41 protein-coding genes, 11 pseudogenes and 1 riboswitch (1 of these 53 running past the window's edge) are annotated in these 56,734 nt (G+C 67.8%); of the genes and pseudogenes, 18 read left to right on the top strand and 34 right to left on the bottom strand.

The genetic code is table 11. The features are described from left to right. The 6 genes from ACHMW8_RS19885 to ACHMW8_RS19860 all read left to right on the top strand — a co-directional run. On the top strand, window positions 1–679 hold the 3' portion of the coding sequence (locus tag ACHMW8_RS19885; RefSeq protein ID WP_395443508.1) for an HlyD family efflux transporter periplasmic adaptor subunit. The gene continues 470 nt to the left of window position 1, outside the view; 679 of the gene's 1,149 nt are visible here — the last part of the coding sequence; its start codon lies off the left edge, out of view; the stop codon is at window positions 677–679. Window positions 680–719: 40 nt separating this feature from the next. Beyond that, window positions 720–1,553: a DHA2 family efflux MFS transporter permease subunit gene (locus ACHMW8_RS19880; protein ID WP_395443507.1), complete on the top strand. Its 834-nt coding sequence runs from the start codon at window positions 720–722 to the stop codon at window positions 1,551–1,553. After that, window positions 1,529–2,236: an MFS transporter gene (locus tag ACHMW8_RS19875; protein ID WP_395443506.1), complete on the top strand. Its 708-nt coding sequence runs from the start codon at window positions 1,529–1,531 to the stop codon at window positions 2,234–2,236. Before ACHMW8_RS19880 ends, ACHMW8_RS19875 begins: the two co-directional genes overlap by 25 nt. Before the next feature lie 322 nt (window positions 2,237–2,558). Next, on the top strand, window positions 2,559–2,951 hold the full coding sequence (locus ACHMW8_RS19870) for a hypothetical protein (protein WP_125158419.1): 393 nt from the start codon (window positions 2,559–2,561) through the stop codon (window positions 2,949–2,951). Window positions 2,952–3,061: 110 nt separating this feature from the next. Continuing rightward, entirely contained in the window at window positions 3,062–5,245 is a 2,184-nt protein-coding gene (locus tag ACHMW8_RS19865; RefSeq protein WP_395443505.1) for a TonB-dependent receptor, read from the top strand. Between the two features lie 4 nt (window positions 5,246–5,249). Continuing rightward, window positions 5,250–6,203 (top strand): alpha/beta hydrolase, encoded by a 954-nt coding sequence (locus ACHMW8_RS19860; protein ID WP_395446014.1) that lies wholly within the window; start codon window positions 5,250–5,252, stop codon window positions 6,201–6,203. Between the two features lie 22 nt (window positions 6,204–6,225). Here ACHMW8_RS19860 and ACHMW8_RS19855 read toward each other — a convergent pair whose 3' ends face one another. The 4 genes from ACHMW8_RS19855 to ACHMW8_RS19840 all read right to left on the bottom strand — a co-directional run bounded on the left by ACHMW8_RS19855 (window position 6,226) and on the right by ACHMW8_RS19840 (window position 12,156). Further along, the gene (locus ACHMW8_RS19855; RefSeq protein WP_395443504.1) at window positions 6,226–7,341 is read right to left on the bottom strand and encodes a pectinesterase family protein; all 1,116 of its coding nucleotides are present in this window, start codon (window positions 7,339–7,341) and stop codon (window positions 6,226–6,228) included. 138 nt (window positions 7,342–7,479) lie between these two features. Then, a complete protein-coding gene (locus ACHMW8_RS19850; protein ID WP_395443503.1) occupies window positions 7,480–10,545 on the bottom strand; it encodes a TonB-dependent receptor in 3,066 nt (1,021 codons plus the stop codon). Window positions 10,546–10,655: 110 nt separating this feature from the next. Further along, window positions 10,656–11,600 (bottom strand): FecR family protein, encoded by a 945-nt coding sequence (locus ACHMW8_RS19845; protein ID WP_125158424.1) that lies wholly within the window; start codon window positions 11,598–11,600, stop codon window positions 10,656–10,658. Next, window positions 11,575–12,156 carry an RNA polymerase sigma factor gene (locus ACHMW8_RS19840; protein ID WP_125158425.1) on the bottom strand — a complete coding sequence of 194 codons (582 nt, stop codon included), beginning with the start codon at window positions 12,154–12,156 and terminating at the stop codon, window positions 11,575–11,577. The genes ACHMW8_RS19845 and ACHMW8_RS19840 overlap by 26 nt, the downstream gene beginning before the upstream one ends. A 252-nt stretch (window positions 12,157–12,408) precedes the next feature. Between ACHMW8_RS19840 and ACHMW8_RS19835 the strand changes: the two genes are divergently transcribed. Both ACHMW8_RS19835 and ACHMW8_RS19830 read left to right on the top strand, forming a co-directional pair. Continuing rightward, a complete protein-coding gene (locus ACHMW8_RS19835; RefSeq protein ID WP_395443502.1) occupies window positions 12,409–13,467 on the top strand; it encodes an alginate lyase family protein in 1,059 nt (352 codons plus the stop codon). Window positions 13,468–13,514: 47 nt separating this feature from the next. Beyond that, window positions 13,515–14,105: a DUF2939 domain-containing protein gene (locus ACHMW8_RS19830; protein WP_395443501.1), complete on the top strand. Its 591-nt coding sequence runs from the start codon at window positions 13,515–13,517 to the stop codon at window positions 14,103–14,105. Here the strand turns inward: ACHMW8_RS19830 and ACHMW8_RS19825 are convergent. The 10 genes and pseudogenes from ACHMW8_RS19825 to ACHMW8_RS19780 all read right to left on the bottom strand — a co-directional run bounded on the left by ACHMW8_RS19825 (window position 14,102) and on the right by ACHMW8_RS19780 (window position 24,306). Beyond that, entirely contained in the window at window positions 14,102–14,581 is a 480-nt protein-coding gene (locus ACHMW8_RS19825) for a tyrosine phosphatase family protein (protein WP_395443500.1), read from the bottom strand. The two genes, ACHMW8_RS19830 and ACHMW8_RS19825, sit on opposite strands and share 4 nt — an antisense overlap. Beyond that, entirely contained in the window at window positions 14,578–15,333 is a 756-nt protein-coding gene (cobS, locus tag ACHMW8_RS19820; protein ID WP_395443499.1) for an adenosylcobinamide-GDP ribazoletransferase, read from the bottom strand. The genes ACHMW8_RS19825 and cobS overlap by 4 nt, the downstream gene beginning before the upstream one ends. A gap of 2 nt (window positions 15,334–15,335) precedes the next feature. After that, window positions 15,336–16,361 carry a nicotinate-nucleotide--dimethylbenzimidazole phosphoribosyltransferase gene (cobT, locus tag ACHMW8_RS19815; RefSeq protein ID WP_395443498.1) on the bottom strand — a complete coding sequence of 342 codons (1,026 nt, stop codon included), beginning with the start codon at window positions 16,359–16,361 and terminating at the stop codon, window positions 15,336–15,338. Then, a pseudogene (locus tag ACHMW8_RS19810) lies at window positions 16,361–17,820 on the bottom strand (cobyric acid synthase). The gene cobT and the pseudogene ACHMW8_RS19810 overlap by 1 nt, the downstream one beginning before the upstream one ends. Then, window positions 17,808–18,764 carry an adenosylcobinamide-phosphate synthase CbiB gene (gene cbiB, locus ACHMW8_RS19805; RefSeq protein WP_395443497.1) on the bottom strand — a complete coding sequence of 319 codons (957 nt, stop codon included), beginning with the start codon at window positions 18,762–18,764 and terminating at the stop codon, window positions 17,808–17,810. The pseudogene ACHMW8_RS19810 and the gene cbiB overlap by 13 nt, the downstream one beginning before the upstream one ends. Beyond that, window positions 18,754–19,524 carry an ABC transporter ATP-binding protein gene (locus ACHMW8_RS19800; protein WP_395443496.1) on the bottom strand — a complete coding sequence of 257 codons (771 nt, stop codon included), beginning with the start codon at window positions 19,522–19,524 and terminating at the stop codon, window positions 18,754–18,756. Before ACHMW8_RS19800 ends, cbiB begins: the two co-directional genes overlap by 11 nt. Then, complete coding sequence (locus tag ACHMW8_RS19795) at window positions 19,521–20,507, bottom strand: FecCD family ABC transporter permease (protein WP_395443495.1); 987 nt, start codon at window positions 20,505–20,507, stop codon at window positions 19,521–19,523. Before ACHMW8_RS19795 ends, ACHMW8_RS19800 begins: the two co-directional genes overlap by 4 nt. Window positions 20,508–20,562: 55 nt before the next feature. Continuing rightward, window positions 20,563–21,321, bottom strand: coding sequence for an ABC transporter substrate-binding protein (locus ACHMW8_RS19790; protein WP_395443494.1), 759 nt, complete (start codon window positions 21,319–21,321; stop codon window positions 20,563–20,565). Between the two features lie 14 nt (window positions 21,322–21,335). Further along, window positions 21,336–22,349 carry a threonine-phosphate decarboxylase gene (locus ACHMW8_RS19785; protein ID WP_395443493.1) on the bottom strand — a complete coding sequence of 338 codons (1,014 nt, stop codon included), beginning with the start codon at window positions 22,347–22,349 and terminating at the stop codon, window positions 21,336–21,338. 4 nt (window positions 22,350–22,353) lie between these two features. Then, entirely contained in the window at window positions 22,354–24,306 is a 1,953-nt protein-coding gene (locus ACHMW8_RS19780) for a TonB-dependent receptor plug domain-containing protein (protein WP_395443492.1), read from the bottom strand. 147 nt (window positions 24,307–24,453) lie between these two features. After that, a riboswitch (cobalamin riboswitch) is annotated at window positions 24,454–24,645 on the bottom strand. Between the two features lie 36 nt (window positions 24,646–24,681). Here ACHMW8_RS19780 and cobU point away from each other — a divergent pair. The 4 genes and pseudogenes from cobU (at window position 24,682) to mazG (ending at window position 28,223) form a co-directional block, all read left to right on the top strand. After that, window positions 24,682–25,199 (top strand): annotated as a pseudogene (gene cobU / locus ACHMW8_RS19775) (bifunctional adenosylcobinamide kinase/adenosylcobinamide-phosphate guanylyltransferase). Between the two features lie 36 nt (window positions 25,200–25,235). Then, window positions 25,236–26,231: pseudogene (locus tag ACHMW8_RS19770) on the top strand (MFS transporter); the annotation flags it as partial. Between the two features lie 67 nt (window positions 26,232–26,298). Further along, window positions 26,299–27,417, top strand: coding sequence for an MFS transporter (locus ACHMW8_RS19765; protein ID WP_395443491.1), 1,119 nt, complete (start codon window positions 26,299–26,301; stop codon window positions 27,415–27,417). Beyond that, window positions 27,374–28,223 (top strand): annotated as a pseudogene (gene mazG / locus ACHMW8_RS19760) (nucleoside triphosphate pyrophosphohydrolase). Before ACHMW8_RS19765 ends, mazG begins: the two are co-directional and overlap by 44 nt. 9 nt (window positions 28,224–28,232) lie before the next feature. Here the strand turns inward: mazG and hflX are convergent. From hflX to dusB, 8 genes and pseudogenes are all read right to left on the bottom strand, one after another. Continuing rightward, the gene (hflX, locus tag ACHMW8_RS19755; RefSeq protein WP_125158439.1) at window positions 28,233–29,570 is read right to left on the bottom strand and encodes a GTPase HflX; all 1,338 of its coding nucleotides are present in this window, start codon (window positions 29,568–29,570) and stop codon (window positions 28,233–28,235) included. Window positions 29,571–29,582: 12 nt separating this feature from the next. Beyond that, on the bottom strand, window positions 29,583–29,831 hold the full coding sequence (gene hfq, locus ACHMW8_RS19750; protein ID WP_013079113.1) for an RNA chaperone Hfq: 249 nt from the start codon (window positions 29,829–29,831) through the stop codon (window positions 29,583–29,585). Window positions 29,832–29,987: 156 nt separating this feature from the next. After that, window positions 29,988–30,851, bottom strand: coding sequence for a D-amino-acid transaminase (locus tag ACHMW8_RS19745; protein ID WP_395443490.1), 864 nt, complete (start codon window positions 30,849–30,851; stop codon window positions 29,988–29,990). Next, entirely contained in the window at window positions 30,852–32,240 is a 1,389-nt protein-coding gene (ntrX, locus tag ACHMW8_RS19740; RefSeq protein ID WP_125158441.1) for a nitrogen assimilation response regulator NtrX, read from the bottom strand. It lies immediately after the preceding gene. Beyond that, the gene (locus ACHMW8_RS19735; protein ID WP_395443489.1) at window positions 32,237–34,495 is read right to left on the bottom strand and encodes an ATP-binding protein; all 2,259 of its coding nucleotides are present in this window, start codon (window positions 34,493–34,495) and stop codon (window positions 32,237–32,239) included. The genes ntrX and ACHMW8_RS19735 overlap by 4 nt, the downstream gene beginning before the upstream one ends. A gap of 64 nt (window positions 34,496–34,559) precedes the next feature. Then, window positions 34,560–35,983, bottom strand: a pseudogene (locus ACHMW8_RS19730) (sigma 54-interacting transcriptional regulator). Between the two features lie 2 nt (window positions 35,984–35,985). Beyond that, a complete protein-coding gene (locus tag ACHMW8_RS19725) occupies window positions 35,986–37,116 on the bottom strand; it encodes a nitrogen regulation protein NR(II) (RefSeq protein WP_125158444.1) in 1,131 nt (376 codons plus the stop codon). Beyond that, a complete protein-coding gene (gene dusB / locus ACHMW8_RS19720) occupies window positions 37,113–38,120 on the bottom strand; it encodes a tRNA dihydrouridine synthase DusB (protein WP_395443488.1) in 1,008 nt (335 codons plus the stop codon). The genes ACHMW8_RS19725 and dusB overlap by 4 nt, the downstream gene beginning before the upstream one ends. 98 nt (window positions 38,121–38,218) lie before the next feature. Here dusB and ACHMW8_RS19715 point away from each other — a divergent pair. The 3 genes and pseudogenes from ACHMW8_RS19715 (at window position 38,219) to ACHMW8_RS19705 (ending at window position 41,013) form a co-directional block, all read left to right on the top strand. Beyond that, window positions 38,219–39,368, top strand: a pseudogene (locus tag ACHMW8_RS19715) (bifunctional 2-C-methyl-D-erythritol 4-phosphate cytidylyltransferase/2-C-methyl-D-erythritol 2,4-cyclodiphosphate synthase). 37 nt (window positions 39,369–39,405) lie between these two features. After that, window positions 39,406–39,897 (top strand): CinA family protein, encoded by a 492-nt coding sequence (locus ACHMW8_RS19710; RefSeq protein ID WP_125158447.1) that lies wholly within the window; start codon window positions 39,406–39,408, stop codon window positions 39,895–39,897. Further along, complete coding sequence (locus ACHMW8_RS19705; RefSeq protein WP_395443487.1) at window positions 39,898–41,013, top strand: FUSC family protein; 1,116 nt, start codon at window positions 39,898–39,900, stop codon at window positions 41,011–41,013. Between the two features lie 11 nt (window positions 41,014–41,024). On the opposite strand, the gene ACHMW8_RS19700 is transcribed toward ACHMW8_RS19705, so the two are convergent. Next, the gene (locus ACHMW8_RS19700) at window positions 41,025–41,477 is read right to left on the bottom strand and encodes a type II toxin-antitoxin system RatA family toxin (protein ID WP_395443486.1); all 453 of its coding nucleotides are present in this window, start codon (window positions 41,475–41,477) and stop codon (window positions 41,025–41,027) included. Window positions 41,478–41,483: 6 nt separating this feature from the next. Continuing rightward, window positions 41,484–42,462: pseudogene (gene lipA, locus ACHMW8_RS19695) on the bottom strand (lipoyl synthase). 82 nt (window positions 42,463–42,544) lie between these two features. Here lipA and ACHMW8_RS19690 point away from each other — a divergent pair. The 3 genes from ACHMW8_RS19690 (at window position 42,545) to ACHMW8_RS19680 (ending at window position 45,752) form a co-directional block, all read left to right on the top strand. Then, window positions 42,545–43,585 (top strand): alpha/beta fold hydrolase, encoded by a 1,041-nt coding sequence (locus ACHMW8_RS19690; protein WP_395443485.1) that lies wholly within the window; start codon window positions 42,545–42,547, stop codon window positions 43,583–43,585. Window positions 43,586–43,689: 104 nt separating this feature from the next. Further along, window positions 43,690–45,243, top strand: coding sequence for an AMP-binding protein (locus tag ACHMW8_RS19685; RefSeq protein ID WP_395443484.1), 1,554 nt, complete (start codon window positions 43,690–43,692; stop codon window positions 45,241–45,243). A gap of 113 nt (window positions 45,244–45,356) precedes the next feature. Continuing rightward, the gene (locus ACHMW8_RS19680; protein ID WP_125158453.1) at window positions 45,357–45,752 is read left to right on the top strand and encodes a DoxX family protein; all 396 of its coding nucleotides are present in this window, start codon (window positions 45,357–45,359) and stop codon (window positions 45,750–45,752) included. A 12-nt stretch (window positions 45,753–45,764) separates the two neighbouring features. Here the strand turns inward: ACHMW8_RS19680 and ACHMW8_RS19675 are convergent, their stop codons facing one another. From ACHMW8_RS19675 to ACHMW8_RS19630, 10 genes and pseudogenes are all read right to left on the bottom strand, one after another. Beyond that, entirely contained in the window at window positions 45,765–47,219 is a 1,455-nt protein-coding gene (locus ACHMW8_RS19675; protein ID WP_395443483.1) for a DUF6880 family protein, read from the bottom strand. 20 nt (window positions 47,220–47,239) lie between these two features. Next, complete coding sequence (gene lpdA, locus ACHMW8_RS19670; protein ID WP_395443482.1) at window positions 47,240–48,640, bottom strand: dihydrolipoyl dehydrogenase; 1,401 nt, start codon at window positions 48,638–48,640, stop codon at window positions 47,240–47,242. Between the two features lie 83 nt (window positions 48,641–48,723). After that, window positions 48,724–49,200, bottom strand: coding sequence for a glutathione peroxidase (locus ACHMW8_RS19665; protein WP_395443481.1), 477 nt, complete (start codon window positions 49,198–49,200; stop codon window positions 48,724–48,726). Between the two features lie 24 nt (window positions 49,201–49,224). Then, window positions 49,225–50,518, bottom strand: a pseudogene (locus ACHMW8_RS19660) (pyruvate dehydrogenase complex dihydrolipoamide acetyltransferase). Between the two features lie 12 nt (window positions 50,519–50,530). Further along, window positions 50,531–50,614, bottom strand: a pseudogene (locus ACHMW8_RS19655) (aldehyde-activating protein); the annotation flags it as partial. Between the two features lie 406 nt (window positions 50,615–51,020). Continuing rightward, window positions 51,021–52,383: pseudogene (locus ACHMW8_RS19650) on the bottom strand (pyruvate dehydrogenase complex E1 component subunit beta). Continuing rightward, window positions 52,380–53,411, bottom strand: coding sequence for a pyruvate dehydrogenase (acetyl-transferring) E1 component subunit alpha (gene pdhA / locus ACHMW8_RS19645; protein ID WP_125158460.1), 1,032 nt, complete (start codon window positions 53,409–53,411; stop codon window positions 52,380–52,382). Before pdhA ends, ACHMW8_RS19650 begins: the two are co-directional and overlap by 4 nt. 167 nt (window positions 53,412–53,578) lie before the next feature. Continuing rightward, window positions 53,579–53,881, bottom strand: coding sequence for a septum formation initiator family protein (locus ACHMW8_RS19640; protein ID WP_099577786.1), 303 nt, complete (start codon window positions 53,879–53,881; stop codon window positions 53,579–53,581). 360 nt (window positions 53,882–54,241) lie between these two features. Beyond that, window positions 54,242–55,521 (bottom strand): annotated as a pseudogene (gene eno / locus ACHMW8_RS19635) (phosphopyruvate hydratase). A gap of 115 nt (window positions 55,522–55,636) precedes the next feature. After that, window positions 55,637–56,629, bottom strand: a complete 993-nt coding sequence (locus ACHMW8_RS19630) for a retropepsin-like aspartic protease (protein ID WP_395443480.1) — start codon at window positions 56,627–56,629, stop codon at window positions 55,637–55,639. Window positions 56,630–56,734 lie beyond the last annotated feature (105 nt).

The raw sequence follows: 56,734 nt of genomic DNA, 5'->3' as shown, positions 1-56,734 counted from the left end.
GGCCAAGATCGATCTTGACCGTCGCGAAGCGCTCGCGGCGTCGGGCTCCGTCTCCGGCGATGAACTGACCATCGCGCGCAACGCCTACAGCACGGCCACCGCGAACCTGAAGGTCGCACAGGCCGAGAACGCCCAGGCGCAGGCCAACCAGACCTCAGCGGTGGGCAGCCGCGACGCCAATCGCGCCCTGATCGCCGGCGCCGCCCCCGAAGCCAATCCGGAAGTTCTGGCCGCGCGCGCCGCGCGCGATCAGGCGCGGGTGGACCTTGATCGCACGGTGGTGCGCGCGCCGATCGACGGCGTTGTCTCCCGTCGCCAGGTGCAGGTCGGACAGCGTGTCCCGGCGGGCGCGTCGATGATGGTGATCGTTCCTGTCCAGGCCGCGTTCGTCGACGCCAACTTCAAGGAAGGCCAGTTGGCCCGCGTCAAACCGGGACAGCGCGTCACCCTCACCTCCGATCTCTACGGCGAGGATGTCGAATATCATGGCCGCGTCATCGGCTTTTCGGGCGGCACCGGCGCCGCCTTCGCGGTTGTCCCCGCCCAGAACGCCACGGGCAACTGGATCAAGGTGGTTCAGCGCCTGCCCGTACGGATCGCGCTCGACCCGAAGGAACTGGCCGAACATCCGCTGCGGGTTGGACTGTCGATGAACGCCACCGTGGATCTCTCGAAGTAAGCGGAACCCGGACATGACGGACACTGCTGCCGCGCCAGCCATGGCCAAGCCGCTCACCGGCGCGACCCTTATTTTCGCGGCGTTGCTGATTGGCCTTGGCAATTTCATCGTCGTTCTCGACTCGAGCATCGCGAACGTGTCCATCCCGCATATCGCCGGTTCGCTCGGCGTGTCGGTGACGGAGGCGACCAGGGTCATCACCTTCTATGCCGTCGCCGACGCCATAACCGTCCCGCTGGCGGGTTGGCTGGCCCGGCGCTTCGGCGAACAGAGGATGTTCATTTCGGCCTTTATCGCCTTTGGCGCTATTTCGTTGCTGTGCGGCCTGTCGCGCTCGATCGAGATGCTGATCGCGGGCCGGATCCTGCTGGGTCTTGCCGGCGGCATGATGCGACCTCTCTCGCTGACACTGCTGCTGCGCGTCTTTCCCTCCGAGAAAGCGACCCTCGCGACGATCATCTGGGCGATGACCACCACGGTCGCGCCCATTGCCGGGCCCATCCTGGGCGGCGTGATCTCCGACAATGCCGGCTGGGCGTGGATATTTTTTATCAACGTCCCTGTGGCCGCCTTTGGCGCGGCGAGCCTGTTCTACCTGCTGCGTGGGCGACGCGAGGAAACAGCCCGATCGCCGATCGACGTGGTGGGACTAGCCCTCCTCGTCACGTGGGTTACCTCCCTCCAACTTTTACTCGACGAGGGGCGTAATCTCGATTGGTTCGCAGCGACCGAAATCCGCGCGCTGGCCGTTGTCGCGGCCATCGGTTTCATCGCATTCCTGATCTGGGAGCTGACCGAAAAACACCCCATTGTTAACCTGCGGGTGTTTCGGCACCGCCGGTTTTCGTCGTGGCGTCGGTCACCTATGCCATGAGCTTTGGCGCCTTCTTCGCGACCATCGTCCTTATCCCGCTGTGGCTGCAGCAGAACATGGGCTACACCGCGACCTGGGCGGGCTATGCCACCGGAATAATGGGTATTTTCGCGGTGTTCGCTTCACCGATCATCGGTGCTGCTTCGGCAAAAATCGACCCGCGCCTGATTATCTCGACCGGCATAGGAGGGCTGGCGCTGATCTCGGTTTGGCGCATCGGCTTCACGCCCGATATGACTTTTCTGCAGATGGCCTGGCCGATGCTGCTGACAGGCCCGTTCCTGATGATGTTGTTCATCCCTATCACCGGCTTGTGTATCGCCAGCGTCGATCCCAACGAACAGGCCGACGCCGCCGGCATCTCCAATTTTCTGCGCACGCTCGCCACCGCCTTCGCCGCGTCTCTGGTGCAGACGGGTTGGATCAACGCCGCCCGAGTCAACCAGTCCGGATTGGTTGGCGCGATGCAACAGGGGCCCGCCACGATCGAGACGATGGTTGCGTCTGGCCTGTCGCGCGAAACGGCGACCGCCTTGCTGACCAATGTCGTCGAAAGCCAGAGCGTGATGCTCGCCACGCTCAACATGTTCGCCGTGGTGGCGTTGTGCCTTGCCTTCACCGGGGCTTTGATCTGGCTGGCGCCGAAGCCGAAAGGTCCGATCAATACGAGCGGCGGGCATTGAAGCGGAGGCGGGGGGAGACGGCGCCGAGGTCGCGCGGACCTTGGACGTAGCGCGGTCGACGCTCTAGCGCTCCCCGGACGGGCCGAAGGGATCGCCAAAGAAGCGCTACAAGCGTCCGCCGCACATATTGGAGTCGCGGCCGGGTACGCAGGAGTTGTCGCGAGCGAAGAGTCTACAGGCGTCTCGTTCTGCTGTCCTGTCGCATCTAGGATCTATGAGTTAGCGACAAGTTGGATCGCCCATCTGGCGTCGCCATCCCTTCCAAACCTTGTGGTCCATCATCGCCAAATGCATGTTGCGGCCCAGGGGGAAAAAGTTGGTGATGACGGACGAAGCCTCTGACGTTCAACTGCAGGCTTGGGCCCAGGCCCTGGTCGCCTACGCCCGTGATTGGGACGAGACCTTCGAGGGACGCCCCGGCTATTTCACGCAGGAATTCTGGTACCTGCTGGTCGGCTGCATGATCGCCAATGACAACGGCCGGCCGATGACCGTCAGCGCCGCCTGCCAGATCATGAAGAGCGGCTCCAACCGCACCCGGGAGGAACGCATCAAGCGGGCCGTCGACGACGGCTACCTGCTGAAAACCCGGGCTGGCGACGACGGCCGCGCCGCCATCGTCCGGCCGACCCCGAAGCTGGAGGCCATGATCCGCGCTCACCTGCAGCGCACCCTGCGCATCGCCCAGGCCGCCATCGCGCCTGAGCGCCATTAGGCGCAGAATTTGCGGGCTTTTTCGCCACAAACTCTACGATAGCCGCCAGGCGCTGTTGGTTGTCTATGCCCTGGGGACGCCGCCGATCAGAGCGGTCCGGGGAAACGACCATGAAGCACCATCGCACCGCGCGGACCGCGCGCGCCCTCCTGGGCGGCGTCTCGTTGATCTGTCTTGGCTGGGCTGACGCGGCGTTCGCCCAAGCCGCTGAGCCGAAGCCGGACAAGGTCGGCGTCGAGGAGATCATCGTCACCGCCCAGCGCCGAGAAGAACGGTTGCAGGATGTGCCAGCCGCCGTCACCGCCTTTTCCGCCAACACGCTGCGCGACCTGCAGGCCAGCACGGTCGGAGATCTGCAGGGCTCGATTCCCAACCTGACCATTCACGAGGGCGATGCGGCCAATGCCGTCGTCTATATCCGCGGCGTGGGTCAGATCGACAGCCTGGCCTTCGCCGACCCGGGCGTGGGCGTCTATGTCGACGACGTCTATCTGGGTCGCGCCCAAGGCGCCTTTCTGGACGTCTATGACGTCGACCGCATCGAGGTGCTGCGCGGTCCCCAAGGGACGCTCTATGGACGCAACACCATCGGCGGCGCGGTCAAGTTCGTTTCCAAAGGCCTGACGAACGATGTCGCGGGCTCGGCCGAAGCGACGATCGGCGACTACGACCGTCGCGAGTTCAAGGGCTCGATCAGCGGTCCGCTGATCCAGGACAAGCTGTTGGCCAAGGCTTCGCTGGCGATCGCCAAGCGCGATGGCTACGGCGAGAATGCCTTCGATGGGCGCAGCGACGGGGACAAGAACCTGATCGCCGGCCGCCTGGCCTTCGAATACCGCGCCAGCGACGACCTGACGTTCCGGCTCAATCTCGACGGTTCGAAGGACCGGCCCGACACCTCGCGCACCCCGGCGCGGGCCACGCCGGTGTTCGGCTTCCCGGCCACCAAGTCCGACCCCTTCAAGGTCGACGCCGACTTCAACGACCGCAACGACCTGACCACGGGCGGCGTGTCGTTCGTCGCCGACTGGCGGGTGTCGGAGCGTCTCGAACTGAAGTCGATCACCGCCTATCGCCGCATGTTCTACGACGCCCACCTGGACGTCGACGCCACGCCGCAGCCGATCTTCGGCGTCTATGACGACGAAAAGCAGCACCAGTTCAGCCAGGAACTGCAGTTCAACTACACCGGGGACAAGCTCACCGCGGTCGGCGGCGTCTTCTATTTCAAGGAGCGGGACAAGACCTTCAGCGGCCTCTATGGCCCGGCGCTGGGCCTAGTGACGGGTTCGCTGAACGACCAGACCAACGAAAACTGGGCGGCCTATGGTCAGGCGACCTACGGTCTGACCGATCGACTGTCGGCCACGGCGGGCCTGCGCTACACCGCCGAGACCAAGGATTTCTTCCGCACCCAGAAGTACTTCAGCGCGGTGACCACCCTCCCCGTCCCCTACGACCAAGGCCCCTACGCCACCTTCATAGACACAAGCGGTGACTTCCACGCCCTGACGCCGAAGCTGGGGCTGGACTACAAGGTCTCCGACGACGTCCTGGCCTACGCCAGCGTCAGTCGGGGCTTCAAGAGCGGCGGCTTCGATGGCCGGGCCAATGACGGGGCTGGGGCCGTTCCCTATGATCCGGAGACGCTTTGGGCCTATGAAGCCGGCGTCAAGTCGAGCCTGCTGGATCATCGCCTGACGGCCAACGCCGCGGTGTTCTGGAACGACTACAAGGACCTGCAGCTTTCGAGCTTCGCCGCCACGTCGACCGGCGCCTTCACCGCCCTGTTCACTAACGCCGGCGCGGCCACCATGCGCGGCGCGGAGCTGGAACTGGTGGCCCGCCCGGCCCCTCCCCTGACGCTGAACCTGGTGCTTGGCTATCTCGACGCCCACTACGATCGCTATATCGGCCCGGGCGGTGTCGACATCAGCGCCCAGCGCAAGCTGGTCAACGCCCCGCGCTGGGACGGCAAGGTCGGCGCGGCCTATCGATTTGAGCTGGCCGGTGGCGGCGCGGTGATCGTCGGCGCGGATGCGGCGTTTCGCTCGCGCACCTATCCGACCGTCTCCAGCAGTCAGGTCCTGTCGCAGGGCGGCTACACCCTGTTCGACGCCTTCGTCCGCTGGGAGAGCCCCGACGACCATTGGTGGGCGCAACTGGGCGCCAAGAACATCGGCGACAAACACTATGTCGAGCAGGGCTTCGACCTCTCCGACTCGCTCGGCATCCAGCTGGCCTATTATGGAGCGCCCAAGACCGTCAGCTTCACGATCGGCGCGAAGTTCTGACGTGATGGCCGATCCCTATGTCGATCCGCGCACCGCGGCCCTGCTGGCGCGCATGGGCGATGACTTCGCCGGCGGCCCGGCCGATCCGAGCGTCGCGGAACGACGTCAGGGCTTGGCGATCGCCGCCGATCTCTACGGCCCTCCGCTGGCGCCAACGGCGCGGATCGAGAACCGCGTGGCCGTCGACGCCCACACCGCCGTGCCCTTACGACTCTATTGGCCGCTCGACCCGGCGGCCGCCCGCCCGCCCGTGCTGCTGCACATTCATGGCGGCGGTTGGGTGTTGGGCGGAGGGGAAGCCTATGAGCGCGTGGCCCGCGCCTACGCCCAGGCCAGCGGCTGTCTGGTCGTCGACGTCGACTATCGTCTTGCGCCCGAGCACCGCCATCCCGCCGCCCTCGACGACTGCCTGGCGGCCTTGGACTGGATCGCCCGGGAGGCCGACGATCTTGGCGCGGACGCCGGCCGGATCTTCGTCACGGGCGACAGCGCCGGCGGTCACCTGGCGGCGCTGGTCGCCCAGCGCACGACTGTTCCCCTGAGGGGGCAGGTGCTGATCTATCCGGTGACCACGGCCAGCGCCGCCGCCCGGTTCGAAAGCCGCCAGGCCCTGGGCGACGGGCGCTGGTTCCTGCGAGCCTTCGACATCACGCGCGCCGAACAGGAATATTTCGCCCCTGGAGACCCCAGCCGCGAAACCGCCGATGGCTCGCCGTTGCTGGCGACCGCTCCGCGCCTGGCGCGCACGCCGCCAGCCCTGATCGTCACCGCTTCCCTTGATCCTCTGCGGGACGAAGGCGAGGCCTATGCCCAGGCCCTATCGGCCGCCGGTGTCGAGGTCACCTACGACTGCGTCGACGGGACCATCCACGGCTTTGTCCTGTTCGCCGGCGCGATCCCCCTGGGCCGCTCAACGCTCGAGACCATTGGCGCCTGGCTGCGCGCCAGAAGCGGCTAGCGCCGTTTGCTCCATAGCCCGCTCAAACGCTCAGGGGCGCCAGGCAAGCACCTTGGCCTTCGTCATGGCTCGCGCCTGAGCTCGCGAGAGCCATCGCCCTCGAGACAGCGCGCCTGCGCCAGGGCCACGCGGGCGATATTGCCAGAAGCGCGCGTCCTCGGGCTGAAGCATGGTCCGGGGATTTCCATCCTTGCCGGTGTACCACATTTCGGTCCACCCGGCCGAAGCGATGTGGTCGTCCATCCAGCAGTTCGAGGAAGGCGGCCATGCCGACGAATTTCGGATCGCCATAACGGCCGTCGGGAAACAGGCTGGACGGCCGCCAAGGGCGGCCCAGATAGACCGAACCGACCTTGGTTCCGGCCTCCCTCGTCAATCGGCATCCCTGGAACACGAAGCCGAATGGTTGGGAGATGGGCGTGCTGGGCGCGACGATATAGCCGTCGATCGGATCGACCGGCCGGGGCCGCGAGCGGATCTCGCAATCTTGGAAATAGGCGCGCCCCGCGCCGAAGATGAAGTCGTAGCTGCCGGTGATCAGGCAGCGCTCGAACAGGCTGGATCCGGCGTCCGGGAACAGCGTGTCCTGATAGCTCAGAATGTCGACCTCGGTCAGGCGGGCGCGGTCCGAGCCCTTGTCCAGCATCAGGGCCACGGCCTGGGGACCGCCGCCGTCATGTGAGTGAAGCCCGCCCGGCTTGCTCATCTCGGCCAGACCATCGAAGGCGTTCTGGATGGTCAGGTTCCTGGCCGAAAAATCGGGCGCGCGCACGAACAGGGTCGGGGTGCGGAAGGTCCCCCAACGCTTGCCGTCCGGAGCCGTGAGGCCCGAGGCCGCCAGGTGGCTGATCACCGAGGCTCTGCGGTCCTCGCCGATCAGGTGGACGAACGGCTTGTCGATGACGACCTGTTCGTCCCAAACCCCGCGGGTGACCAGGATCCGATACGGCGTCCTGCCATCGGCCGGCGCGGCCGCGACCGCCGCCGATAGCTTCGAGAAGACCGGTCCGGCGTGAGGGGCCTCGCCCTCCCCCCGCCAGAGCACCGCGTCGTAGCGCGGCGCGGCCAAGGCCAGGCTCGGGACGAGCAAGGCCGCGCCGGCCAGGACATCACGACGGGAAACAGCAGGCAGCGACATGACGTCTCTTTCGAAAAGGGTTGGGCGCCGGCCGGGAGGACAGCCGACGCCCAGGATTCCTCGGGAGGAGGAACGTCTTTCCCTTGATGCGCGACAGCCGCCGCAACCGCCCTCCTGCTTCAGCTGTCGCGCGGGATTTTAGAACGCGTAGCGCAGCCCGAAATTGAACTGCCGGCCTGTATGCGAATAGACGTAGACGCTGTCGCGGTTGCTGTCGGTGTACTGGTTGTTGAAGGCGTCCGTCAGGTTCAGCCCCTCGAAGGTCAGCTTCAGGCGCTTGTTGATCGCGTAGGACGCCGAGGCGTCGATGGTGGTGATCGAGCGCACGCCGTCGATGTCGTTGGTGCTGGTGCCGCTGGGCACGGCGGTCAGGTACTTGTCGCGATAGGCCGCCGAGACGCGGGCGCTGAACGCCTCGTCCTCGTAGTAGAGCGTGGCGTTGAAGGCGTTCTTCGACAGCCCGACCAGGTCGTTCTGGACAAAGCCGGTCGGCGAGCGGGCCGAGATGTAGTCGATCTTGGAGTCGACCACCGTCACGTTGAAGATCGCGCCGGTGTGGCGCAGCAGGCCCGGCAGGAAGCTGAACGGCTGCTGGTAGCTGACCTCGATCCCCTTCAGCGGACCGCCCTTGGTGTTGACCGGCTGGCTGAACAGGAAGGTGTCGCCGGCCGAGACGCCCAGACCGTCCAGCAGGCTCAGCGGCAGGCCCGAGGCGTTGAAGGGCTGGGAGATGCGCGAGGTCTGGATGTAGGTGTCGATGTCCTTGTAGAAGAGACCGACCGACAGCAGCGCGTCCTTGGCGAAGTACCATTCGGCCGACAGGTCATAGGTGGTGGCCCGGATCGGCTTCAGGTTCGGGTTGCCCGAGCTGACGCTGAACACGCCCACCGTCGACAGGCTGCCGCCCGGCGTCAGGCTGCCGAGGTTCGGACGGGTCATCACCTTGGCCGCGCCGAAGCGCAGCAGGAAGTCGGGCGTGACCTCGGCGGTGACGTTCAGGGCCGGCAGGATGTCGTCATAGTCGCGCTTGACGGTGGCCTGCTGGGCCGCGCCGGCCACCAGCTGGTAGCCGGTCGAGCTCTGCTCGGTCTTCACATAGCGGACGCCAATATCGCCGCGGATCGGCCAGGCGAAGTGGTCGGTGCGGAAGTCCAACTGAGCGTAGGCGGCGCTGTCCTTCTCCTCTACGCTGCGGATGTTGCCGCGGGCGTTGGCGTTTGAGGCGCCGCTGAGCTCGAAGAGGCCCGTGCCGCTGTAGATGTTGAACAGCTTGGCGAAGGCGTCGAGGTCCGGCGCGGCCCAGCTGGTCGGGATGCCCGAAGCGCCGAGGTTTCGGCCGAAGCCCGAAACCAGCTTGGTCAGGCTGCTCAGCGTCACGCCGGCCGGCAGGGTCGGCACGACGGACTCGTTGACCCGGGCCTGGGCCCACGAGTCGAAGTTGTACTTCTTGAAGTTGACGCCGACCTTCAGGTTCAGGCCGTCGTTCAGGCGGTAGTCGCCGTCCAGCTGGGCGGTCGCGATCTTGTTGGTCACGCCCTGTGGCCGCAGGCGGATCTCCGAGCGCGCCGCGCCGAAATTGTAGGCCGACGGATCGGTGACGTCGAAGCCGAAGTTCATCGCCGGCAGGTTCGGATTGACCCGATAGTCATACGAGAAGCCATCGGCGTTCTCGCGGTTCAGGATCACCGTCGTCTGGATGGGGTTGTCGAAGTCCGACTTCGAGAAGCCCAGCAAACCGCTCAGCTTGAAGCGGTCGCCGAACTCATGCTCGGCCGTGAAGGTCGCCTGGCTGTACTTGGTGTCCAGCTTGTCGAAGCGGGTCTCGCTCTCGACGTCGACGTCGTCGAACAGGCCGTAGACCATGTCGCCCTTGGAATTGACCACGCCGTCGCGGACGATGATCTCGGGGCGGCCGCCCTGCGAGGCGTTGCGGGCGAAGGACAGGGCCTCCAGCCAGTTCTCCTCGCGCGTGGCCTTGAAGTCCGAATAGAGCACGTCCAGACCGATCAGGGTGCGGTCGTCAGGGCGCATCTGGAACGAGCCGGTGACGCCCAGGCGCTTTTGCTCATGGCTCAGCCGCCCATAGCGCGGGAAGCGCGGTGTGAACACCGAAGCCGTGCCGGCCGGCTTGAAGGTGGAGGCGGGATTGAAGCCTCCCGCTTCCGTGCCGTTCAGCCAGCCGCCCGAGCCGTGGCCTTCTTCCAGCAGCCCGCGTTCGGTATAGGCCACCGAGACCAGAGCCCCCAGCTTGCCGTCGAACCAGGTGTTCGAGGCCAGAACCGCGAACCGCGGGTCCCACGACTTGGAGAGGTCGTTGTAGCCTTCCTGAGCCGAGACCACGAGGGTCGCGCCCTTGTAGTCGAACGGTCGGCCCGTCTGCAGGTCGACGGTGGCGCCCAGGGACCCTTCCTCGGTCTGGGCCGAGGCGGTCTTGCGCACGGTGATGCTGTTGAAAAGTTCCGAGGCGAAGACGTTGAAGTCAAAGGCGCGGTTGCGGTTGGCGCCGCCCGAACTGTCGGTGCCGCTGGCCGTGCTCTGGCCCTCGACGCCGTTGATACGCACGCGGGTGAACTGCGGACCAAGGCCGCGAACGGTGATCTGGCGGCCCTCGCCGGCGTCGCGGGCGATCGAGACGCCCGGCACCCGCTGGATCGACTCGGCCAGGTTGGCGTCCGGGAAGTCGGCGATGTCCTCGGCCTTGATGACGTCGACCACGCCGCTTGAGCGACGCTTGAGGTTCATGGCGCTCTGCAGGCTGGCGCGGAAGCCGGTGACGACCACGGCCTCGACTTCGGACGAAGCCTCTTCCGGCGGGGCCGAGACCGGCGCGACGGCCTGGGCGGCGATCATCGGGACCGCGGCGGTGGACGCCAACTGCAGCGAGGCCGTCTGACCCAGAACCGCCGTGCGGCCGTTGTTGGACACCACGGTCAGGTCCGCGCCGCGCAGCAGGCGCGCCAGGCCTTCCTCGACCGTATAGGCGCCCCGCACGGCGTTGACGCGCTTGCCCGCCACCGCGCTTTGCGGCGCCAGGATCTGCAACTCGGCCTGCTTGCCGAACTGCGGAATGCCCGTGGCGGCCGACTGCTCGCGCACGTCGAACTTGCGCACCTGGGCGTGAGCGCCCGACGCGGCCAGGAGCGCGCTGGCGCCCGCCGCGATCATCAAGCAGGATTTTTCGTAAGTACGCAGCGACGTCCGCATGCGCCCCTCCCTCTGTGGTTCAAACGGCGCTTCTTGGAACGCCTGTTTGGTGCGATGCGACGGAAACCGGTTTCCGTCAGGCATCGGTCGATTTTTTTTACGCGGCGCGCCTATTGGCCCCGCAGGACGATGGCGCCGTCGCGCAGGACCACCTTACCGTTGAAGGTGGCGGCGGCGGCCTCGGCGAAGCCTTCGGGGTCGTTGGTCCGGAACCAGCCGACGAACCGCTCGTCGGCCAGGCGGGCATCGGCGACCTCGATCTTGCGATCGTTGTAGCGGTTGAACTCGGCGGCGGCCTCGGTCAGCGTCTGGCCGTCCAGGACGATCTGGCCATCCCGCCAGGCGAGCCGCCGGGCCAGATCCGCGTCGGCCTCGGGCGGGATCAGGACGCCGGCCCCATTGTCGGCGAAAACCCGCTCACCGGCGAAGACGCGGCGCGGCGGCGTCTTGCCATCCTCGGTCCAGACCTCGACCACCCCCTCGGTAACCAGCACGTCGCTGCCGCCCTCGCGCTTGCGCACCGAAAAGGCCGTGCCGACCGCGCGAACGCGGACCGGGCCGCTCTGGACGACAAAGGGGCGATGCGCATCCTTGGCCACCGCGAACCAGGCTTCGCCCCGCTCAAGCTTCACGGCGCGAAGTCGCGGCTGCATGTCCACCTTGAGCTCGGAGCTGGTGTTGATCGCCGCCACAGAGCCGTCGGCCATCGGCACCCGGCGGATTTCGCCTAAGGCTGTGCCGTATCGCTGGGCCAGCAGGCGCGGGCCGATCACCATGGCCGTCAGACCCGCGGCGACGGCACCCAGGCCCGCCACGACCCCGCGACGGCTCAGCCGCGGGCGGTCGGGCGCGGCCGGCGCGTGAACGAACAGGGCCTGGGCGCGGTCAAGACGAGTCCAGCCGGCTTCGGCCCGCGCATAGGCGCCCCTGCGGCGCCGATCGCCGGCCAGCCAGGCGTCGAGCTCGGAGCGGACGGCCTCGCCGTCACGATCGACGCGGACCACCCATCGGGCGGCGTCCGCCTCGATGTCAGCGGCGCTTTCGCGTTCGACCATCGGTCTTCTCTCCGGCTCCTCGCGCGCCCGCCGGCGCATCCTGTTCGGTCATGGCCGCGAGGATGGCGCGCAGGCCGCGCACCGCCTCGTTCTCGACCACGTTTTCGCTGACGCCCAGCCGCCGGGCGATCTCGCGCTGAGACACGCCCTCGATCTTGCGCAGCTCGAAGATCCTGCGGCAGCGATCCGGCAGGGCCGCGATCAGCCCCCTCACCCGCTCCAGCTCTCGCCGGCCCGAGACGATCCGCTCGGCCGAGGGGTCCTCAAGCGCCAGGTCCAGCGCCTCGATCTCGCTGACGGTCTCGATGCGCACCACGCGGGCGCGGCGGATCTGTTCCAGGGCCACGCTGCGCGCGGCCTGGAAGAAATAGCCGCGCGGCTCGGCGATATGGTCGATCGTGCTGAGGGCGGCCAAGCGGCAATAGGTCTCCTGAAGGATATCGTCGACGTCGCCAGCCGCGGCGAATGAGCGCCGCAGCCACGCGCGCACAGCCGCTTCGTGGGGCAGGATTTCCCGCCCCAGCCACGCCACGATGCGCGCACGCCCGTCCGACACGTTTCCTCGCCCTGTTATTCGGTCTTCCTATCCCTGCGATGCACGCCCGCGGGATTTCCGTCAAACTTACAGAGAAGCGGGGTGGCGCGAGCGCCGATGGCTGAGCGGCGCCGTGGACCGTCGTTGGGGTCGTCGTAGGGGGCGGACACGGCGCTGTCCGGTCCGGCCAATGTCATAAATTGGCATGACCAATAATTGACAAGCCTGAAGATTGGCCAGATATCTTGCTCCAAGAAAGCTTGGGAGGCTTCTATGAAGACCGCATGGCTCGCCGCGTGCGCCCTGATGACCGTGGCGTCCGCGGCGCACGCCGCCGACTACGGCCTGCTGGGTCCGACCTTTGGCAAGGGCGCGGTGTCGCCCGCGCTTAAGGCGGCGATCGTCGCGCGCGCCGAGGCGACCCTGGACCGCCCGCCCGGCGCCATCCCGCATGCGCACACCGAAGGCACCCTGCCGGGCAAAGGCATCCGCGAGATCAGCATCAAGGCCCGCGAGGACCAGCCGATCGTGCTGAACTTCGCGCTGGCCTACCGCCTGACCGGCGACCGCAGGTTCCTGGAGGCCACGGGCCGCTATCTGGAGAACTGGGCCGACATCTACCAGATCTCGTTCAATCCGATCGACGAGACCGGCTTCGACACGCTGGTCATGGCCACCGACCTGACGGAGAGCGATCTCCCCGCCCCGATCCGCGCCAAGCTCGACGCCTTCTGGCGCAGGATGGCGGTCGGCTATCTCGACGCCATGGACGCGGGGCCGACGAACGCCCACACCAACTGGCAGAGCCACAGGATCAAGATGGCGACCCTGGCCGCCTACCAGACCGGCGACGCCAAGCTGATCGCCCGCGCCCGCGACGCCTTCCGCAAGCAGATCGGCGTCAACCTCTATGCTGACGGCTCGACCTTCGACTTCCACGAGCGCGACGCCCTGCACTACGTCACCTACAATCTCGATCCGCTGATGATGGCCGCCCTGTCGGCCCAGGCGCATGGCGAGGACTGGTTCAGCTGGAAGAGTCCGACCGGCTCCAGCCTGCCCCATTCGCTGGATTGGTTGGCCGCGTTCGCGCGGGGGGAAAAGACCCACAGCGAGTTCGTCAATTCCAAGATCCAGTTCGACCGCGATCGGGCCAATTCGGGACAGAAGGAGTATGCGCCTCACGACTGGGACGTCTCCAACGGCGTCGGCACCTATACCCTGGCCAGCCTGCTCGACGCCCGATACCTGCCGCTGCGTGACGACCTGGTGAAGCGCACGGGCAAGAAGCCGGCGCCGTGGGCGGAGATCCTGCGGGCCTCGCGGCCATGAGTTGACCCGGGTTCTCCCGCCTGCCTTGATCCTCGCGGGAGAAACTTATGACTCGCTCTAATCGCATCTTGACGGGCGTTGGCCTGGGCGTCCTGGCCGCGCTGGTGATCGCCGGCTATTTCGCCTCACCGATCCTCGCGCTGCAGGGCCTGACGGCGGCGGCCAAGGCGGGCGACAAGGCCCGGCTGGAGAGCGCCGTCGACTTCCCGGCCGTGCGTGAGAGTCTGAAGAGCCAGCTCAAGGCCAGCATGACCCGCAAGGTCGAGGAAGACCCGAAGCTGCGCGACAACCCCTTCGCCGCCTTCGGCCAGATGCTCCTGGTCGGCGTGGTCGACAAGGCGGTCGACACCTATGCGACGCCGGACGCCATCGCCAATATGGTCGCGACCAACGAGCCGCCGAAAAGCATCAGCGCCACGCCGGGTGGTCCGGTGATCGAGCAGCCCCAGCCCGAGGTGAAGAAGCCCAAGGCCAAGTCCGACACCGAGGTCCGTTACGGCTACGTGGACCTCGATCACTTCCGCGCCACCTATCGCGACCGCAAGGACCGCGACCAGGAGCCGTTCGGCCTGGTGCTGGAGCGTCGCGGGCTCTTCAAGTGGAAGCTGGTGAAGATCGAGCTGCCAAGTCTGAACTAGGCCAGACGCCAGTCGATCACTGTCCCTTCATAGGCGTCAACGCCGCGACCGATGCCGGCGATGGCGCGGGCCATGGCGCCGCCGCGATCCAGGATCCTGTCGGCCAGCGCGATCATCAGGGGGTTGGGCGTGGCTTCCGGGCAGAGCGAGCGGAGTTGAGCGGCCAGCGCTCCCTCCTCGCCCGTTGGCCGCGTCGCGCAGGCCAGGACATAGGCCGCCGCCGTCGAGCGGCTGACGCCGGCGAAGCAGTGGATCAGCAAGGTGGGCGTGTCGCGCAGCGCCAGGATCGCCTCGATCATCGCCGCCGAAGGCGCGATGAGACCTTCACGTTGTTCAGCGATATCGTTGAATCGTAAAAGGGTTCTCGGCTGCGTTACAGCCGGCGCCGCCGCGTCCGGCGAGATCAGCGACAGCACATGGTCCGCCTCGGCTTCCAGCCGGCCGACCGCCGTGATGGGGCCGACCAGCAGCCTCATGCCAGCGCCGCCGCGCCGAGCAGGAAGCCGAGCTCGAACACCTGCTCGACGGCGCCAAGCACGTCGCCGGTGTGGCCGCCGATCAGCCGCCTGGCGGTCAGGGCCAGCAAGCCGGCCAGCAGCGCGCCGCTCGCGAGGCCGACCAGGACCGCGCTCGGCGGCAGCAGGATCAGCGGCCAGCCGGCGATCAGCAGGGCGACGATCACCTCGCCAGTCCGCACGCCGTTAGGAACAGGCTTCCATTTTCCCGCCTCGCCACTGGGCGCGTAGGGCGTCAGGCGCATGACCACCACGGCGGCGGCGCGCCCCAGGCCGTGGGCGGCCAACAAGAGCGCGCCGGCGATCGGCGTCGTGGCCAGCACGGCGGCCTTCAGCGTCAGCACGCCGACCAGGGCGCAGACGCCATAGGTCCCGACGCGGCTGTCCTTCATGATCTCCAGACGCCGAGCCGGGGTCTGGCCGCCGCCCAGGCCGTCGGCGGTGTCGGCCAGGCCGTCCTCATGGAAGGCGCCGGTGATCAGCAGTCCCGCGCCGAGGGCCAGGATCGCCCCGACCGGCGCGCTCCACAGCCGCTCGCCAATCAGCAGCACGAGGGCGCACACCGCCCCCACGCCCTGACCCACCAGCGGGAAATAGCGGGCCGAGCGGGTGATCCAGTCGGGCTCGAAGGTCTTCAGCGCCGGGGTTGGGGCGCGCGTCAGGAACTGGACCGCACAGAGCAGCAGCCGGACCTGATGCGCGAGCCAGCCCATGTTCAGAGCCGTCCGCTCAGGACGTCGTCCAGGCTGGCGACGTCGCTTATCAGCCGTGAGGCGGCGCGCACGACCGGCAGAGCCAGCAGCGCGCCGGTGCCCTCGCCGAGACGCAGACCCAGGTCCAGCAGCGGCTCGACCTCCAGCGCCGCCATCATCCGCTGATGCCCCCGCTCGGCCGAGCGATGGCAGAAAACACAGTAGTCCTGAGCCGCCGGGACCATTCGGATCGCCGCGAGCGCCGCCGCCGAGGCGATGAAGCCGTCGACCAACACCGGGATCCGCGCCGACGCCGCGCCGATCACCGCCCCGGCCATCATGGCGATCTCCAGCCCGCCAAACTCGGCCAGGACGGCGGCGGGCTCGGTGGCGTCCGACCGCGCCGCCGCGCGCTCCAGCGCGGCCAGCTTGTGGGCCAGGCCCGCGTCGTCATGACCGGTCCCCCGCCCGACGCATTCGGCCAGCGGCGCGGGGGCCAGGCGATGCATGAGCAGGGCCGCCGAGGCGGTGTTGCCGATGCCCATCTCGCCCAGCGCCAGGATCTCGAAGCCTTCGGCGGCCGCTTCGCGGGCGATGCGGGCACCGGCCTCAAGCGCGCGGTCGACCTCTTCTGGTGTCAGGGCTGGCTCGACGGCGGCGTTGCGCGTCCCGCGCCGCAACTTCTGCGCCAGCAGGTTCGGATGGGACGGAAGTTCGGCGTCGACTCCGGCGTCCACGACGCGAAGCTCGGCGCCGACCGCGCGGGCGAAGGCGTTGGCGCTGGCCTTGCCGGCCAGGAAGGTCGCGACCATGGCCTGGGTGACGCTGGACGGATAGGCCGAGACGCCCTCGGCGGTCAGCCCGTGGTCGCCGGCGAAGACCAGCAGCAAGGCTCTGTCCAGCGGCCGCTCGCCGGCGATCAGCGCCAGGCGCGCGGCCAGGTCCTCGATCCGCCCCAGCGCGCCCAAGGGCTTGGCCTTGCCATCGATTGAGGCGCGCAGCCGGGGCGCCTGGCTAAGGTCGACGGGGGTGACGGTCGGAAGGGTCATCAGAAGCTCTCCAGGCCGGCGATCGCGGCCAGGGCGGGAATGTCGAAGGCCTGCTCCAGGTCAGCGGCGATCTCGTCCAGCGCCTGGTCGACGCGAACGGCCTGGTCGATCGCGTCCGAGACCGCGCCCAGCTCGGCTAGCAGGGCCGCCCTCGCCTCGCCTTGGTCGAACAGGCCGTGGACATAGGCGCCGCGCACCTGGCCGTTGGCCGAGACCGCGCCATCGTTCGGCGCCGTCGTCGAAGGTCAGCATCGGCGACACCGCCCCTGTTGTGCGGCCGACGTGCATCTCGTAGCCCTCGAACCGCGCGCCGCCAGCCAGCCGTCCCGCAACGGGTCGCAAGGTCTTGTCGCCGGTCATCACCGTCTCGACGTCCAGCAGACCCAATCCCTCAACCGAGTCCGGCGGCCCCTCGACGCCGTCCGGATCCGACACCCGCCGGCCCAGCATCTGGTAGCCGCCGCAGACGCCCAGCACCCGGCCGCCGCGCCGGATGTGGGCGGCCAGATCGATGTCCCAGCCTTGGGCGCGCAGGAAGGCCAGGTCGGCCAGGGTCGCCTTGGTGCCCGGCAGGATCACGAGATCGGCGTCGCCCGGCAGCGGCGCGCCCGGCGGGGACGAAGGCGAACTCCACCTCCGGCTCGGCGCGCAGGGCGTCGAACTCGTCGAAATTGGCGATCCGCGACAGCATCGGCACGACGATCCGCACCTTGCGGCCGCCGGCGGTCGCGGCGCGGTCCAGCACCACGGCGTCTTCGGCCGGCAGGCGCCGCGCCGCCGCCAGCCAGGGCGCCATGCCGAGGTCCGCCCAGCCGGTGCGGCGGACGATCTCGGCGCGGCCGTCCTGGAACAGGCTGGGATCGCCCCGAAACTTGTTGATCAGGAAGCCCTTGATCATCGCCCGATCGGCGGCGTCCAGCACCACGTGGGCCCCGACCAGAGCGGCGATGACATGACCGCGATCGATGTCGCCGACCAGCACCACCGGCACGTCGGCCGCGATCGCGAAGCCCATATTGGCGATGTCGCCGGCCCGCAGGTTGATCTCGGCGGGGCTGCCGGCGCCTTCGACGATGACGAGGTCGCTCTGCGCCTCCAGCGCGCGGAAGCTCTCCAGCACGGTGTCCAGCAGCGTCGCCTTGCGCTCCTGATAGCCGCGCGCCTTCCAGGTCCCGGCGATCCGGCCGCGCACGATCAGCTGGGCGCCGACGTCGCTCTGGGGCTTCAAGAGCACCGGGTTCATGTCGACGGTCGGGGCGACGCGGCAGGCGATGGCCTGCAGGGCCTGGGCGCGGCCGATCTCTCCGCCGTCGGCGGTCACGGCGGCGTTGTTGGACATGTTCTGCGGCTTGAACGGCCGCACCTTCAGGCCGCGATTGGCGAACAGACGACAGAGACCGGCGACCAGCACCGACTTGCCGACGTCGGAGCCGCAGCCCTGGATCATCAAAGCGGCCATGCGAATCCTCCCCAGACGAACCCGGCGACGGCCAGCATCACCCAGAGCAGCCCGCAGGCGACAAGATAGATCCGCAGGGCGCGGACCAGGTCGGCCGGCGTCGCCGCACCGCCCTCGCCGAGCACCGGACGCTGGGACAGCGCGCCGTCGTACCAGGCCGGACCGCCGAGCTGGACGCCGAGGGCGCCGGCCATGGCCGCCTCGGGCCAGCCGGCGTTTGGCGAGGCGTGCTTGCCGGCGTCGCGCAGCATGATCTTCCAGCCGCGGCCTCCCGCGAGGGCGATCACCATGCCCGCCAGCCGCGCGGGGAGCAGGTTCAGCAGGTCGTCGAAGCGCGCCGAAGCCCAGCCGAACGCCCGCCAGCGCGGCTCGCGGTGACCGATCAGGCTGTCGGCGGTGTTGACGGCCTTGTAGACGAACAGGCCCGGCAGGCCGGCGACCACAAACCAGAACAGGGGCGCGACGACGCCGTCGCAAAAACTCTCCGCCAGGCTCTCGATGGCGGCCGTGGCGATGTCGCTCTCGTTTAGTCGGCCAACATCGCGTCCGACGATGTGGCCGACCGTAATGCGCGCACTGTCCAGGTCGCCCGCCGCGAGGGGTCTCGCCACGGCGCGAACATGGTCGAACAGGCTGCGTTGGGCCAGGCCCAGGGTCCCGACCAGCACGACCGCCCAGGGACCGCCGACCTTCGCGATCAGCCACCCCGCCAGACCGCTGACTCCGACGATGACCCCCAGGGTCACGACGCCCAGCAGGCGGCGCGTGGTCCCGTTGAAATCCGGCAGGTTCAGGCCCGCTTCCAGCGACGAGATCAGCCCGCCGATCCAGACGACGGGATGCGGCGCGCGCCGGTGCAGGGCGTCCGGATAGCCGACGGCGGCCTCCACGACCGCCGCCGCCAGGACGATCCAGGGGCCGCTGGAGGACAGTCTAGCCGGCACGGCCCAGCACCTCGATCAGCGGACCGCCCTCGCCGGCATGGCGGCGGACAGCGACGCCATAGACATCCGACAGGGTCTGCGGCGTCAGGGCCGTGTCGGGCGCGCCGTCGACGACGAGGCGGCCTTCGCTCAGCACCATCACCCGGTCGGCGAAGCGCGCGGCCAGGTTCAGGTCGTGCAGGGTGACGATCACGCCCTTGCCCTGGTCGTGGGCCAGGCGGCGGAACAGGGCCAGGGCGTCGAGCGCGTGGCCGGGATCGAGACCCGTCAGCGGCTCGTCGGCCAGCAGCCAGTCGGTCTGGCCGGCCAGGCCGCGCGCGATCAGGGCGCGGGCCCGCTCGCCGCCCGATAGCCGGGTGACGGCGCGGTCGACGAAGGTTTCCAGGCTGGCGGCGGCGATGGCGGCGTCGACCGCCGCGCGGTCCTCGGCGCTGGGACCGAAGGCCCCGAGATGCGGCGTGCGACCCAGGCCCACGAAGGCGCGCAGGTCGACGTCCCAGGCGATCTCGGGCGTCTGGGCCAGGAAGGCGATGCGGCCGGCGCGCTGGCGGCCGGGCATGGTCGCGACCGCTACGCCGTCCAGGGTGATCCCGCCGCCATCCGGGCGCAGCAGGCCGGCCAGGCACGATAGAAGGGTCGACTTGCCCGCCCCGTTGGGACCGAGGATGGCGATCAGCCCTCCCTTGGCGAAATCGGCGGAGACGCCGTCCAGCACCGGACGTCCGCCCAGGGCGAGGGTCACGTTCCGGGCGGAGATCATGCCAGCCTCCGGCGCATCGAGATCAGCATGGCCAGGAAGAACGGCCCGCCCAATATAGCCATGGCGACGCTCAACTTGACCTCGCTGGCGGCCGGAGTCATCCGCACCAGGATGTCGGCGGCCAGGGTGAGGGCCGCGCCGCCCAGGAACGACGGCAGCAGCACGGCGCTCGGCTTGGAGCCTAGCAGCGGCCGCAGCAGGTGCGGCGTGATCAGGCCGACGAAGCTGATGACGCCGGTCACCGCCACGCTCGACCCGACCGCCACGGCGACGCCGACGGCCATCAGCAGCCGCGTGCGCGACAGGTCGACGCCCAGGGAGCGCGCGCCCTGCTCGCCCAAGGTCAAGGCGTCCAGCGAGCGCCCCAGGGTCAGCAGCAGCACGCCGCCGGCGATGACGCCCGGCGCGGCCAGCTTGACCTCGTCGACGCTGCGATCGGCCAGCGAGCCCAGCGTCCAGTTGATGATCTCGTTCACCGCCCAAGGGTTGGGCGCGAGGTTCAGGGCCAGGGCGATGCCGGCGCCGCAGACCGTCTGGATGACGAAGCCGGCCAGGATGAAGGTCACGATGCTGGAGGTGACGCCCGCCAGGGCCAGCAGGGCCGCGACGCCCAGGCCCGCCCCGACCATGGCGGCGGCCGGCAGGATCCAGATCGCCTCGCCCGCCGCGCCCAGATAGAGCGTCAGCACCGCGCCCAGCGCCGCCGACGCCGAGACGCCGAGGGCTCCGGGATCGGCCAACGGATTGCGGGTGTAGCCCTGCAGCGCCGCGCCGGAGAGGCCCAGGGCTCCGCCGACCAGCATGGCCAGAATGGTGCGCGGCAGGCGCAGGCCGAAGACGATGGCCCAGCGCGGATCGGCGCCGCCCGAGGTCCAGGCGCTCCACGGCGCCCAGACGCGCCCGGCGCACAAGCTGACGCCGAACAGCACGACCAGCAGCGCCAGCAGGACGCCGCCGATCATCCATGGCGATCGCGATTTCATGCGCCCTCCTTCAAAGCTTGGGCGCGCGCCAGCGCCATGGCGGCGGCGGTCTCGATCAGCACCGGGCCGCCGCAATAGAGGAGCCTTTCGGGCAGCCGCACCTGACGCATTCGCCCGGATATGACCTTGAGAGCCGGATGGGACATGACCCGGTCCGCCCAGCTGCGCGCGCCGGGCGCCGGGACGCCGACCAGCAGCACCTGGGGCGGATCGGCCAGCAGGCGCTCCAGCCCGACATTGCCCAGGTCTTCAAGCCGAAGCGGCGGGCGACATTGTCGAAGCCGGTTTCCGCCATCATCTCGTCGACCAGGGTTCCAGGGCCGGCCGCGAAGCCGTTGGGCTGATAGATCAGCGCCGTCAGCCGCCGCGCGCCGGGCGCGGGCCTGGCCGCCGCGATCGCCGCTCCGATACGCGCGACCAGGGCCTCGCCGCGATCGGGATGGCCGATCAGCCTGGCCACCTCGCGGACCTGGAGGAGGCTCTCGTCGATCGACCTAGGCACCTTGAAGCGCTGGACCGGCACATGCAGGCGCTTGAGCGCGTTGCGCGTCGCCAGCGCCGAGTGCTGGCTGGCCAGGACGAGATCGGGCATGAGGTCGATGACCTCCTCGGCGCTCTCCCAGGTGTAGGGCAGCGTCCGGGCCTGATCCGCGACGGTGGAGGCCCGCGCGTCGCGGGCGTAGTGACTGAGGGCGGCGATCTGGCCGCGGTCGGCCAGGTGGACCAGCATGGCGTCCAGGCAGCTGTTCAGCGACACGATGCGCCGGGGACGTGGCGGCGGCGCGCCCGCCGTCATCGCCAGCGCTCCGCTCACGACCTCCCGGCGATTCACGATGTCACCGCGTGAATATCTCTCTCAAAACGATTGAAATCATTGCGAGAAGGCAGACCAAGGCGAAGTCGATCAGGGCGATCGGCGAAGGGCCGAGTCAGTATCCCCCGCGCGCAGAGCCGCGTGAACAGGCCGTGCGCGTCCGGCGTCTCCACCCAGCGGAAGAGATCGCAGCCGCCGAGCGGCTTGAGACCCGCCTTGGCCAGGACCGTGTCGACCGCGCCGGCCTGGGTGGCCAGCCACGCACGGGTCCGTCCCCGCCAGGCGGCGTCGGCATAGGCCTCTATCCCCAGCGCCAGGGCGTCGGCGCCGATGGGCCAATCGCCGACCAGCGCGCGAAATTCCCGCGCGAAGATCTTGTTTCCAATCAGGAAACCCAGTCGCGCACCCGGCAGGCCATAGAACTTGCCGAACGAGCGCAGGATCACCAGCCGGTCGATCTCCAGCTCGGCGACGCTGAGCTCCGGCGCGACCTCGCCAAAGGACTCGTCGACAACGGTCCAGCGTCCGGCGTCGGAGCGTTCCGCGGCCAGGGCTGCCAAGGTGTCGCGGTCGATGCGGCGGCCGTCGGGATTGTTCGGATTGACCAGCACCAGCACATCGGCGGCGACGGCTCGAGGGTCTTCCAGCGACGTCACGAGGCTTGGCGACGAGGCCGCCCAGCTCTCGGCATGGCCGCCATAGATCGGGGCCAGCAGCGCGACCTCCCCGCCGCCGATCAGACCGGGCAGCAGCCGCAGCGCCGCCTCCGCGCCGGAGGTGGCGACCACGCGGCCGGGGTCGGCGACGCCGAAAGCGCGCGCGGCGATCGTCTCGAGTTCGGCGAGCTCACGCGGGTCCGGCAGCCGGCGCAGGGCGTCGGCCGGCGCCCGCTGGCCCGACCACGGCTCGGGATTGATCCCGGTCGACAGGTCCAGCCAGGGACGCGGCGCGTCCGGAAAAGCGGCCATCGCCTCGCGGAGACGGCCGCCGTGCCGGAAGGCGCCGATGGTGGAGATCGACGCCGACATCAGCCTAGAAACGCGCCCGCAGGCCCACGAAGGCCCCGCGTCCCGGCGCGCCGTAGTTCAGGATGGTCTGGTAGTCCTTGTCGAACGCGTTCTCGACCCGGCCGAACACCTCTAGGGTCTCGCTGATCGGATAGGCCGCGCGCAGGTCGACCAGGGTGTAGTCTTTCACCACCTGGGTGTTGGCGTCGTTGTTGTAGGTCTTGCCCACGTAACGCACCGCCACGGTGGTCGACAGGCCCACCGGCCAGCGATAGGTCGCCGACAGGTTGCCCATGTTCTTCGGGCGGCGGGTCAGCTGCTTGCCCTTGCTGGCGCCCGAGGCGGACTCGGCGTCGGTGTAGGTGTAGTTGCCGGTGATGGTCAGGGCCGTGGTCGGCTTGACCTCGCCGATCAGCTCCAGGCCCTGGGCCTTGGTCTTCTGGACGTTGTCGTAGTAGCCGAAGCGGAAAGCGCCGTTCGGATTGCACAACGCCGTGGTCGAGCCCGAGGCGCACGAGAAGAAGCGGATCTCGTTGTCGGCCTCGCGGTGGAACCAGGTGGCCGAGGCGCGGGCCTTGCCGCCGAAGAAGCGCTGCTCGACGCCGGCGTCCCAGCTGTCGAACTCCTCCGGCGCCAGGGTCAGGTTGCCGTACTCGCTGTAGAGCTCGTAGAGGCCCGGGGCGCGGAAGCCCTGGCCGAAGCTGGCGCGGAGGACGGTGTCGCCCTCGTTGAGCGCCCAGGCCGCCGCGACCTGCCCCAGGGTGTGGCTGCCATAGGTGTCGTGATCCTCGTAGCGCAGCCCGCCCGTCAGGGTCAGGCCCTTCACCGGCTCGACCTGCAGCTGGCCGTAGAGGCTGTCGACGCCGACGCGGCCGGTGCTGAACACCGGGTTCGGCTTGGCGACCGTCGGCGAGCGCGTGCGCATGCGGGCCTTCTCGGTTTCGGCGCCGAAGGTGGCGGTCCAGATGTCCGAGATGGCGAACACGCCCTGATATTCGAAGCGCTTGTTCTTGCCGGCGGCGTCGAAGGTCAACGGCGCGGCTGGGCGGGCCGGGTTGAGGTTCTCCCGGTCGGTGTCGGTGTAGGCGTAGCCGAGGCGGTTATTCCAGCGGCCGTCCAGCAGGGCGAAGTTCAGGCCGGTATAGACGACCAGTTCCTCGGTGCGGCCAAATTCGGGGCTGTCGCCGTTGAAGGCGTCGAAGTCATTCTTGCCCTTCGAATAGACCGAGCGCACCTCGGCCGAGACGTTCTCCGTCAGCGCCACACGAACGCGGCCCGACAGGCCGGTGTTCTGGTAACCGTCCTTCTCCTTGCCGACCTTGTACGAGGAGAAGCCGTCTGTGGTGTAGTAACCGCCGGCCAGGCGCCAGGTGATCTTGTCCGAAGCGCCGCCGACGCCGGCCCGCAGGTAGCCGGTCTTGCGCGCGCCGCCTTCGGCCTCGATCGAGCTGGTGAACGGGACGGTGGGATCGGCGGTGACGATATTGACCACGCCGCCGATGGCCTGGCTGCCCCAAAGCGTCGACTGGGCGCCGCGCAGCACCTCGATGCGCGCGATGTCGCCGACCAGCAGGTTGCCGCTGTTGAAGCCGCCCTGGGTCGAGGACGGGTCGTTCAGCTTGACGCCGTCGATCAGCACCACGGTGTGCTGGGTCTCGGCGCCGCGGATGTTGAGGCCGGTCGTCGCGCCGGGTCCGCCGTTGCGGGTGAAGCTGACGCCCGGCGTCTGGGCCAGCAGCTCCGTGACCGAGATGGCCTGACTGGCCTCGATGGCGGCCTGGGTCAGGACGGTGACCGACGCGCCGACCTTCTCGATCGGCTGGACGGTGCGGGTCGCGGTGACCACCAGTTCGGCGACGCCGTTGGCGCCGACGGCGCCGGCGACATCGGCTTCCGGGGCCTTCTGCTCGTCGGCCATGGCCGGACCGGCGACAAGGATCGTGGCGAGCGCGGTGGAGCTCAGAAACGTTCGGATCATGTTTCAATCTTCCCAGTTGAACGACCCGCGCGCCTGACCGCGACGCCCCGCCAGCTGGACAGCCGCGATTACGCCCCGGACCGTCGCGCGGCCCTTTTGACTGTCGTTTCGCGGGAGATCCCGTTCGTTCGGCGCACCCCGGCCGAGCGATGAACGACTGCGCCGGGCAGGTCTCCTGGCTCGCGGGTCGTCGCTCTTGGCGTCGCCTTCCCAGGATCCGAAAGACCCCAGTGGCATGTGACGCTAGAACTCGCCGCTTACAGTTGCGGGGGCAGCCGAGGTGTTGAACCTCGTTCCCTTTTAATCCTCTTTCGAGGAGCCTGACGCGCGGCCAGCCCTATAGACTGCGCCGCGCACGGTCAATGTGGAGCTTCCATGACGTCGATCCTGGTGCTGGGCGGAGCCCGTTCCGGCAAGAGCGCCTTCGCCCAGAAGGCGGCGGAAACCGTCGCTGGAGCGGCGCGTCCGGTGCTGATCGCCACTGGCCAAGCCTTTGACGACGAAATGGCCGAACGCATCGCCCGCCACCAGGCCGACCGCGGCGAATCATGGACCACGGTGGAGGCGCCGCTGGCCCTGGCCGAGGCGATCACCGCCCTGCCCCCTCACGCCGTGGCCATGGTCGACTGCCTGACCCTTTGGTTGTCCAACCTGATGCTGGCCGAGCGGGACGTGGAGGCGGCCGTCACAGCCCTAGTCGACGCCGTGGCGGCGTGCCCCGCCCAACTCTGGCTGGTCAGCAACGAGGTCGGCCTGGGCCTGGTGCCGAAACTCCGCTGGGCCGGCGGTTTCGGGATGAGGCCGGCCGGCTGCACCAGCAGCTGGCCCAGACGGTCGACGAGGTCTATTTCGTGGCCGCCGGGTTGCCGCTGAAGCTGAAGCCACAGGGGTGAATTCCCGTCTGAGCGCGGGCGTTGAAGCCCTCTCTCATGGAGAGAGGGAGGGGCCCGCGCCGCAGGCGTGGGAGGGTGAGAGGTTTCACCGATAGCCGGAGAAAACCGAGATCTCTCAGCCACTTACCTCGCCATTGCCTTGTCCGGAGAGGGCGTAACCCTCACCCTCCCATGCTGCGCATGGGCCCCACCCTCTCTCAAAGAGAGAGGGGTTCATGGGGATCGCGCGAGCATTCACGGCCTTGCGTCCCCGGCCGCGAAACCTGCCGTATTCTCTACCCACCTCATCGCGAGGAAAGGGCGCGTGGCCAGCGACCGTTGCGGCGACGGGGGGCGATCGAGCGGGCGCGCTCGTCGGCGCGGGGGAGACTCCGCAACTGCGCCATCCCCACGGTAGTCGACCCTGGAACACAGAAACGACGGTGGATGCAGGCCGAGGAGAGCGACAGAGGAGCTGAAAGGTTCCTGACCGGGATCAGGCTACGCGGCCTGACCCGCCCGTCGGAGGCTTCAAGGGTGTCGGGGTGCGAACAGCATCACGGCGTCACGCTTCCGGAAAACGATCGCGCGGAGCGTCGGGCTTCGTCGAAACGGTATTTCTACTTCCAAACTCCGGACGCTGTCCGGCGCTCCGCATCCCTTTCCGCACCTTCAGCGAAGCGATCGCGTGAAGCGGCGGACGCGCGTCTCGATCGCAGGAAGAGGCTGGCGCTCCGCGAACAATGCCCGCAAACTCATTCAAACGGCCGTTCAGCGGCCTTCGAGTGTCCGAGCGCGACCAACAGCGCGGGGAGGAGTAGAGAGATGTCCGAGAGCCCATCAACTCAACGACGGTCTTCGTGGGCCCTGGCGGCCTTCGCCTCGCCTAATATTCCGATCGCCGCGCTTGGCCTCCCGCTCGTGGTCTACCTGCCCGAATTCTATGTCAGCACGGTCGGGCTTTCGTTGGCGGCGGTCGGCGCGGCCTTCCTTTTCGTGCGGCTGATCGACATCTCCCTCGACCCCTTCCTGGGCGGGATCATGGACCGGACCCGCACCAAGCTCGGACGCTTCAGGCCCTGGCTGCTGGGCGGCATGCCGGTGGTGGGAATCCGGGGCGTTGGCCCTGTTCATGGGCCAGCCCGGCGCCAGCGCCTTCTATCTGTGGGGCTGGCTGCTGCTCACCTATGCCGGCTATTCGATGGTCGTCCTGTCCCACACCGCCTGGGGCGGCGTGCTGTCTCGCGACTATCAGCAACGCTCGCGGATCTATGGCTGGTGGCAGGCCGGCAACATGGTCGGCATGATCCTGGTCCTGTGCCTGCCGCCGCTGCTGGTGGGCGTCTTCCAGACCGGTCACGCCGAGGGCGTACGCGCCATGGGCTGGTTCATCGTCGCTTTGCTGCCGATCACCATTCTGATGGCCGTCCGCGTCGTCGGCGAGCCGGCCGCGCCGGTCGCGCGGCACGCGGCCGGCATCAGGCAGTATCTGGCGCTGCTCGGCCGTCCGTCGGTGCGCATGCTTCTGTTCGCCGACCTGCTGATGGGCCTGGCGCCGGGCATAGCCGGGGCGCTGTTCCTGTTCTTCTTCGAGCGGGTGAAGCACTTCGACAAGACCCAGTCGGGCGTGCTGCTGCTGATCTATTTCCTGGCTGGCCTGCTCAGCGCGCCGCTGTGGCCGTTTCTGGCAAAGCGCATCGGCAAGCACCGCGCCCTGTCCGTCGCCGCCGTGATCTACGCCATCGTCCAGGTCGCCACCGTGTTCACGCCGGTCGGCAATTCCGGCATCGGCACGCTCGTCCTGATCCTGGCCGGCATCCCTTATACAGCCGCGCCGGTGCTGGTGCGCGCCATGATGGCCGATATCGGCGACGAGGAGCGGCTCACCAGCGGCGTCGACCGCACCGGCCTGCTCTACGCCATCCTGACCGGCACGGTGAAGCTGGGCTACGCCCTGGCGATCGGGGCCTTCCCCGTTCTGCAATGGATGGGCTTCGACCCCAAGGTTCCGACCGTCTCGGGCGACAACGCGCTGATCGCCATGTACGCCATCGTCCCGGCGACGATGGGATTGGTGGTCGCGGCTGTCATGTTGCGCTATCCGCTGGATGCGACCCGGGTCGCCGAGATTCAGCGCCAACTCGGGGCGCGGGATGCGGCGGAGCGGGACGCCCCCGCAGCGGAGCCGCAAGCCCATGTCCTCCCCCAGCAAGTCCCCGCCCCTGGCCCGGCCGAATGAAGGCTCTCAAGGCGAAGATGGGCACCCCATCTTCCGCCTGGTCGAGATCATGGCCAGGCTGCGCGATCCGAACGGCGGTTGCCCCTGGGACCTGGAGCAGACCTTCGCGACGATCGCGCCCTACACGGTCGAGGAGGCCTACGAGGTCGCCGACGCCATCGAACGCAACGACCTGCCGGAGCTGCGCGACGAGCTGGGCGACCTGCTGCTGCAGGTGGTGTTCCATTCGCGGATGGCCGAGGAACTGGGCGCGTTCGACCTGAAGGACGTGGCGGCGGCCATCTCCGACAAGATGATCCGCCGGCATCCACATGTGTTCGGCGATCACGCCTACGCGGACCTCTCGGCCCAGGTCGCTGGCTGGGAAGAGCTGAAGGCCCAGGAGCGCAAGGCCAAGGCCAAGACCGGCGTGCTGGACGACGTGCCGGCGGGAACTCCCCGCCCTCACCCGCGCCGTCAAGCTGACCAAGCGCGCGGCCCGGGTCGGCTTCGACTGGCCCTCGGCCCGCGAGGTGCTGGACAAGCTGCGCGAGGAGACCGCCGAGATCGAGGTCGAGATCGAGGCCGGCGACATGGCCAAGGCCCGCGAGGAGCTGGGCGACATCCTGTTCGTCTGCGCCAACCTGGCCCGCAAGCTCGACGTCGACCCCGAGGACGCCCTGCGCGCCACCAACGCCAAGTTCACCCGCCGCTTCGCCTTTGTCGAGGCGGGCCTGGCCGAGCGCGGCAGGACGCCCGACCAGTCCGATCTGGCGGAAATGGACGCCCTGTGGAACGACGCCAAGGCGGCGGAGAAGAAGGGTTAGTCGCCGCCCTTAGTCCACGGTCCCGACGACGGCGCCGGGGTACTGGCGTTCGAACCGGCCGAGCGCCTGGCTGTCGAGCCGGGTGACGATCATGACGTCACCGTCCGGACCGTCGTAGCGGCTCAGCACGCGACCGTTGCGATAGATCCAGGCGATGGCCTGGCCATCCTGCGCCTTCAGCTGGATCTCGACTGGCGGGGAGTCGTCGATCAGGCCGCTGATCCGGCGCAGCAGGGCCTCGCAACCCTCGCCGGTGACGGCCGACACCGTCGAAGCCTCCTTGCGCCGGGCATGGCCCTCGATGACCTCGCGATCCTCCTCGGACAGCAGGTCGATCTTGTTCCAGACCTCGACGACGGTCTTGCCCTCGTCAAACGTCACGCCCAGCTCGGCCAGCACGGTCTCGACGTCGCGGGCCTGGGCCTCGCTGTCGGGATTGGCGACGTCGCGAACGTGCAGCACCACGTCGGCCTCCTGCACCTCCTCGAGGGTGGCGCGGAAGGCCTCGACCAGCTCGTGCGGCAGGTCGGAGATGAAGCCGACGGTGTCGGACATGATCGCCGGCCGCCCGTCGGGCAGCTTCACGGTGCGCAGGGTCGGGTCCAGGGTCGCGAACAGCATGTCCTTGGCCAGGACTTCCGCCTCGGTCAGGCGGTTGAACAGCGTGGACTTGCCGGCGTTGGTGTAGCCCACCAGGGCGACCGTCGGATACGGGACCTTCTTGCGGGCGCTGCGGTGCAGGGTCCGCGTGCGGCGCACCTCCTCCAGCTCCTTCTTGAGCTTGAGGATGTTGTCGCGGATCAGGCGGCGGTCCAGTTCGATCTGGGTTTCGCCGGGACCACCGGTATTGCCGGTGCCGCCGCGCTGCCGCTCAAGGTGGGTCCAGGTGCGGACGAGGCGCGAGCGCTCGTACTCCAGCCTGGCCAGCTCGACCTGCAGACGGCCTTCCCGGGTCCGGGCCCGGCGGGCGAAGATCTCGAGGATGAGGCCGGTGCGGTCTACGACCTTCACCTCCAGCGCCTTCTCGAGATTGCGCTGCTGGATAGGCGTGAGCTGGTCGTCGAAGACGGCGACGTCGATGTGCTCGACCTCGCAGATCGCCGCGAACTCCTCGACCTTGCCCTTGCCGAACAGCGTGGCGGGCGTGACGGCGCGCAGCGGCGCGATCATCGTCTCGACGACGTCGAGATCGAGGGCGATGGCGAGGCCGACGGCTTCCTCGAGCCGGGCGTTGGGGTCCCGGGCCTCAAGGGCCGCCTGGCCGCGCAATTGCCGCGCCGGATGGATGACGAGCGCCTTCAGGATCGGCGCGGCGTGGTCAATCGACCTGGATGTGGATTTGGACAAGCGTCTCTAAATTCAGTCGTCGGAGTCGGCGCTGGGCTCGTAGAGCTGAACAGGCTGAGCCGGCATGATGGTGGAAATGGCGTGCTTGTAGACCAGTTGCGACTGGCCGTCGCGACGCAGCAGGACGCAGAAATTGTCGAACCAGCTGACCACGCCCTGCAGCTTCACGCCGTTGACGAGGAAAATGGTGAGCGGCGTCTTCGACTTGCGCACGCTGTTCAGGAAGGTGTCCTGAAGGTTTTGCTTCTTCTCGGCAGACATCGGGGGTTCCCCTCTCGTTGTTTTCGGAGGGCAACACGCCCCCCACACAAACAAGGCCATGCTAGAGGATTTTTCACTGAAAGCGACAAGCGCGCAGCGAAAATTTCCGCGAGGCCGTTCGCCCTCAAAACGTTTGGACCGAATATTGCTCCGATCTCAGACGGCTTTGAGGCGCGCTCGCTCCATATAGGAACGCCGCAGGCCGATCGCCACAGGCCCCGGCTGACCGTCGCCCAGCTTGACTCCGTCGATCTGGGTGATCGGCGTGACCAGGGAGCCAGCGCCCGTGATGAACGCCTCCTTGGCGGCTTGCGCCTCGGCGATGGTGAACGGCTTCTCGCTGAACGGCAGGCCGGTTTCGCGGATCACCTCCAGCAGGGTCGAGCGGGTCACGCCGCGCAGGATGTTGGCGTTGGTGTCGCGGGTCCGCAGGGCGCCCTCGGCGTCGATGATCCAGGCGTTGGACGACGCGCCCTCGGTCACCAGGCCCATGTCATCGACGAACCAGGCCTCGAGCGCGCCGCGCTCACGCGCCGCCTGCTTGGCCAGGACGTTGGGCAGCAGGCCGATCGACTTGATGTCGCAGCGGCCCCAACGGTTCTCGGGGACCGAGATCACCGAAGCGCCCTTGGCGGCCTTGGCCTCGGCAGCCGAGCGATCCAGCGACTTGGCGGTGACGACGATCGCCGGCGGGACGGCCGGATTCGGGAAGGCATGGTCGCGCTTGGCGACGCCGCGGGTGATCTGCAGATAGCAGAGCCCCTCCTTGACCTTGTTACGGCGCACCGCCTCGCGCAGGACCATTGTCAGTGACGCCTGGCTCATGGGGTGGGCGATGCGCAGCGCGTCGAGACTGCGCCACAGGCGAGCGAAGTGGCCCTCGGCGTCGGCCAGCTTGCCGTCGAACACGGCCCAGACCTCGTAGACGCCGTCAGCCAGCTGATAGCCGCGATCCTCGATCGGCACGGCGGCCTCGCCGTGACGCACGAAGCGGCCGTTCACATAGGCGAAACGCGACATCTACTCTTCCTCTTCCGCCCGGGCCCCGGCCACGCCCAGGGACTTGAGCTTCCTGTGCAGCGCCGAGCGCTCCATGCCGATGAAATTGGCGGTGCGCGAGATGTTGCCGCCGAACCGCAGGATCTGGGCGTTCAGGTACTCGCGCTCGAACAGCTCGCGGGCCTCGCGCAGCGGCAGGGCGATGATCCGCTCGGCACCGATCGCCCCGGCGTTGCCGGCGCTGGGCTGGTCGGCGCCCGCCAGCATCTCGGCGGTGATCACCTCGCCTGGTTCGCCCGAAGCCAGGATCAGCATGCGCTCGACGTTGTTGCGCAACTGGCGGACATTGCCGGGCCAGGTCTGCACTTGCAGCGTGGCCAGGGCGTCTTCGCCCAGGCGACGGCGCGCCAGGCCGGTGGCCTCGCTGATCTTGTCGACGAAATAGGCGATCAGCTCGGGAATGTCCTCACGGCGCTCGGCCAGGCCCGGCACGCGCACCGGCACCACGTTCAGGCGGTGGAACAGATCCTCGCGGAAGCGACCGCTGGTGATCTCGTCGCGCAGATCCCGCGAGCTGGACGAGATCACCCGCACGTCGACCTGGACATCATTGTCGCCGCCAACCCGCCGGAAGCGCTGCTCCACCAGCACCCGCAGGATGCGGCCCTGAGTCTCGCGCGGCATGTCGGCGACTTCGTCGAGATAGAGCGTGCCGCCATGGGCGCGTTCGAACACGCCGATCTTGCGCGGACGACCGCCCTCGCCTTCCTCGCCGAACAGTTCGACGTCCAGCCGCTCGGGGGCCATGCCCGCGGCGCTGACGGCGACGAACTCCTGCTTGGCCCGGGCGCTGGCGCCGTGGATCAGGCGGGCCACCAGTTCCTTGCCGGACCCGGGCGGGCCGGAGACCAGGATGCGGCTATTGGCCGGCGCCACCTTGAGAATCAGCTGGCGCAGGGCCTGAGCCGGCGCCGACTTGCCGATCAGGCCATCCGGCGTCAGGGTCTGGGTCCGCAGCCGGCGGTTCTCGCGGCGCAGGCCCGCCGCCTCCAGCGCCCGCTCGACGATCATCAGAAGCCGGTCGGACTTGAACGGCTTTTCCAGAAACTCGTAGGCGCCGCGCTTGATGGCGCTGACCGCGGTTTCGATATTGCCGTGACCCGAGATCATGATCACCGGCAGGTCAGCGTCCAACCCCTTGACCATGTCCAGCAATTCCAGACCGTCCATGCCGCCGCCCTGCATCCAGATGTCCAGGACCAGCAGGGCCGGCTTGCGGGCCCGGATCGCGGCGAGGGCCTGATCGGAATCGGCGGCCGTCCGCACCGCGTAGCCCTCATCCTCAAGGATGCCGGCCACCAGCTCGCGGATATCGGCTTCATCATCGACCACAAGAACGTCGGCGCTCATATCATCTCCTCGGCGCCACTCTGGTCCGCATAGTTGGGGACCGTGGCGTGCAGTCGTACAGTCGTCGGGAATTTCAGGATCACGCGGGCTCCGGGAAGCTCGCGGGCGTCGGTCAGGGCCAGGCCGCCGCCGTGGTCCTCCATGATCCGCTTGACGATGGCCAGGCCCAGGCCTGTCCCCTTCTCGCGGGTGGTCACATAGGGCTCGGTGAGGCGATCGCGGTCCTTGGCGGGCAGGCCGACGCCGTTGTCCTCGATCGTCACGCACAGTTCGTCGGCGTCCGAACTGAGGATCGCGGTGATACGGCCCTTCAGGTCGGGATCGGTCAGTCGGCGCGCGCCGACCGCCTCACCGGCGTTCTTCAGGATATTGGTCAGAACCTGACCGATCATCCGTTCGTCGCAGGTGATCCAGACGTCCTCGCCGCCCGGTTCCCGCAGCTTGACCTCGATCTCGGCGTCCTGGAACCGCTGGGCGAAGACCGCCTGACGCAGCATCTCGGTCAAGTTGGCCGGCTCGAAGCGCGGCGCCGGCATACGGGCGAAGGCGGAAAACTCGTCGACCATCCGGCCGATATCGCCGACCTGGCGAATGATCGTCTCTGTGCAGCGGTCGAAGGTCTCAAGGTCGCTGGCGATTTCCTTGCGATACTTGCGCCTCAGGCGCTCGGCCGACAGCTGGATCGGGGTGAGCGGGTTCTTGATCTCGTGGGCGATGCGGCGCGCGACATCCTTCCACGCGGCGTTGCGCTGGGCGGCCATCAGGCGGGTGATGTCGTCGAACGTCAGAACGAGGCCTTCGGCCACGTGGCCGGCGGCGCGCACTCGCAGTCGGCGAGTCTCGCCCTCGCGCTGAATGTCGACCTCGACGTCGGTGTCCGGACGGCTCTCCTGCAGCGCCTCCATCACCGTCTCGAACTCGGGCGCTAGCTGGATGAGGTCGGTTCCAAGGGCGCCCTCCGGCAGGCCCAGCAGGGTCACGGCGCGACGGTTGACCGCCGAGACCTTGCCGTGCTCGTCCAGGCTGATGACGCCGGCGCTGACGCCCGACAGCACCGTTTCGATGAACAGACGGCGGCTCTCCGCGTCGAGGCTGGCAGTCTTCAGCGCGGCCTGCTGCAGCTGCAGTTCGCTGGTCATCATGTTGAAGGCGTTGGACAGCGCCCGGATCTCCTCGGGGCCGGTGTCGGCTTCCACCCGGGCGTCGAGGTCGCCGCCGGAGACACGGCCCGCCGCCTCGACCAGGCCCGCCACCGGGCCGGCGATCGAGTTGGCGGCGGCGATCCCCACCCAGATGGCCGCCACGAGGACCAGCAGCGCCGTCTCCAGATAACTGAGGCCGAAGATCGCCTGGATCCGGCCGCGGCTGCGTTCGGCGTCACGGTACGAGACCAGGGCGTCCTGAGTCTCGATCAGGTGGGTCAGGATGCCTTTTTCGATCGGCCGGACGACATAGAGATAGGCGTCCGGAAAGCCGTTGAGCTTGTAGAGCGCTCGGAAGAGATCGGTCGAGACGAAGCGCTGGGCGGTGACCTCGCCGCTGTCCGTGGCCTGATAGCTGGACGGCGGCGGCGCCAGGAACGGCGGTGCGTCGCGCAGTTCGGCCCGGGCCAGGACGCGGCCGTCACGGTCGAGGATGTAAGCGGCGGCGAAGCCGTTGTTCCTGGTCTCGTCCGCCAGGAAGTGCCCGAACGCGACTGGCGAATGGGCCAGGGCCGGCGCGGCTTCGTTCAGATTGGCCGCCATGGGGCCGATGTGCTCGGAGATATAGTTCTTCTGCTGCTCGACATACGAGATCGCGACCTTGGCCGAGTTGCCGACCACGGTCTGGACCCGCTGGCTGAACCAGCCGTCCACGCCGCGGTTGACCAGCACCCCGAAGAACAGCGCCACGATCACCGCCGGGGCCACCGCCGCCAGCGAGAACAGGCCAACGAAGCGCAGGTGCAGGCGGGCGCCGGCGTCGCTGGCGCGGGCGTCGATCAGGTCGTAGAGGCGCAGGCCCACCACAGTGGCCACGCCCAGGATCAGCACCAGGTTGAAGCCCAGCACGACCAGGATGACCGTCGAGGCGGTGCTGATCGAATCGGTCTTGGGCGGCGACGAAGCCAGGGCGACGCTGGCGACGGTCAGGATCACCGCCAGCGCGTAGGCCCCGCCGGTCAGGTACCGCGACCGCAGAAGCTCTCGCCACCAGGCCCGGCTGAACCGGGTCGGCGGGGCTTCCGATCCCGTCGCGTAAGCCACTGAAGACATCGCCACGGAGTTTAGGAGCGTGTGTCCTAAATTCAACAGCTATGTGCTGAGAAAGCTTCAGCGCCTATCTGCGACCGCGCGTCATCTCCACGCCCAGGTCCTGAATTCTTCTTACGCAGGGTGTTGCGGTTCAGGCCGAGGATTTCGGCGGCCCGGACCTGATTGCCCCGCGTCGCCGAAAGGGTCAGCTGGATCAGCGGACGCTCCACCTCCTCCAGGATGCGGTCGTACAGGCCGGGGGGCGGTACGCCGTCGGGCTGATCGGCGAAGTGCGAAGCCAGATGGCGCTCGACCAGCATGGACAGGGTGAGCGGCCCCTCCTCCGAGCGGACGGCCGGGGTATGATCCTGCAATTCGCGGTCGACGATGCGGGCGGTGATCAGCTCCTCGGCATAGAGGGCGCACATCCGGCGCATCAGGTTCTCGAGCTCACGGACATTGCCCGGCCAGGGATGGGTCTTCAGCCGGTCGAGAGCGCTTTGGTCGATCGTCTTGGCCGGCAGGCCTTCACGGGCGGCGCGTAGCAGGAAGGTGCGCGCCAGGTCCGGGATGTCCTCGGCGCGATCGCGCAGCGGCGGCAGACGCACCGGCGCGACATTCAGGCGGAAGAACAGGTCCTCGCGGAACAGCCCCTGTTGGATCAGGCCGCGCAGGTCCCGGTTCGTGGCGGCTATGATCCGCACGTTGGGGCGACGGCCCGTCTTGGGATTGATCACAGGCTCGGTGCCGTCGATCACGCGCAGCAGGCGGGTTTGGGCGTCCAGCGGCATGTCGCCGATCTCGTCCAGGAACAGGGTGCCGCCGTCGGCCTCGATCAGCCGGCCGTTGTCGCCTTCGCCGCGTCCGAACAACTCGGTTTCGACCCGCTCGCGCGGCACCGCGGCCAGATTGATGACCACGAACTTGCCGTCGCGGCGGCGACCCAGCTCGTGCAGGGCCCGGGCGACCAGCTCCTTGCCGGTGCCGCTTTCGCCCAGGATCAGGACCGTCAGGTCGGCGCCGACCAGCCGGGCGATGGTGCGATAGACCTCCTGCATCGGCGCCGAGCGGCCGATCAGCGGCAGGCGCTCATCGCGCATGGCCCGGGCCTGGGCCTTTGAAGCCTCGGCGTCGGCCGGCCGCGACAGGGCCCGGCGCGCCGCGGCGGTGACGTCGTCGAGATCGAAGGGCTTGGAGACGTATTCGAACGCTCCCGCGTCGGCGGCGTTGACCGCCGTCAGCAGGGTGTTTTGCGCGCTCATCACGATGATCGGGAGCTTCGGGTCGCTCCTTGCGGATGCGCGGCAGCACGTCGAACACATTCTCGTCCGGCATCATCACGTCGGTGACGACCAGATCGCCCTCCCCGTCCGTGACCCACTTGAGCAGAGTGGTGGCGTTGCCGGTGGCGCGGACCTGATAGCCGAGACGGGTGAAGGCCTGGCTGAGCACCAGACGCACCGAGCTGTCGTCGTCGGCGATCAGAATCTTCTTGCTCGCGGCGTTCATGCTCAGGCGTCTCCGAAGGCGGTTTCAGTGTTCGAGTTTTCCGGGGCGACGGGCAGCAGCACGCGGAAGACGGTGCGGCCGGGCTCGGACTCGAAATCGATCAGACCGCCGTGGGCGGTGACGAGCTTGGTGACCAGGGCCAAGCCCAGGCCCGTGCCATTGGCCTTGGTGGTCACGAAGGGTTGGAACAGATGATCGCGCAGGCTGGACGGCACGCCGGGGCCGTTGTCGATCACCTTGACTTCGATCGGCGCGCCGCTGGCGGTCTTGCCGTCGGCGCCGCGCACGCGGACGCCAGGGCGCCAGGCGGTGTGGATCGAGATCTGGCCGCGATCGTCGCCCCGCATATGGGCGGCCTCCGCCGCGTTCTTGGTCAGGTTCAGGAAGACCTGGATCAGGTGATCCTCGTCGCCCCACACGGGCGGCAGCGACGGATCGTAGCTTTCCTTCAGCGTCAGGCCGTCGGCCACGCCATTAGCGACCAGGGCCCGGACGCGGTCCAGCACCTGGTGGATGTTGACCGGCTCGCGCGGCGTCGGCGCCGCATCGGAGAAAGCCTCCATGCGGTCGACCAGGCGGCGGATCCGATCGGTCTCGTCGACGATCAGCTGGGCCAGCGGCTGGTCGACGGCGCTGGCGCCGGTCTTCAGCAGCTGGGCCGCGCCGCGAATGCCGGCCAGCGGGTTCTTGATCTCGTGCGCCAGCATCTTGCCGAGACCCACGACCGAGCGAAGGCCCGCCGCGTCTGCGGCCTTGTCGACACCCAGGACGCCCTTGACGTGCAGGGTCAGCAGCACCGAACCGTCGCCCAGCGGGACGGCGGCGCCGTCGGCCTCGAACGGCGGCTGACCGAACAGGTTGACCTCGACGCCGTGCTCGCGAACCAACGCGCCTTCGAAGATCGCGCGGTCCAGCAGCGAGACCAGCACCGAACCCGGCGGCAGGGCGGCGCGGAAGCGGCCGCGGGCCAACAGCGACAAGCCGTGGCCGAACAGCGCCTCGGCGGCCTCGTTGACCGCCACGAGCCCACCATCGCGGTCCACCACCAGGGCAGGCTCGGGGCTGAGATCGAAGGCGGCGGCCTTCAGGGCCTCGGGCGTGAGGCCACCCAATACGCGGGCATGGTCGGTCATGCGGCTAATCTCCCGCCCGCCAGCCAGAGGTCGCGCAAGGCGACCTCAACGGCGGCGGGGTCCTCCAGGCGGCACAGAGTCGCGCGAGCGGCTCGACGCGCCTCGGCCGTCCCCGGCCAGGGCGCGGCTTCGATGTACGAGGCCAGGTGCTTGCGAAACATCTTCAGCCCCAGATTCTCGCCGTAAAACGTCAGGCTGCGTCGGAAATGGGTAAGCGCGATGGCCAGTCGCTCTTCGGCTTCGGGCTCGGCGAAGCCGCGGCCTTCGAGCGCGGCCTCGATCACGCCGGCGATCCAAGGGCGGCCATAGACGCCCCGGCCGATCATCACGCCATCGGCGCCAGATTGTTCGAGCGCCATGCGGGCGCTGTCGCCGTCGACGATGTCGCCATTGACCAGCACCGGCACCGAGACGGCCTTCTTGACTGCGGCGACAGCGGTCCAGTCGGCGACGCCCTTGTAGAATTGGTTGCGGGTGCGGCCGTGCACCGTGATCGCCTTGGCCCCGGCGGCCTCGGCTCGGCGGGCGATATCAGGCGCATTGAGGCAATCGACGTCCCAGCCCAGGCGCATCTTCACCGTCACGGGAACGGCGACGGCCTTGACGGCGGCGGCGACGAGCGCTTCGGCAAGGTCGGGCTCGCGCATCAGAGCCGATCCGCAAGCGACCCCCTTGGTGACCTCCTTGGCCGGGCAGCCGAAGTTCAGATCGATGATCTCGGCTCCGGCTTCCTGAGCCATGCGGGCGCCCTGGGCCATGAAGGCGATGTCGCGGCCGACCAGTTGGATCACGGTCAGCGGCAGGCCGTCGCCGACCGCCGCGCGGCGCACGACATCCGGCCGCCCCCGCGCGAGCTCCGCGCTGGCCACCATCTCCGTCGCCACGTAAGGCGCGCCGAGCGCCGTGGCCGTTTCTCTAAAGGGCAGGTCCGACACCCCGGTCATGGGCGCGATCCACACCCGACCGGGAACTTCGACCCCGCCGACCTCGAGCGTGTTGCTCATTTTATGATCATCCCCACAGCATTCTTTTTAGGCACATTGTGCAGCGCAGTAAAGCCCAATCAACTGGACATCGGCGGCGGCCGGACTAAACAGCCGCCATGACCTTTTCCGCCGTGATCGTCGCCGCTGGTTCGGGAAGCCGAGCCGGTCCTGGCCAGGCCAAGCAGTGGCGTTCCGTGGCGGGTAAAGCGGTTCTGCGCTGGTCGGTCGAGGCCTTCCTCGCGGCTGGTGCGTCTGACATCGTCATCGTGACAACGCAAGATGGCGAAAAGGCGCTGGCTGATGCGCTGGAGGGTCTTTCGGGCTGGCGCGCGGCGCCTGGAGGCGTAACCCGGGCGTTGTCGGTGCAGTCCGGCCTGGCCGCTCTGGCCAACCGTCCCGGGAATGAGCCGGTCCTGATCCACGACTCCGCCCGCCCCTTGCTGACCCGCGCGATCATCGACGGCGTGCTGACAGCGCTAGAGAGCGCCGACGCCGTCCTCCCAGCCTTGCCCGTCGCCGACACGCTGAAACGCGCCGAGCCCGGTCGAGGCCCGACAACGACTTCGCGTGAACACCTCTGGCGCGCCCAGACACCGCAGGCCGCGCGCCGCGACACCCTGCTCGCCGCCTATGCCGCCTGGGTGGAGGGCGAGCCGACTGACGACGCCCAGGTGGTGGAAAGCCGCGGGTGGCCGCGTGGCCATCGCGCCGGGCGACCCGCTCCTGATGAAACTCACCTACCCCGAGGACTTCGCCATGGCCGAAAGGCTCGCCGGCGCCGCGCGCATCACTCGAGTCGGCCAGGGCTTCGACGCCCATCGCTGGGGGCCGGGCGAGGAGGTCTGGCTATGCGGCGTGGCTATCAAGCACGACGAGACCTTGATCGGACATTCAGACGCCGACGCCGGCCTGCACGCGCTGACCGACGCCATCCTGGGCGCGATCGGCGAAGGCGACATCGGCGACCACTTCCCGCCGACCGACCCGAAGTGGAAGGGCGCGGCCTCGGACCAGTTTCTCAGGCACGCCGCCGAACTGGTGGCGGCCAAGGGCGGCGCCATCGTCAATGTCGACGTGACCCTGATCTGTGAACGGCCCAAGATCAAACCGCACCGGCTGGCCATGCGCCAGAAGCTGGCCGAGATCCTCGACCTCCCGCTCGAACGGGTCAGCGTCAAGGCGACCACGACCGAAAAGATGGGCTTCACGGGTCGGGGCGAAGGTCTCGCCGCTTCCGCCGTCGTGGCGGTCGAGACGCCGGCCTGAACGGTCTAAGCTAAGGCCCGCGAATCCGGAGACGCCCATGTTCCCGCTGGAAATCGAGACCCTGGCCCGGCTGCTGATTGACGAGGCGCGCAGCAAGTCGCTGCGTCTGGTGGCGGCCGAAAGCTGCACGGGCGGCCTGGTGTCTGGCGCGATCTGCTCGATCTCCGGCGCGTCCGACGTTTTCGAGCGGGGGTTCGTGACCTACACCAACCGCGCCAAGTCCGAGATGCTGGGCGTGCCGGGCGACCTGATCGCCGACCACGGCGCGGTGTCCGAGCCGGTGGCGCGGATGATGGCGGAAGGCGCGCTGCGCGAGAGCAATGGCCATGTCGCCGTGGCCATCACCGGCGTCGCCGGGCCCGGCGGCGGCACGCCCATGAAGCCGGTCGGCACCGTTCATTTCGCGGTCGCCCGCGCCAACCGCTCGGTCGTCCATCGGCACGAGCGCTTCGCCGGCGAGACCCGAGAAGCCGTGCAGTTGGCGGCGGTGCGGACGGCGCTCGAGATGCTTCGCGAGGCGGTGGCCTAGGTGCCCGAGACCGCGCCCAGCGACTGGCGGCGCTTCACGGGCGTCGGCTTCTCGCAAAAGGCGTTGAAGGCTGCTGCGGCCCGTAAGACCGAAATCCGCCACGCCATCCGCGTCTCGGCGGCCGTCGGCGCGGCCTTCGCCCTAGCCACCCTGCTGCGCCTGCCACAAGGCTATTGGGCGGTTTTCACCGCCGTCATCGTGGTGCAGTCCAGCCTGGGCGCGACCATCACCGCTTCCATTGAGCGCTTCATGGGCACGGTCGTCGGCGCCCTGGCCGGCGCCGTGGCGGCCTATTTTCATGCCAAGTGGCCGGAGTTCGGCGGCGTAATCCTTTGCGTTACGGTGGCGCTGCTGTCGTTCGTGGTTTCGGTGCGGCCGGCTCTGAAGGTCGCGCCCGTCACCGCCGTGATCATGCTGATCGGCCAGACGACCCATATGGACCCGCTGATCGCAGCAAGCCTGCGGGTCGCCGAGATCACGGTCGGCAGCCTCGTCGGTGTCGCAGCCACCCTGCTGATCTTCCCGGCCCGCGCCCACGCCTCGGTGGTGACCAACATCCAGAAGATCGCAGGCCTGCAGGCCCACATCCTCGACAGCTATGTTCTCATGCTGCGTGGCGCGCCGGGTCCGACCGACTCCCTCAAGGCCCAGGACGATCTGCGCGCGGCCTTGGCCAAGCTGCAGACGTCGATGACCGAGGCCGATCGCGAGAACGCCAGCAAGCTCAGCGAGCGATCGGTGTCCGACGCCCTGCCCCGAACCCTCTGGCGGCTGCGCAACGACACGGTGATGGTCGGCCGTACTCTGCGCGAGCCTCTGCCGGCGGAGATCCTGGCGCCGGCCGCCGCCGACATGCTGGAGGCCGGCGCCGAGTCCCTCCGTGGCGCAGCCGACCTGCTGGCCGGCGGCGCGCGTCCGGACCGCGTGGCCTTCGCCGAAGCCCACCAGACCTTCCAGGCCTGCGTCGAGGGTTTGCGGGAGAAGGGCCTTACCCGGGGGCTGGAGTTCGACGACGCCGCGCGAGTGTTCGGTCTGGTCTTCGCGATCGAGAACCTGTTCGGCAATCTCGGCGACTTCGAGGAGCGTATCGAGGAAGCCGTGGCCAAGAAAGATTAGGCCTAGAAAGACTAGGCTTTCTCGCCGTAAACTTGCCGGGCTCGATCCTCGAAACAGGCGATCAACTTGTTGGCGGCCTTGTCGATATTGGCGGCCAGCATGGCGTCCAGCAGCGCCGCCTTGAAGGCGAAGTCGATCACGAACTCGACGCGGGTCGCCTCGCCCTCGGGCGCGAAGCGCCAGCCATTGGCCAGGCGCTTGAAGGGGCCGTAGAGCAGGCTGACATCGATGCTCAGCGCGTCGCGATCGCGACGGACGCGCGTGGCGAACTTCTCGCGCAGGAACGAGAAGCCGACCTGGGCCTCGGCGTCGACCGTGCTGACGGCGCCGTCGACCCGGGCGTTCCAGGTGCGCATGCCGGTGATCCAAGGCACGAACTTGGGATAGGCCTCGACATCCCCGACCAGGTCGAAAAGCTGCTCCGGCGCGTACGGCAGCACGCGCGTGACCACGTGTCGATGCACGGCTTTTTACGCCGTGCGCGCGTCGAGAGCCCGGCGGGCGGTCTGCAGCTTGGCGAAGTCCTCGCCCGCGTGGTGCGATGAGCGGGTCAGAGGACTGGACGACACCATCAGGAAGCCCTTGGCCCGGGCGATCGCCTCATAGGCCTTGAACTCTTCCGGCGTCACGAACCGATCGATGGCCGCGTGCTTGCGGGTCGGCTGCAGGTACTGGCCGATGGTGATGAAGTCGACGCCGGCCGAGCGCATGTCGTCCATCACCTGCATGACCTCCTCCTTGGTTTCGCCCAGGCCGACCATCAGGCCGGACTTGGTGAATTGGGAGGGATCGCGCTGCTTCACGCGGTCCAGCAGGCGCAGGGAGTTGTAGTAGCGGGCGCCGGGACGGATCTTGAGATACAGCCGCGGCACGGTCTCGAGGTTGTGGTTGAAGACGTCCGGTTTGGAGTTCGATCACCACGTTCTCGGCGTTGTCCTTGCGCAGGAAGTCCGGCGTCAGGATCTCGATGGTGGTGCTCGGCGCCGCGGCGCGGATGGCGGTGACCACTTCCGCGAAATGGCGGGCGCCGCCGTCCAGCAGGTCGTCGCGGTCCACCGAGGTGATGACCACGTGCTTGAGACCCATCTTGGCGACGGCCTCGGCGACGCGGCGCGGCTCGTCGGGATCCAGCTGCGTCGGCAGGCCGGTGGTGACGTTGCAGAAGGCGCAGGCGCGGGTGCAGATCTCGCCCATGATCATCATGGTCGCGTGCTTCTGGCTCCAGCACTCGCCGATGTTCGGACAGGCCGCTTCCTCGCAGACCGTGGTCAGCTTGTGCTCGCGCACGATGCCTTTGGTCTCGTTGTACTGACCCGTGCCGGGCGCGCGGACCCGCAGCCACTCGGGCTTGCGGAGCACCGGCGTGTCCGGGCGGTTCTGCTTTTCGGGATGGCGCGCCGCCCGGTCATCCGGGCCGCGAGCCTTGAGGGTGTCGATCACCGTAGCCATGGCGCCTAAATCGGTCTTCTTGGCTCGCGGATCAAGCGCTCGATCTTGCTTAAGTCGACGATGCGCGAAATGACTGGGGCGTATGCGTCGTCGCCTCCTCGCCGTCACCCTGGCCTTAGCCGTTTCCGCCTGCGGCGACGGCGGCTCGCGGACGCCGTTCGCCGAAAGCCGGACGCCGCCGTCGCTGAGCGCGCGCTTCTATCCGCCACAAGGCTGGGCCTGGGGTTACGTCCGCAGCGGCGAGGGCCTGATCCAGCGCTACGGCGTCGCCGCGCCGCCCGTCGCGCCCAGGGCGACGATCCTGATCCTGACCGGCTACGGCGAAAGCGCCGAAAAGTGGTTCGAGACTGTCACGGACCTGACGACACAAGGCTTTTCGGTGTGGGTGCTGGAACGTCAGGGGCAAGGCGGATCCGAGCGCGAGACACCCTGGCGCGACCTCGGCCATGTCGACAGTTTGGATCCGGACGTCGCCGCCGTACGCGCCCTTGTGAAGGGCGTGATCCGGCCTGGCCCTGACATGCCGCTAGTGGTTGTGGGGCATTCCGAAGGCGGCCTGGTGGCCCTGCGCGCCGCCCAGCAAGGTCTGGCCATGGACGGCCTGGTGCTATCTTCCCCCGCCTTCGGCCTGGCCGCCCTACCCCGGTCGCGTTCGGATTTCGCCAAGTTCACGCCCGCGATGCGGTTCCTGCGTCTCGGCTGGATCAAGACCCCGGACCAGCCCGGCTGGCGACGGGACGCGCCGAGCGACGCCCTGACCCACGACCCGGTTCGCGGCAAGGTGCAGGCGGCCTGGATGCTGGCCAATCCCGATCTTCGCATGGGCGGTCGCAGCCTGGGTTGGTTCGCGGCTTTCTTCGACGCGTCCGAGGCCGCCGCGCGGGGCATCCGCGGGACGAGCGTCCCGACGCTGATGCTGACCGCTGGCCGCGACGAGGCGGTTTCCGCCACGCCCCAGACCCGGCTTTGCGCGGCGATGGCCGCCTGTCACGAGACCCGCTACCCCGTGGCGGGACACGACCTGCACATGGAATCGGACGCCGTTCGCCAGGCCTGGCTGACCGCCATAGTCGATTTCATCCGAACCCGGACAGCCGCCAAGGCCCTGCCGCGCAGGGGGTGATCCTCACGGTTTGTGACTCTTTCTTGCAAAGCTGGACCTTCCCCGGCAGACTCCGCGTTTAAAGAACGAGAGCGCGCTTTCGCTCTTCGGGAGGTTTCGCCGGGATGCCGGTAGCTTACGATGCGCACGCTGGTCAAAAGGCCATCTTCGACGCCCTTATTGACGCCCGCGACAAGTACGGCGCCAAGAAGCCGATCCTTGAGGACCAGGATCGCAATCCGCTCAGCTATACCGATCTGATCCGCGCCAGCTTCGCGTTGGGCCGCAAGATCGCGGCGATGACGACGCCGGGCGAGAACGTTGGTATTCTATTGCCGTCGGGTTCGGGTTCGGTGGTGACCTTCTTCGCCCTGCACGCGTTCGGTCGCGTGCCGACCATGCTGAACTTCACGGCGGGCCTGCGGAACATCAAGGCGGCCTGCAAGCTGGCCAAGATCAAGCGCGTGCTGACCGCTCACAAGTTCATCGAACTGGGCAAGCTACACGACATCGTCGACGCGATCAGCGAACATGCCGAGGTCACCTATCTGGAAGACGTGCGCGGCACGATCGGGCTGGGCGACAAGCTGTTCGCCGCCGCAGCCGGCCTCTTCCCGCGGCATTTTCGCGCCCCGGCCAAGCCGTCAGACAGGGGCGTGGTGCTCTTCACCTCAGGCAGCTTTGGCGCGCCGCGCGGCGTGGTGCTCACCCAGGCCAACCTCGTGTCGAACGCTCGGCAGATCGCCGCCCATATCGCGTTGGACCCAGACTGGGTGTTCTTCAATCCGCTGCCGGTATTCCATTGTTTTGGCCTGACTGGCGGGGTGATCCTGCCGTTGCTGACCGGCATGAAGGCGTTCCAGTACCCCTCTCCCCTGCACACCAAGCAGATTCCGCCACTGCTCAAGGACGCCGGCGCGTCGGTGCTGCTGGCGACGGACACCTTCGTCAATCAATACGCCCGCTCAGCCGAGAGCGACGAACTGTCGGGGCTGAAGTTCATCGTCTGCGGCGCCGAAAAGGTCCGCGAAGAGACGCACAACCTGATCGCGGACAAGTTCGGCGGCGTGCCGGTGCTGGAAGGCTATGGCGCGACCGAGGCCTCGCCCGTGATCGCGGTCAACAAGCCCGACGACAACCGCCGGGGAACGGTCGGCGGCCTGCTTCCCGGTCAGGAATGGAAGATCGAGCCCGTCGAAGGCATCCCCGAAGGCGGCAAACTGCTGGTGCGCGGCCCGAACATCATGGCGGGCTATCTTCGCGAGGACGGCGGCGTCGACGCCCCGGAGGGCGGCTGGCACGATACGGGCGATGTCGTCACGGTCACCGACGATCTGTGGATCACCATCAAGGGCCGCGTGAAGCGCTTCGCCAAGATCGGCGGCGAGATGGTCTCCCTGACCGCAGCCGAGGATCTGGCCTCGGCCGTGTGGCCTGACGGACGTCACGCCGTGATCTCGATGCCCGACAAGAAGAAGGGCGAGAAGCTGGTGCTGATCACCGACCGTCCCGACGCCGATGTGGGTCCGCTGGTCGCGCACGCTCAGACCATCGGCGCGCCCGAACTGGCCGTGCCGCGCAAGATCCTCAAGGTGCAGGAAGTGCCGGTACTCGGCAGCGGCAAGACCGACTATGTCGCCATCCAGCGGATGGCCGAGACCGACGCACGCGCCGCGTAAGGACTTGGCCCGGCGAAGTGGACAAGCTTCGCCGGAGTATTCCTGTCTTCAGTCTTTGAGTAAGCATCGGTCGTCGGGCTCAAATCGCGTTCGCATCAAGGAGGGAAAGAACAATGGAACGTCTCGCCGTCTGGGCGCCGCGTGTGCTCAGCCTGCTTCGGATCGTCGCCGCCCTGCTCTTCATGGAGCACGGCCTGATGAAGCTCTTCCACTTCCCCGCTCCTCAGCCCGGCGCGCCCGATCCGCTGCCGCCGCTCCTGATCGCCGCCGCGTGGCTCGAAATTGTCGGCGGAGGCCTACTGGTGTTGGGCCTGTTCACGCGCCCGGTCGCCTTCATCCTGTCGGGTCAGATGGCCGTGGCCTATTTCCTGGCCCACGGCAGCCAGGGCTTCTGGCCGGCGCTGAATGGCGGTGACGCCGCCATCCTGTTCTGTTTCCTGTTCTTGTATCTGGCGTTCCAGGGACCCGGAGAGTGGAGCCTGGACGCTCAGGTACGCAAGCGCCCCTAGAAGGCCGTCTCGCTAGAACGCGCTTCCCAGGGCCTCAAGCTCGGCGCGGAAGCCCTGCTTGCGGCCATGCATGATGCGAAGGTCGGCCACGAAGGCCTGGTGATCGGGGTATTCGCCAAAGTCGCCGATCATGGCCGACAGCGACTCCGCTTCCAGAAGCTGGCGCGCGGCCTCGGCGTAGCGGGTGGCGACGCCGTAGGTCAGCACGTACTGGATCGAGGCGCGTAGCAGCAGCGTCGCGGCCATGGGATAGGCGCCTTCCAGGCGGCGCGCGGCCTCGGCCATCAGGGTGTCGTCGGCGCCGTTGATCTCGCCAGCGCGGGCCAGTACGAGGCGGGAGGCGGCCATCAGATCGGGCCACGAAACCAGGAACGCCAGCGCCCTGTCGAACTGCGGGAAGAGCTTGGCGACAGCCTTGGCCTGATCCTCCGCCTCGACGTCATCGAAGTCCGGCAGCCCCTTCAGATAGGCCCGCAGGCGCGGAATCGACAGCGTGCGCTCGAATTCCGCCCAGCGGCGCTTCTGGGCCTCCTCGTGGTGACCGGTCGCCTCGAGCGCGTCCAGCATGGCCTCTTCCCACGCAGCGCGTTCTTCCAGAGAACTCTGGTGGCGACCGCGCTGCTCACCGGGTGCGCCGGCGTGCAGGGTCGCCAGAGCGTCCTCGGCGCGACCAGCCTCGAGCAGGCGGCGCGCGATCTCGGCCGAGACCAGCGGCGTGCGGCGTAGCTCCGGCGCGAAGGTCGCCTCGAAGGCGTCGACATCGCCACTGGCGTCCGCCAGGCGGCGCAAGGCGTCCCTGTAGATCCCGCTGCGAGCGTCGCGGATGGTGCGCGCGGCCAGCAGCTTTTCCAAGGTCTCGCGGAGGTGGGCCTGCCCCTTCTCGCCAAGCAACGGCCCCAGCGCGTTCACCACGGGTCCGAACTGGGCGTAGTCGTCGCGACGCAGCAGGTTGGCGATACGGTCGGCGAGAACAATCGGGTCCGGCAAGGCCCCGACAGCGATCGCGCCGACCCCGTCGCGAGCGGCCAGGAACACGTCGCCGATGGGGCCCTCGGCCTGGCTGAGGCGATCCAGGGTCGGCGTCGCCAGATCCAGCAGGTCCAGCATCAGGTCGAGAGCCGCGGTGGCGTCGTCCTGCGCCAACCGCTCGATCATCCCGCGATGCAGGTCGAGGTCCCTGGCGAAGGCCGCGCGCTTGCGCCAGTTGATGCGAGACGACGACTTGCCGATCGCCGTCAGGCGCTTGGAGATCTCCAGCGCCAAGCCTTCGGTGTTCGACTCGGCGAACAGCTCCAGCCGCAACACGCGCTTGACGTGGCTGTCGCTGGACAGGTCGAGGAGGATGGCGGCCAGCCGCTCAGGACCGAGGTCAACCAGATTGGCCTCGGAAAGGGTCGTCCTCGATCCTTTCCGAGCCTTGGGCGGCTTCACCTCGTCCGCCGTCGTCGTCGCGGCCTTGCGCGCCATCCAGTGTCCTCGAAAGAGACCTAGATGTGCAGGACACGGCCATAGGCGTCCAGCGCGGCCTCGTGCATGGCTTCCGACATGGTCGGGTGAGCGTAAACGATGCCGTGCAGGTCTTCCTCGGTGGCTTCCAGAGTGATGGCCGTGACGAAGCCCTGGATCATTTCCGTGACTTCGTGGCCGATCATGTGGGCGCCGATCAGCGCGCCGGTCTTGGCGTCGAACACGGTCTTCACGAAGCCTTCGGTCTCGCCCGCGGCCACGGCCTTGCCGTTAACGCGGAACGGGAAGCGGCCCGCCTTGACCTCAATGCCCGCCGCCTTGGCGCCGGCCTCGGTGTAGCCGACCGAGGCGACCTGCGGGTTGGCGTAGGTGCAGCCGGGGATCGGCGAGTGGACGTTGGGGGTCTTGTAGCCGGCGATGGCCTCGGCGGCGTGGATGCCCTCGTGGCTGGCCTTGTGGGCGAGCCAGGGCGCGCCGGCGATGTCGCCGATGGCGTACAGACCCGGGACGTTGGTCTTGCCGTGCTTGTCGGTCACGGCGTGGCCGCGATCCAGGTTCAGGCCGACGACGTCCAGGCCTTCGCTATTGGGCGCGATGCCGACGGCGACGATGCACTTCTCGGCCGTCAGTTGCTCGATCTTGCCGCCGACGTCGACGGTGACCGAAACGCCGTCCTTGGTCTTCTCGACCTTGCTGACCTTGGCGCCGATGCGGAACGTGATGCCGCGCTTCTCGAACGCCTTCTGGGCGGCCTTGGAGACCTCGGCGTCCTCGACCGGCATGATCCGGTCCAGGGCTTCGACGACGGTCACCTCGGCGCCGAGGGCGCGATAGAAGCTGGCGAACTCGATGCCGATGGCGCCCGAGCCGATCACGACCAGCGACTTGGGCATGGTCTTGGGCGCCAGGGCGTCGCGGTAGGTCCAGATCTTGTCGCCGTCCGAAACCGCGCCGATGGCCGGAATCTCGCGCGCGCGGGCGCCGCTGGCCAGGATGACGTTCTTGGCCTGGACCGTCCGACTGCCGCCGGCCTTCAGGGCGATGACGAGCTTGGGAGCCGGATCGCCCTTCTCCAGCTTGGCCTCGCCCTCGATGACCTCGATCTTGTGCTTCTTCATCAGGAAGGCGATGCCCGACGACATCTGCTTGGCGATCCCGCGCGAGCGCTCGACGATCTTGGGGAAATCGAACGACGGCTTTTCGACCGCCAGGCCGTAGTCGCTCAGGTGCGACAGCTGTTCATAGATCTCGCCCGACTTCAGCAGGGCCTTGGTGGGAATGCAGCCCCAGTTCAGGCAGATGCCGCCCAGGTTCTCCCGCTCGACGATGGCCGTCTTCAGGCCCAGCTGGCTGGCGCGGATCGCGGCCACATAGCCGCCAGGACCGGCGCCGATGACGACGACATCGAATTCCGTGGACATGTTCATCTAACCCTAGCTTGGACGTCGTCCGTGGGAAGCCGGACGGCCTAGATCGATCGGCCCGCGGGCCGATCCGGGAGAAACTAAAGCAGCGCCTCGACCGCGACCTTGAGGTCTTCGGGTTTAACCGTGGGCGCGAAACGTTCGACGACCTCGCCGTCCTTGCCGATCAGGAACTTGGTGAAGTTCCACTTGATCGCCTCGGTGCCCAGCAGGCCCTTCTGCTCCTTCTTGAGGAAGCGATAGAGCGGATGAGCGTCGGCGCCGTTGACGTCGATCTTGCTCATCACCGGGAAGGTCACGTCGTAGGTCAGCGAGCAGAAGTTCGCGATTTCCTCGGCGTTACCTGGCTCCTGAGCGCCGAACTGGTTGCAGGGGAAGGCCAGAACCGTGAAGCCACGATCCTTGTGGCTCTTGTAGAGCGCCTCGAGGCCTTCGTACTGAGGCGTGAACCCACACTTGCTGGCGGTGTTCACGATCAGCAGCACCTGGCCGCGATAGTCGGCCAGGCTCACGTCCTGGCCGTCCAGCGTCTTGGCCGAATAGTCGTAGACCGACATGTTCGCCTCCAGCCCTGAACCGGATCAAACGATCAGGGTCAGCGGCTCTTCGATCAGCGGCTTGAAGGCCGCCAGGAACTTGGCGCCGATAGCTCCGTCGACCACGCGGTGATCGCAGGTCAGGGTCACGGTCATCACGGTCGCCACGGCCAGCTGGCCATCCTTGACCACCGGACGCTGCTCGCCGGCCCCGACGCTCATGATCGCGCCCTGCGGCTCGTTGATGATCGAGGCGAACGCCTTGATGCCGAACATTCCGAGATTGCTGACCGAGAAGGTGCCGCCCTGGAATTCCTCGGGCTTCAGCTTCTTGGACTTGGCGCGAGCGGCCAGATCCTTCACCTCGGCCGAGATCTGGGCCAGGCCCTTGGTCTCGGCGGCGCGGACGATCGGGGTGATCAGGCCGCCGTCGATGGCCACGGCCACGGCGATGTCGGCATGCTTGTGCATGGCGATGCCTTCCGGCGTGTAGGAGGCGTTGGCCTCCGGCACGCGCTTCAGGGCCACGGCCACGGCCTTGATGATGATGTCGTTGACCGACACCTTCACGCCCTGGCCCTCCAGCAGGTGATTGATCTTGGCGCGCGCGGCCAGCAGGGCGTCGATCTCCAGATCGATCGTCAGCGGGAAGTGCGGCACGTCGCGGAAGCTGTCGGTCAGGCGGCGCGCGATCGTCTTGCGCATGCCGTCCAGCGGGATCAGGTCGTAGGAGCCGGCGGGGATGCCCATTTGCTCCAGCGACTGGACCTTGCGCGGCTCGGCGGCCGGAGCGGCGGCGGGCGCCAAAGCCGGCGCAGCCTTGACGGCAGGAGCAGCGCCCGACTTGGCGGCTTCGACGTCAGTCTTGACCACGCGGCCGTGCGGACCGGTGCCCTTGATGCCCTTCAGGTCGAGGCCAGCGGCCGAAGCCGAGACGGCGGGCCAGCGGCGAAGCGAAGACACGCGAGCCGTCAGCGGCGACCGGAGCGGCCGGCGCGGGAGCGGCAGGAGCTGTGGCAACGGGAGCCGGAGCGGCGGCTGGAGCCGCGGCGGCGGCCTTGGGCGCTTCGGCCTTCGGAGCCGGCGCGGGGCTGTCACCCTCGCCCGCCAGCTTGGCGATCAGGGCGTTGACCTTGACGTTCTCGGCGCCAGCAGGGACCAGGATCGCCTCGACGACGCCTTCGTCGACGGCTTCGACTTCCATCGTCGCCTTGTCGGTCTCGATCTCGGCGATCACATCGCCGGCCTTGACGGTGTCGCCGACCTTGACGTGCCACTTGGCGAGGGTTCCCTCCTCCATGGTGGGCGACAGGGCGGGCATCAGGATGTCGATCGACATTGAGCTTCTTCCTCAAGCGTTCGGGACGGCTTCGACCAAGGTGGTCGGCGTCCATTTGGCCTTGCGACGGGCAAGGCGTTGTTCGTCCGTTTCGTCGTGGCTGTCCAGCCGTTCGGGCGTTCGATCCTCGAAGCCCGGAAGGTCGGTCCCCACGACGTTCAGCGTCGCATAGGCCCGGCCGTCGTCCTCGATCATCGCCGCGATATAGCAAGCGCACTCGCGGCAGATCAGGAAGTCCACGGCGCGGCGGCCGAACCGGTAACGATGCAGCGATCCGGGCGCGGCCGTGATGTGCAGCCGGCTGTCCGGAGAGCTGGTCGTCCGCGCGCCCTGTCGACGGCAGAAGCCGCATTGGCAGGCGCGGACCGGCAGCTCGTCCAGAGGCTTGCCCGGTTCGAGCTGCACATGCACCGCGCCGCAATGGCAGGAGCCGTTCAGGACCGTCATCAGAGCGCCCTCGCCCGCTCACACGCGCTGAAGCCAGAGTGAGCGGGCATCGGGATCACTTGTAGCTGACCGCCTTGGCCGCCTTGACGATCTTGTCGACCGAAGGCAGCGACAGGGCTTCCAGATTGGCCGCGTACGGGAGCGGCACGTCTTCCTGGTGAACCCGCAGCGGCGGGGCGTCCAGGTAGTCGAAGCCGAACTCCGTGATGCGGGCGACGATCTCGGCGCCGACGCCCATCGGGCCCCAACCTTCCTCGACCGTGACCAGACGGTTGGTCTTCTTGACGCTTTCCAGGACGGTGGCGTGATCCATCGGACGGATCGTGCGCAGGTCGACGACCTCGGCCGAAATGCCTTCCTTCTCCAGCTCCTCGGCCGCCTTAAGCGCGAAGCCGACCATGCGGCTGTAGGCCACCAGCGTCACGTCCGAGCCTTCGCGACGGACCTTGGCCTTGCCGATCGGCACGACCCAGTCCTCGACGTCCGGAATGTCGAACTCGTGGCCGTACATCATCTCGTGTTCGAGGAAGACGACCGGATTCGGATCGCGGATCGCGGCCTTCAGCAGCCCCTTGGCGTCGGCGGCGTCGTAAGGCGCGATGACCTTCAGGCCCGGGACATTGCCGTACCAGGCGGCGTAGTCCTGGCTGTGCTGGGCGCCGACGCGCGAGGCCGCGCCGTTCGGGACCGCGGAACACGATCGACGACTTGATCTGGCCGCCCGACATGTAGAGCGTCTTGGCGGCCGAGTTGATGATGTGGTCGATCGCCTGCATGGCGAAGTTCCAGGTCATGAACTCGACGATCGGCTTCAGCCCGGCCATCGCCGCGCCGACGCCCATGCCGGCGAAGCCGTGCTCGGTGATCGGGGTGTCGATGACGCGCTTGTCGCCGAACTCCTGCAGTAGTTCGCGGCTGACCTTGTACGCGCCCTGGTACTGGGCGACTTCCTCGCCCATCAGGAAGACGCGGTCGTCCTTGCGCATCTCTTCGGCCATGGCGTCGCGCAGGGCGTCGCGGACCGTGATCTTCTTCATCGGCGTGCCGGCCGGGATTTCCGGGTCGGCGAAGGTCGAGGCGGCCGAGATCGGACCGCCGGCAGCCGGGGCCGCCGCCACGGGAGCCGGAGCGGCTTCAGCGGCGGGAGCCGGGACCGGAGCGGCCGGAGCCGCGGCTTCGCCCTCGCCCTTCAGGCGCGCGATCAGGGTGTTGACCTTGACGTTCTCGCTGCCGGCCGGAACCAGGATGGCTTCCACCACGCCTTCGTCGACGGCTTCGACTTCCATCGTCGCCTTGTCGGTCTCGATCTCGGCGATCACGTCGCCGGCCTTGATGGTGTCGCCTTCCTTGACGAGCCACTTGGCCAGGGTGCCTTCCTCCATCGTGGGGGAAAGCGCGGGCATCAGGATGTCCGTCACTCGGCGGCCTCCAGGTAGACGTCGGTATACAGCTCCGAGGGATCAGGCTCAGGGCTCGTGCGAGCGAACTCGGCGGCCTCGGCGACAATGCGCTTCACGTCCGCGTCGACGCCCTTCAGGTCGTCCTCGGTGACGCCGGCCGCGGCCAGGCGTTCCTTGATGTGGTCGATCGGGTCGCGGGTCGTCTTGACCTCGTCGACCTCTTCCTTGGTGCGGTACTTGGCCGGGTCCGACATCGAGTGACCACGATAGCGATAGGTCTTCATCTCAAGGATGTAGGGACCCTGGCCGCTGCGGGCGTGCTCGGTGGCGCGGGCGCCGGCCTCGCGGACGGCGACGACGTCCATGCCATCGACTTCCTCGCCCGGAATGCGGAACGACGTGCCGCGCTTGTGGAACGCGGTTTCCGAGGCGGCGCGCTCGACGCTGGTGCCCATGGCGTACTGGTTGTTCTCGATCACGTACACGACCGGCAGCTTCCACAGCTGGGCCATGTTGAAGCTCTCGTAAACCTGGCCCTGGTTGGCCGCGCCGTCGCCCATATAGGCGTACGAGACCTTACCGTTGCCCTTGTAGTGATTGGCCAGCGCCAGACCGGTGCCGAGCGCCACCTGGGCGCCGACGATGCCGTGGCCGCCGTAGAAGCCCGCTGCGATATCGAACATGTGCATCGACCCGCCCTTGCCCTTGGACGAGCCACCGGCGCGGCCGGTCAGTTCGGCCATGACCTCGCGGGGATCCATGCCGGCGGCCAGCATGTGGCCGTGGTCACGGTAGCCCGTGATGATCTGGTCGCCCTCCTGCGAAATCGACTGCATGCCGACCGCGATGGCTTCCTGACCGATGTAGAGGTGGCAGAAGCCGCCGATCAGGCCCATGCCGTACAACTGGCCGGCGCGCTCCTCGAAGCGGCGGATCAGCAGCATGTCCTGATAGAATTTCAGGAGTTCGTCTTTCCCGACGAAAGCGTTGACACCGGTGTCTACCGCCTTCCCCGCCGAGGCCTCAGCCTTGCGCGTACGCGCCATTCAAATCTCCCTGGCCAATCTTCATCGCGGCCTTCGTCCTGAGGGCGCCACCCGCCGAAAAATCGTCGGTTCCGCGTAGGAAACGCCCTGGTCTCTCGCCAAGATCAATCCGGGATCGAGGTGATCCGCGAACCGACCAGCAGCCAATTCCAGAAATAGGCGATCCGTCAGCTCGGACGCTTGACGCGGATCACATAGTCCCTCGGGTCGGCATATCCTAGAAGGGAGCGCGCGCGCTCCTCCAGGAGATCAGCCGACAGACTGCCGTTGCGTAATAGACGAGCACGGGCCTCGAGGTCCATCCTCTCCGCGCGTATCTTCCTGAGTTCCTTTGTTTTTGCTGCGAGGTCCGCGTTGCGCTGCGAGATAGACAGCAGGCCTCGATCACCTGTCAGAGCGTGAAAGGCGAAGTAGAAAATCAGGAAAAAGATCGCCGCGGTCGGCAGGAAGGGTTGCAGTCGGGCGAACATCTCAAGGCCCCAGAGAGGGATTCGCAGGATCGCCGACCGTGCTTAACGCCTTCTAAATCCAGGCGTTGAGCAGGGCCTTTGACGGCTCGCCAAGCAGGCGAACGATGCTTTCACGTGAGATCGTTTCACACGCATCTAGATGCCGCGCCGCCGAAGCTATTTCGCGACCGCGAACAGCGAGCAATTGGTCTCGTTTGAAACCACTGCCGGGCTTTTAGAAAATTTGTGGGTTAACGCAGTCGCGGACCGGAGGAACACGTCCGACGGTCGACCCGGTGGCGAGAATCGCCGCCGAAAAAGCAAATGGCGCGGCCCCCGTTGGAAGCCGCGCCCTCGCGAATTTCGACGATCTGAAGAGTCCTATCGGCCCTTCAGCGCCGCGCGGCCCGCGTAGACGCCTTGGTCGTCCAGCATCTCCTCGATGCGCAGCAGTTGGTTGTACTTGGCGGTGCGGTCGGAGCGGGCCAGCGAGCCGGTCTTGATCTGACCGCAGTTCAGCGCGACGGCCAGGTCGGCGATCGTGCTGTCCTCGGTTTCGCCCGAGCGGTGGCTCATGACGCTTGTATAGCCATGGCGGTGGGCCAGATCGACGGCGTCGATGGTTTCCGACAGCGTGCCGATCTGGTTGACCTTCACCAGGATCGAGTTAGCCAAGCCCTTGTCCAGGCCCATCTGCAGGCGCTTGGGGTTGGTGACGAACAGGTCGTCGCCGACCAGCTGGACCTTCTTGCCGAGGGTGTCGGTCAGCAGCTTCCAGCCGTCGAAGTCGTCCTCGGCCATGCCGTCCTCGATCGACAGGATCGGGAACTTCGAGACGAGACCGGCCAGGTAGTCGACCATCTGAGCCGGGTCGAGCGACTTGCCCTCGCCCTCCAGCTCGTACTTGCCGTTCTTGAAGAACTCGGTCGAGGCCACGTCCAGGCCCAGGACGAAGTCCTCGCCGGCCTTGTAGCCGGCCTTCTCACCGGCCTTGACGATGAAGTCGAGCGCGGCTTCGGCCGAGGCCAGGTTCGGGGCGAAGCCGCCCTCGTCGCCGACGTTGGTATTATGGCCGGCGTCCTTCAGCGCCTTCTTCAAGCTGTGGAAGATCTCGGCGCCCATGCGCAGACCTTCGCGGAAGCTCGAGGCGCCGGTCGGCAGGATCATGAATTCCTGGATGTCGATCGGATTGTCGGCGTGGGCGCCGCCGTTGATGATATTCATCATCGGGGTCGGCAGCACGCGGGCGTTCACGCCGCCGACATACTTGTAGAGCGGCTGGCCGGCAAACTCAGCGGCGGCCTTGGCCGTGGCCAGCGAGACGCCCAGGATGGCGTTGGCGCCCAGGCGGGCCTTGTTCGGGTGCCGTCCAGTTCGATCAGCAGGTTGTCGACGCGGCGCTGGTCCTCGGCGTCAACGCCCGACAGGGCGTCGAAGATCTCGCCGTTGACCGCGTCCACGGCCTGCAGGACGCCCTTGCCCAGATAGCGGGCCTTGTCGCCGTCACGCTTCTCGTTGGCCTCGTGAGCCCCAGTCGAGGCGCCCGACGGCACCGCGGCGCGGCCGAAGGCGCCGTCGTCCAGGATCACGTCGACTTCGACGGTCGGGTTGCCCCGGCTGTCGAGAATTTCGCGGGCGATGATGTCGACGATCTCGGTCATGGGCTGCTCCTAGAGGCCAAAAGGCGCGCCCGCCTTTAGCCGCCAAGCGTCGCGGGCGCAACTTGCCTTGCCCTGGACAGGCGCGGATCACCGGTCACAACGGCTGAAACGCGCGTCAGACGTTGTAGATCGGCGTCAGGCCGTTCCTCTGGCCCAGCTTGAACAGGACCCGGTCCGAGCCGAAGTCGAGCTCGACCTTGGCGAACAGCTTCAGCACGTCCGCGCCCAGCAAGGCCGCCGGCCGGTGGTTCAGCGACCAGACGTCGAAGATGTGCACGTCAGCGAAGGCCATCGGGATGTTGGTCAGATGCAGATTGCCCATGGTGATCGACGGCACGACGCGGAACTCGCCCAGATAGACCTCGCCGCCGGCCGTCAGCAGGCGGGCGGGCTTGACGAGGTCCGACGCGCGGCGCCGCTTGGCGGCGATCGCCCGCTGCAGGGCCATGTTTCCAATCGATATGCCGCCGCCAGAATCGATGAAGGCCACCGAGCGCGTGCCGGCGATCCGAGCGTCGGTCAGGGTCAGGCGCCCGAAGCGGGCGTCGGCCGGCACCGACACCTCGTCGGCCTTGCGAGTCATTTCCGAGAAGAACTGGCTGCGACGGATCAGCAGCTTCCGCTTGCGGAAGTCCATGACGACGTTGCGCCGGTCCAGGATGTCGACGCCCAGCAGGCCGTCCGCCCCGACGCGTTCATAAGGAAGCACCGGCAGGACCGCCGCGCCCAACCGGGCTTCGCCGGCCCGCATGCTCTCGATCCGCGCCGTCGGACTGGTGATCGCGCTGGAGATGCCGTGGATGAGGATCTGCGGACCCGCCGGCAGGTTCAGCTTCTCGGCGACGGCCGGAGTCAGCACGCTGCGCCCTGCCCCGGTGTCCACGACGAAGTTGAAAGGCCCCTGCCCGTTGATCTCGACCTCAACGGTGAGGCGGTCATCGTCGTCCAGCGAGGCGTCCAGGATCAGTACCGGATCGTCCGGCGGCGCAGGCGTTGTCGCTGGAGGCAGGCTCTGATTGACGGAAACGGGGGTTATGGCCTCGGCCATGGCCGATGACGCCGCCAGTGAAATCCCCAGTCCCGCCGTGATGTTCCGGCGTGTGAGCATGGGCGTACCTCCCAGCTCGGAGGCTAGCACCGTTTTTTGCGCGTACGACGAAAATACGACGAAAAACGCCGCCTGGGCGAACCGGGCGGCGTTTTCGAAATCGTC

Origin of the sequence: Caulobacter sp. UC70_42, assembly GCF_044056025.1 — a bacterium.
In the GTDB taxonomy this organism is placed as follows: Bacteria; Pseudomonadota; Alphaproteobacteria; order Caulobacterales; family Caulobacteraceae; genus Caulobacter.
This window is presented reverse-complemented; position numbering and strand designations above follow the sequence as displayed.

What these genes read in the sequence shown, in the direction of transcription:
- ACHMW8_RS19685 (WP_395443484.1), top strand. Translation starts at nt 43,690, where the DNA reads ATGCCGGTAGCTTACGATGCGCACGCTGGTCAAAAGGCCATCTTCGAC.
- ACHMW8_RS19780 (WP_395443492.1), bottom strand. Translation starts at nt 24,306, where the DNA reads ATGATCCGAACGTTTCTGAGCTCCACCGCGCTCGCCACGATCCTTGTC.
- ACHMW8_RS19785 (WP_395443493.1), bottom strand. Translation starts at nt 22,349, where the DNA reads ATGTCGGCGTCGATCTCCACCATCGGCGCCTTCCGGCACGGCGGCCGT.
- ACHMW8_RS19880 (WP_395443507.1), top strand. Translation starts at nt 720, where the DNA reads ATGGCCAAGCCGCTCACCGGCGCGACCCTTATTTTCGCGGCGTTGCTG.
- ACHMW8_RS19640 (WP_099577786.1), bottom strand. Translation starts at nt 53,881, where the DNA reads ATGTTCGCCCGACTGCAACCCTTCCTGCCGACCGCGGCGATCTTTTTC.
- ACHMW8_RS19725 (WP_125158444.1), bottom strand. Translation starts at nt 37,116, where the DNA reads ATGACCGACCATGCCCGCGTATTGGGTGGCCTCACGCCCGAGGCCCTG.
- ACHMW8_RS19630 (WP_395443480.1), bottom strand. Translation starts at nt 56,629, where the DNA reads ATGCTCACACGCCGGAACATCACGGCGGGACTGGGGATTTCACTGGCG.
- ACHMW8_RS19870 (WP_125158419.1), top strand. Translation starts at nt 2,559, where the DNA reads ATGACGGACGAAGCCTCTGACGTTCAACTGCAGGCTTGGGCCCAGGCC.
- ACHMW8_RS19825 (WP_395443500.1), bottom strand. Translation starts at nt 14,581, where the DNA reads ATGAGGCTGCTGGTCGGCCCCATCACGGCGGTCGGCCGGCTGGAAGCC.
- cobS (WP_395443499.1), bottom strand. Translation starts at nt 15,333, where the DNA reads ATGGGCTGGCTCGCGCATCAGGTCCGGCTGCTGCTCTGTGCGGTCCAG.
- dusB (WP_395443488.1), bottom strand. Translation starts at nt 38,120, where the DNA reads ATGAGCAACACGCTCGAGGTCGGCGGGGTCGAAGTTCCCGGTCGGGTG.
- ACHMW8_RS19665 (WP_395443481.1), bottom strand. Translation starts at nt 49,200, where the DNA reads ATGTCGGTCTACGACTATTCGGCCAAGACGCTGGACGGCCAGGACGTG.
- cobT (WP_395443498.1), bottom strand. Translation starts at nt 16,361, where the DNA reads ATGACCCTTCCGACCGTCACCCCCGTCGACCTTAGCCAGGCGCCCCGG.
- ACHMW8_RS19795 (WP_395443495.1), bottom strand. Translation starts at nt 20,507, where the DNA reads ATGAAATCGCGATCGCCATGGATGATCGGCGGCGTCCTGCTGGCGCTG.
- hfq (WP_013079113.1), bottom strand. Translation starts at nt 29,831, where the DNA reads ATGTCTGCCGAGAAGAAGCAAAACCTTCAGGACACCTTCCTGAACAGC.
- ACHMW8_RS19800 (WP_395443496.1), bottom strand. Translation starts at nt 19,524, where the DNA reads ATGATCTCCGCCCGGAACGTGACCCTCGCCCTGGGCGGACGTCCGGTG.
- ACHMW8_RS19845 (WP_125158424.1), bottom strand. Translation starts at nt 11,600, where the DNA reads ATGGTCGAACGCGAAAGCGCCGCTGACATCGAGGCGGACGCCGCCCGA.
- ACHMW8_RS19745 (WP_395443490.1), bottom strand. Translation starts at nt 30,851, where the DNA reads ATGTCGCGTTTCGCCTATGTGAACGGCCGCTTCGTGCGTCACGGCGAG.
- ACHMW8_RS19835 (WP_395443502.1), top strand. Translation starts at nt 12,409, where the DNA reads ATGAAGACCGCATGGCTCGCCGCGTGCGCCCTGATGACCGTGGCGTCC.
- pdhA (WP_125158460.1), bottom strand. Translation starts at nt 53,411, where the DNA reads ATGGCGCGTACGCGCAAGGCTGAGGCCTCGGCGGGGAAGGCGGTAGAC.
- ACHMW8_RS19865 (WP_395443505.1), top strand. Translation starts at nt 3,062, where the DNA reads ATGAAGCACCATCGCACCGCGCGGACCGCGCGCGCCCTCCTGGGCGGC.
- lpdA (WP_395443482.1), bottom strand. Translation starts at nt 48,640, where the DNA reads ATGTCCACGGAATTCGATGTCGTCGTCATCGGCGCCGGTCCTGGCGGC.
- ACHMW8_RS19680 (WP_125158453.1), top strand. Translation starts at nt 45,357, where the DNA reads ATGGAACGTCTCGCCGTCTGGGCGCCGCGTGTGCTCAGCCTGCTTCGG.
- ACHMW8_RS19830 (WP_395443501.1), top strand. Translation starts at nt 13,515, where the DNA reads ATGACTCGCTCTAATCGCATCTTGACGGGCGTTGGCCTGGGCGTCCTG.
- ntrX (WP_125158441.1), bottom strand. Translation starts at nt 32,240, where the DNA reads ATGAGCGCCGACGTTCTTGTGGTCGATGATGAAGCCGATATCCGCGAG.
- ACHMW8_RS19855 (WP_395443504.1), bottom strand. Translation starts at nt 7,341, where the DNA reads ATGTCGCTGCCTGCTGTTTCCCGTCGTGATGTCCTGGCCGGCGCGGCC.
- ACHMW8_RS19860 (WP_395446014.1), top strand. Translation starts at nt 5,250, where the DNA reads ATGGCCGATCCCTATGTCGATCCGCGCACCGCGGCCCTGCTGGCGCGC.
- ACHMW8_RS19850 (WP_395443503.1), bottom strand. Translation starts at nt 10,545, where the DNA reads ATGCGGACGTCGCTGCGTACTTACGAAAAATCCTGCTTGATGATCGCG.
- ACHMW8_RS19735 (WP_395443489.1), bottom strand. Translation starts at nt 34,495, where the DNA reads ATGTCTTCAGTGGCTTACGCGACGGGATCGGAAGCCCCGCCGACCCGG.
- ACHMW8_RS19690 (WP_395443485.1), top strand. Translation starts at nt 42,545, where the DNA reads ATGCGTCGTCGCCTCCTCGCCGTCACCCTGGCCTTAGCCGTTTCCGCC.
- ACHMW8_RS19675 (WP_395443483.1), bottom strand. Translation starts at nt 47,219, where the DNA reads ATGGCGCGCAAGGCCGCGACGACGACGGCGGACGAGGTGAAGCCGCCC.
- ACHMW8_RS19710 (WP_125158447.1), top strand. Translation starts at nt 39,406, where the DNA reads ATGTTCCCGCTGGAAATCGAGACCCTGGCCCGGCTGCTGATTGACGAG.